The organism is Rheinheimera baltica DSM 14885 (genome assembly GCF_000425345.1).
Taxonomy (GTDB): Bacteria; Pseudomonadota; Gammaproteobacteria; order Enterobacterales; family Alteromonadaceae; genus Alishewanella; species Alishewanella baltica.
The window spans coordinates 1-45581 of record NZ_AUDG01000033.1; the positions used below are offsets into that span (position 1 = coordinate 1).

General features: G+C 47.7%; 39 protein-coding genes and 1 pseudogene. 24 read left to right on the forward strand and 16 right to left on the reverse strand.

Annotated features, from left to right (window positions below; genetic code table 11):
• The 4 genes from H595_RS0111865 to speE all read right to left on the reverse strand — a co-directional run.
• A partial coding sequence (locus H595_RS0111865) for a transposase (RefSeq protein WP_027671415.1) occupies positions 1-251 on the reverse strand: 251 nt, incomplete at its 3' end.
• 39 nt (positions 252-290) lie between these two features.
• Positions 291-1025, reverse strand: coding sequence for a TonB-dependent receptor plug domain-containing protein (locus tag H595_RS0111870; RefSeq protein ID WP_027671416.1), 735 nt, complete (start codon positions 1023-1025; stop codon positions 291-293).
• 136 nt (positions 1026-1161) lie between these two features.
• Positions 1162-1611: a DUF4124 domain-containing protein gene (locus tag H595_RS0111875; RefSeq protein WP_027671417.1), complete on the reverse strand. Its 450-nt coding sequence runs from the start codon at positions 1609-1611 to the stop codon at positions 1162-1164.
• A gap of 91 nt (positions 1612-1702) precedes the next feature.
• On the reverse strand, positions 1703-2560 hold the full coding sequence (speE, locus tag H595_RS0111880; protein ID WP_027671418.1) for a polyamine aminopropyltransferase: 858 nt from the start codon (positions 2558-2560) through the stop codon (positions 1703-1705).
• A gap of 135 nt (positions 2561-2695) precedes the next feature.
• On the opposite strand from speE, the gene speA reads away from it, so the two are divergent.
• The 4 genes from speA (at position 2696) to H595_RS0111900 (ending at position 7714) form a co-directional block, all read left to right on the forward strand.
• Positions 2696-4582 (forward strand): biosynthetic arginine decarboxylase, encoded by a 1887-nt coding sequence (speA, locus tag H595_RS0111885; protein ID WP_027671419.1) that lies wholly within the window; start codon positions 2696-2698, stop codon positions 4580-4582.
• A gap of 101 nt (positions 4583-4683) precedes the next feature.
• A complete protein-coding gene (locus H595_RS0111890; protein ID WP_027671420.1) occupies positions 4684-5577 on the forward strand; it encodes an acyltransferase in 894 nt (297 codons plus the stop codon).
• Positions 5577-6506, forward strand: a complete 930-nt coding sequence (locus H595_RS0111895; RefSeq protein WP_027671421.1) for an acyltransferase — start codon at positions 5577-5579, stop codon at positions 6504-6506. Before H595_RS0111890 ends, H595_RS0111895 begins: the two co-directional genes overlap by 1 nt.
• Complete coding sequence (locus H595_RS0111900) at positions 6500-7714, forward strand: mechanosensitive ion channel family protein (protein WP_027671422.1); 1215 nt, start codon at positions 6500-6502, stop codon at positions 7712-7714. Before H595_RS0111895 ends, H595_RS0111900 begins: the two co-directional genes overlap by 7 nt.
• Here H595_RS0111900 and H595_RS0111905 read toward each other — a convergent pair.
• The gene (locus tag H595_RS0111905; protein WP_027671423.1) at positions 7711-8898 is read right to left on the reverse strand and encodes a methyltransferase; all 1188 of its coding nucleotides are present in this window, start codon (positions 8896-8898) and stop codon (positions 7711-7713) included. The genes H595_RS0111900 and H595_RS0111905 overlap by 4 nt on opposite strands.
• Before the next feature lie 74 nt (positions 8899-8972).
• Between H595_RS0111905 and H595_RS22220 the strand changes: the two genes are divergently transcribed.
• Positions 8973-10838 carry a sensor histidine kinase gene (locus tag H595_RS22220; protein WP_051219861.1) on the forward strand — a complete coding sequence of 622 codons (1866 nt, stop codon included), beginning with the start codon at positions 8973-8975 and terminating at the stop codon, positions 10836-10838.
• Positions 10831-11217 (forward strand): response regulator, encoded by a 387-nt coding sequence (locus H595_RS0111915; protein ID WP_027671424.1) that lies wholly within the window; start codon positions 10831-10833, stop codon positions 11215-11217. Before H595_RS22220 ends, H595_RS0111915 begins: the two co-directional genes overlap by 8 nt.
• A 4-nt stretch (positions 11218-11221) precedes the next feature.
• Here H595_RS0111915 and H595_RS0111920 read toward each other — a convergent pair whose 3' ends face one another.
• Entirely contained in the window at positions 11222-12067 is an 846-nt protein-coding gene (locus H595_RS0111920) for a co-chaperone YbbN (RefSeq protein ID WP_027671425.1), read from the reverse strand.
• A 338-nt stretch (positions 12068-12405) separates the two neighbouring features.
• On the opposite strand from H595_RS0111920, the gene H595_RS0111925 reads away from it, so the two are divergent.
• The 4 genes from H595_RS0111925 to H595_RS0111940 all read left to right on the forward strand — a co-directional run bounded on the left by H595_RS0111925 (position 12406) and on the right by H595_RS0111940 (position 17023).
• Positions 12406-14163: an acetolactate synthase 3 large subunit gene (locus H595_RS0111925; protein ID WP_027671426.1), complete on the forward strand. Its 1758-nt coding sequence runs from the start codon at positions 12406-12408 to the stop codon at positions 14161-14163.
• A 1-nt stretch (position 14164) separates the two neighbouring features.
• Positions 14165-14656: an acetolactate synthase small subunit gene (ilvN, locus tag H595_RS0111930; protein WP_027671427.1), complete on the forward strand. Its 492-nt coding sequence runs from the start codon at positions 14165-14167 to the stop codon at positions 14654-14656.
• A 75-nt stretch (positions 14657-14731) separates the two neighbouring features.
• Positions 14732-15508 (forward strand): type 2 periplasmic-binding domain-containing protein, encoded by a 777-nt coding sequence (locus H595_RS0111935; RefSeq protein ID WP_084153585.1) that lies wholly within the window; start codon positions 14732-14734, stop codon positions 15506-15508.
• 120 nt (positions 15509-15628) lie between these two features.
• The gene (locus tag H595_RS0111940) at positions 15629-17023 is read left to right on the forward strand and encodes a hypothetical protein (protein WP_027671429.1); all 1395 of its coding nucleotides are present in this window, start codon (positions 15629-15631) and stop codon (positions 17021-17023) included.
• Between the two features lie 3 nt (positions 17024-17026).
• On the opposite strand, the gene H595_RS0111945 is transcribed toward H595_RS0111940, so the two are convergent.
• Positions 17027-18268: an NRAMP family divalent metal transporter gene (locus H595_RS0111945; protein WP_027671430.1), complete on the reverse strand. Its 1242-nt coding sequence runs from the start codon at positions 18266-18268 to the stop codon at positions 17027-17029.
• A gap of 149 nt (positions 18269-18417) precedes the next feature.
• On the opposite strand from H595_RS0111945, the gene H595_RS0111950 reads away from it, so the two are divergent.
• Both H595_RS0111950 and H595_RS0111955 read left to right on the forward strand, forming a co-directional pair.
• Positions 18418-18684, forward strand: a complete 267-nt coding sequence (locus H595_RS0111950) for a hypothetical protein (RefSeq protein ID WP_027671431.1) — start codon at positions 18418-18420, stop codon at positions 18682-18684.
• Positions 18681-18929 carry a GNAT family N-acetyltransferase gene (locus tag H595_RS0111955; protein WP_027671432.1) on the forward strand — a complete coding sequence of 83 codons (249 nt, stop codon included), beginning with the start codon at positions 18681-18683 and terminating at the stop codon, positions 18927-18929. Before H595_RS0111950 ends, H595_RS0111955 begins: the two co-directional genes overlap by 4 nt.
• Before the next feature lie 17 nt (positions 18930-18946).
• Here the strand turns inward: H595_RS0111955 and H595_RS24125 are convergent, their stop codons facing one another.
• Positions 18947-19093 carry a lmo0937 family membrane protein gene (locus H595_RS24125; protein WP_156885976.1) on the reverse strand — a complete coding sequence of 49 codons (147 nt, stop codon included), beginning with the start codon at positions 19091-19093 and terminating at the stop codon, positions 18947-18949.
• A 189-nt stretch (positions 19094-19282) separates the two neighbouring features.
• On the opposite strand from H595_RS24125, the gene H595_RS0111965 reads away from it, so the two are divergent.
• The 4 genes from H595_RS0111965 (at position 19283) to H595_RS0111985 (ending at position 30182) form a co-directional block, all read left to right on the forward strand.
• Positions 19283-19594 (forward strand): BON domain-containing protein, encoded by a 312-nt coding sequence (locus H595_RS0111965; protein ID WP_027671433.1) that lies wholly within the window; start codon positions 19283-19285, stop codon positions 19592-19594.
• 92 nt (positions 19595-19686) lie between these two features.
• Positions 19687-20463, forward strand: coding sequence for a Crp/Fnr family transcriptional regulator (locus H595_RS22225; protein WP_051219862.1), 777 nt, complete (start codon positions 19687-19689; stop codon positions 20461-20463).
• A gap of 123 nt (positions 20464-20586) precedes the next feature.
• Positions 20587-29310: a glycoside hydrolase family 94 protein gene (locus tag H595_RS22230; RefSeq protein WP_240474881.1), complete on the forward strand. Its 8724-nt coding sequence runs from the start codon at positions 20587-20589 to the stop codon at positions 29308-29310.
• 113 nt (positions 29311-29423) lie between these two features.
• Positions 29424-30182 (forward strand): Crp/Fnr family transcriptional regulator, encoded by a 759-nt coding sequence (locus tag H595_RS0111985; RefSeq protein WP_027671434.1) that lies wholly within the window; start codon positions 29424-29426, stop codon positions 30180-30182.
• Here the strand turns inward: H595_RS0111985 and H595_RS0111990 are convergent.
• From H595_RS0111990 to H595_RS0112020, 7 genes are all read right to left on the reverse strand, one after another.
• Entirely contained in the window at positions 30159-30458 is a 300-nt protein-coding gene (locus tag H595_RS0111990; RefSeq protein ID WP_027671435.1) for a hypothetical protein, read from the reverse strand. The two genes, H595_RS0111985 and H595_RS0111990, sit on opposite strands and share 24 nt — an antisense overlap.
• Position 30459: 1 nt before the next feature.
• Positions 30460-30870 (reverse strand): hypothetical protein, encoded by a 411-nt coding sequence (locus H595_RS0111995; RefSeq protein ID WP_027671436.1) that lies wholly within the window; start codon positions 30868-30870, stop codon positions 30460-30462.
• On the reverse strand, positions 30860-31228 hold the full coding sequence (locus H595_RS24400) for a hypothetical protein (protein WP_205623213.1): 369 nt from the start codon (positions 31226-31228) through the stop codon (positions 30860-30862). Before H595_RS24400 ends, H595_RS0111995 begins: the two co-directional genes overlap by 11 nt.
• Before the next feature lie 111 nt (positions 31229-31339).
• Positions 31340-32224, reverse strand: a complete 885-nt coding sequence (locus H595_RS0112005; RefSeq protein WP_027671438.1) for an OmpA family protein — start codon at positions 32222-32224, stop codon at positions 31340-31342.
• Complete coding sequence (locus H595_RS0112010; protein ID WP_027671439.1) at positions 32221-32643, reverse strand: DUF4398 domain-containing protein; 423 nt, start codon at positions 32641-32643, stop codon at positions 32221-32223. Before H595_RS0112010 ends, H595_RS0112005 begins: the two co-directional genes overlap by 4 nt.
• Positions 32644-32760: 117 nt before the next feature.
• Positions 32761-33483: a GGDEF domain-containing protein gene (locus H595_RS22235; protein WP_051219864.1), complete on the reverse strand. Its 723-nt coding sequence runs from the start codon at positions 33481-33483 to the stop codon at positions 32761-32763.
• Positions 33484-33584: 101 nt separating this feature from the next.
• Positions 33585-34433 carry a BON domain-containing protein gene (locus H595_RS0112020; RefSeq protein WP_027671440.1) on the reverse strand — a complete coding sequence of 283 codons (849 nt, stop codon included), beginning with the start codon at positions 34431-34433 and terminating at the stop codon, positions 33585-33587.
• 273 nt (positions 34434-34706) lie between these two features.
• Here H595_RS0112020 and H595_RS0112025 point away from each other — a divergent pair, with 273 nt between their 5' ends.
• The 7 genes from H595_RS0112025 to H595_RS0112055 all read left to right on the forward strand — a co-directional run bounded on the left by H595_RS0112025 (position 34707) and on the right by H595_RS0112055 (position 44312).
• A complete protein-coding gene (locus H595_RS0112025; protein WP_027671441.1) occupies positions 34707-36044 on the forward strand; it encodes an APC family permease in 1338 nt (445 codons plus the stop codon).
• 45 nt (positions 36045-36089) lie between these two features.
• Positions 36090-36662, forward strand: a complete 573-nt coding sequence (locus H595_RS0112030) for a hypothetical protein (RefSeq protein WP_027671442.1) — start codon at positions 36090-36092, stop codon at positions 36660-36662.
• The gene (locus tag H595_RS0112035) at positions 36659-37765 is read left to right on the forward strand and encodes a beta-ketoacyl-ACP synthase III (protein ID WP_027671443.1); all 1107 of its coding nucleotides are present in this window, start codon (positions 36659-36661) and stop codon (positions 37763-37765) included. The genes H595_RS0112030 and H595_RS0112035 overlap by 4 nt, the downstream gene beginning before the upstream one ends.
• Positions 37766-37873: 108 nt before the next feature.
• Entirely contained in the window at positions 37874-38449 is a 576-nt protein-coding gene (locus tag H595_RS22240; protein WP_205623214.1) for an iron-containing redox enzyme family protein, read from the forward strand.
• On the forward strand, positions 38442-39278 hold the full coding sequence (locus tag H595_RS0112045; protein WP_027671444.1) for a DUF6999 family protein: 837 nt from the start codon (positions 38442-38444) through the stop codon (positions 39276-39278). The genes H595_RS22240 and H595_RS0112045 overlap by 8 nt, the downstream gene beginning before the upstream one ends.
• Before the next feature lie 3 nt (positions 39279-39281).
• Positions 39282-40136: a hypothetical protein gene (locus tag H595_RS0112050; RefSeq protein ID WP_027671445.1), complete on the forward strand. Its 855-nt coding sequence runs from the start codon at positions 39282-39284 to the stop codon at positions 40134-40136.
• A gap of 210 nt (positions 40137-40346) precedes the next feature.
• Entirely contained in the window at positions 40347-44312 is a 3966-nt protein-coding gene (locus tag H595_RS0112055; protein ID WP_051219865.1) for a S8 family serine peptidase, read from the forward strand.
• A 49-nt stretch (positions 44313-44361) separates the two neighbouring features.
• On the opposite strand, the pseudogene H595_RS22245 reads toward H595_RS0112055, so the two are convergent.
• Positions 44362-45246, reverse strand: a pseudogene (locus H595_RS22245) (IS4 family transposase); the annotation flags it as partial.
• Positions 45247-45350: 104 nt separating this feature from the next.
• Here H595_RS22245 and H595_RS0112065 point away from each other — a divergent pair.
• The coding region (locus tag H595_RS0112065) for a helix-turn-helix domain-containing protein (protein ID WP_037054653.1) at positions 45351-45581 on the forward strand (231 nt) is incomplete at its 3' end.

The following is a 45581-nucleotide window of genomic DNA, read 5'->3' on the forward strand; positions in this document are numbered from 1 at the left end:
CACTGGATTTCACGGCTGGAGGTAATGCCCTTGGAGTAGGCAAACAAAATAATCTTTAACAGCACAGCGGGGTCATACGCCGGACGGCCATTATCTTCATTCTGGTATTTGCTGTGAAATATCGACAGGTCCAGCTTGTTATCAATCAGGTAATGGATGGCGTGTTCAAAAGTGCCAGGCTGCAGTTGGTCGAGATAATTAATCACCACCATGGCACTTTGGTTGTAATCGTAAGGGATGTATTTAGGCATTAGGCGTTGTCCACTTTTTAATCAGACAACGCTATTTGATCACAAACTCGAACAGCTGAAAAGAGGTTTTTCTACAGCCTCAACGCTTGTGTCATCCGTTTGTGTACCCCAGACAAAACTTGCTGCTGTTTCATCATAGGTAGGGCCTGTCGTTCCACCATGGCTTACACTTAACTCGGCACCGTCAAAATCTTTACGCAGAATAATGTTAACTACGCCTGCTACAGCATCAGACCCATAAACCGCTGATGCACCATCTTTCAATATCTCAATACGTTCGATCGCGGCAACCGGTATGGAGTTAATATCAACAAAAGAATTGGCGATGTTTTCCGCAAAAGCGCTGATGGCGACCCGTCGGCCATTAATTAAGACTAACGTTGCATCAGAACCGAAGCCACGTAAACTGATTGCCGCCCCACCATTTGCAGTAGAGTCCTGGTTATTACCGCGGGTTGAGAAAGTGCCGGTTCCAGCTACAGGCGTGCGTTCCAGCAGCTGTTGTAAATTGGAAAAACCAGATTTAGCAATATCATCACGGCTGATAACATCGATCGGTGCAGCACCCTCTAAATCATTTCGTTTTATACGAGAACCGGTTACTTCAATTCTTTCTAACTTTTGCGCACCTGTGACTGTGTCACCCTGCTGAGCAAAAGTTAAGTTGCCGTAACATAGAGAGCTTACCGCTAGCGCACAAAGAGAGTATTTACGTGAGGTGTTCATATTCATCCTTTTTTTATTTGTTTTATCAATGGCTGCATAAGCAGCCATAAATAATTAGCACAAATTACAAAAAGTAACATCAAAGCAACACGCATTATTTGTGATAAATTGCTAATAAGTATATGTAGAGCATAAAAAAACCCCGCAACTGCGAGGTTTTTTTGATCTAAACTAATGTAGCGTTTTAGTTCTTAGCGTACTGACGTTCTAAACCAACAACTTTAGACTTTAAGCCAGCAAGGGTTGCCTGCTCAGTGCTGATTTTTTCATCGTACAGCTCAGTTAATCTGTCAATTTTTTGCTGAAGTGCTGCAAGCTCTTCAGCTTTAGGATAACTGCGGCGCATTTTGTATAAGTCAGCTTTCAACTCATCCAAACGCTCCTGCTTTTCCTGCTCAAGTTTGCTAATTTGAAACTCAACAAAACGGCCCTGCCGTTTTACAGCATCAACTTGCTGTTTAAATTCACCGCGAGTGCCAATCATTGCTGTGCCGAGCGGGCGCATGTCGACTTGTTCAGCTTCATCCGCACAAGGGAACTGGCTAAACTCAACAACACCATTATTTTCGCACTTATAAACAGCTGCTTGAGCTGAAAATGCGCCTAAAACCAATAAGTAACTTAATTTTTTCATTCGACACCCCACTTATGAGCAACAAATGTACAGAAATCTTACCAAAATCGCAAGTAAACCGATTTATTTATTTTACTTTTCTACTATGCGCTTATCCATTTTGCAATGCTTTCTTTATAAAGTTTGGCCACGCAGAAGCCGCCTGGTGTACAGCGACATTGTAGTATTCCGTACTGAATGACGCAGCAGCTGCGTCGGCTTCGCGAAAACCATTTATGGTTTCGCCCTTACGCGCCATAGTGCAAGTCCACCAACCTGACGGATACACCATTTGTGGAAAAAGCAATGTTTGCAAGCTGTCAAAGCCAACATCCTGCATGGCCTGGCGCATATCTTTTAGTAAAGGCATATGTATTAACGGTGATTCGCTTTGTTGAACCAAAATACCGCCATGGCGCAGTGCTTTGCGGCAGCTGTCATAAAATGCCCGGTTAAACAACCCTTCACCCGGGCCGATAGGATCGGTTGAGTCCACGATAATAACGTCGACCGACTCTGGTGCTGCTTCACGCATAAATTTGATACCGTCATCAAATTTCAATGTGGCGCGCGGGTCGTTATTTGATTCACATAGTTCCGGGAAGTATTTTTCAGACATCCTGGTAACTTGCTCATCAATGTCAATTTGAGTTACCGTCTCAACGTCTGGGTGTTTTAATACTTCACGTAAGGTGCCGCAGTCACCGCCGCCGATGATAACCACGTTTTTTGGATTAGCATGGGTAAATAATACCGGGTGGCTCAACATTTCATGGTATAAAAAGTTGTCGCGGCTGCTAAGCATTATAACGCCATCGATAACCATTAAATTACCAAAATGAGTGGTTTCAAACATTTCGATATGCTGAAAAGGCGACTGCACTTCATCCAGTTTTTTTGTGATAGCCAAACCAAAGGCGCTGCCGCTGGGGGCGAAAATTTCAGTGAACCAATTGTTGTCGCCAGACATAGTATTACCCTCAAAACAAATTAGCCGTATATTTTGCCTTTTTACGCCGCTAAGAACAAATATTTCCATGTTTTTTGCTGCAGCTTTAACATATTGGCTTTAAACTATGCACATCTCAATTTTAAAGGAACGACAATGGCCGACTGGGGCACTGAAAAAGCACGCTCTACCTACAACGTAGCGGTATGGAGTGATGGGTACTTTGATGTCAACACTGATGGCGATCTGGTGGCATATCCCGATCAAGACCACAGTAAGAATGGCATTAGCTTTCCCGAGCTAACTGCTAGATTTAAAGACGAAGGTTTAACCCTGCCGGTGCTGGTGCGCTTTACTGATATTTTGCAGCATCGGGTCGATACATTGATTAAATCTTTTCAACAGGCTAAAGCCGAAAAAGACTATCAAGGCCAGTACACTGCGGTATATCCAATAAAGGTAAACCAGCAGTTTTCAGTGGTAAAGCGCTTAATCAGCCATGACAGTGGTAAAGTAGGTTTGGAAGCCGGTAGTAAGCCTGAACTAATGGCAATTTTAGGTGTGACGGATCAACCTCTGCAAATTGTCTGCAACGGTTATAAAGACAGTGAGTTTTTGCGTCTGGCGACTATTGGCCAAATGATGGGCCATACCGTCTATGTCGTCGTCGAGAAACTATCAGAATTAAAAACCCTGTTACGCGAGATTGATAACCTGAACGCGGCGCCACGCATTGGTATCCGTATCCGGTTAAACTCGGTAGGTAAAGGTAAATGGCAAAATACCGGCGGTGAGAAAGGTAAGTTTGGTTTAACTGCCACCCAGGTATTACAAGCCATCGACGTTCTGCGTGACGCCGGCAAGCTAGATTTACTGCAGTTAGTACATTTTCACATCGGCTCGCAAATTGCCAACATACGTGACATTCATAATGCTATTCGCGAATGCGCACGCCATTATGCTGAATTGCGTACCTTGGGTGTGCCTATCACCACCGTTGATGTAGGGGGTGGCTTGGGTGTTGACTACGAAGGGTCAAAATCACGTTCTGCCTGCTCCATGAACTACACCATGATGGAATATGCCCGCAATGTAGTAAACGGCTTAAAAGAAGTGTGTGATGAGTACGACTTACCGCACCCTAATATCATTACCGAGTCAGGCCGCGCAATGACAGCGCATCATGCGGTATTGGTTACCGATGCTATCGATATTGAACGGGCTCCTGGCTTGGTTAACCTGCCAGAACCCAGCGAAGACTCGCCCACGGTAATTTTAGGTTTGTGGGAAGCATATCAAAACGTAACGCCGCGTACTGCGATCGAAGCGTATCATGACGCTGTACACTATTTTACAGATGCACATGCGCAGTATGTCCACGGTTTGCTGACATTAAAAGACTGGTCGTTGCTGGAGCAAATTTACTTTGCCACTATTAATAAGGTAAAAGCGAATCTGGATTTATCCGCTCGTTCACATCGTTCCATTCACGATGAGCTAAACGAGAAACTGGCCGACAAGTTGTTTGTTAACTTCTCTTTGTTCCAGTCAATGCCAGATGCCTGGGGTATCGATCAGCTGTTCCCGGTAATGCCACTAGAGCGAATGAATGAGCCACTTAATCACCGCGCCATTATTCAAGACATCACCTGTGACTCTGACGGTCAGTTGAAAAGCTATGCGGATGGTAACGGTATTGAAACAAGTTTGCCGCTGCCGTTGTATAAAGAAGACGAGCAGTACCTGCTAGGTATGTTTATGGTTGGCGCCTATCAGGAAATCTTAGGCGACTTGCATAACCTGTTTGGCGATACAGACTCTGTGCACGTTGAGTTAACGGATGATGGCAGTTACAAGCTAACAAACATCATTAAAGGTGACACCGTTGCTGATGTTCTGCGTTATGTGCAGTTTGACGCCAATAAACTAATTGCATCTTACAGCAAACAGTTAGCAAGATTGGATATGGCTAGCAGCAAAAAAGATGAATTGCTGGATGAACTAAAAGCCGGCGTTTATGGTTACACCTATTTTGAAGATTAAGGTAAACTAGCCACTGATCAGATGTGTTAACAGCAGGCTTGCCTGCTGTTATTATTTTTACCGGAAGACATATTAACCGGTCACGGATATCAGGTGCTGTTATGTTACATTTTTTGCCCCACCCGCTAACAGGCGTTATTTCACTACTGTTGTATGTCGTTAACACGCTGTTTTGGTGCATTCCTATCATGTTATTAGCCATTCTTAAACTGCCACCCGTTGTACGCTGGCAAAGCTGGATGAGCTACTTATTAGATGCCTGTGCCGTAGCGTGGATCAGTGTAAATAATTTAACTACGCGCGTGTTTACCCGAATTCGCTGGAAAGTATCCGGCCTGGAAGCCCTATCCCGCAAAGACTGGTATCTGATCCTAGCTAACCATCAGTCCTGGGCAGACATTCTGGTACTACAGAATGTGTTTAATCGAAAAATTCCATTTATTAAATTTTTTCTAAAAAAAGAACTGATTTACGTACCATTTTTAGGTATGTGCTGGTGGGCTTTGGATTTCCCCTTTATGAAGCGTTATAGCAAAGCATTTTTACAGCGTAACCCGCACCTAAAGGGCAAAGACATTGAAACAACCCGCAGAGCCTGCGATAAATTCCGCTTTAAACCTGTGACGATCATGAATTTTGTCGAAGGCACCCGCTTTACCGTTGATAAACACCAACAGCAACAATCTCCGTATTCGCATTTACTCAAACCTAAGGCTGGTGGAGCTGCCTTTGTATTAGGTGCTATGGGCGAACAACTGCACAAAATTCTTGATATAACGATTCATTACCCAACGGGTATTCCCAATTTTTGGGATTACATTTCCGGTAAAGTTCGTGATATAACAGTGCAAATTAATATCATCCCAATTACACCTGAGTTACTGGGCGATTACAACGACATACAATACCGTGAGCGCTTTCAGCAGTGGATAAACCAACTTTGGCAACACAAAGACAGCCAGCTGAGTAAGCTAAAACAGGGAGTTAAGCAGTAATGTTACATTTCTTACCGGGCTGGTTGTTGTTACCCTTCAGTTTTGCGTTGTTTAGTTTGAATCTGGCATTGTGGGGGCTGTTAGTTACACCACTGGGTATTATTAAACTCCTTCTGCCATTTAAACCTGTCCATCGCATAACGGCTTTGGCCGGTAAAGGCTGCTATCGTGGCTGGACTATCGGCAATACGGCGATCATTAACCTGTTCAACCAAGTTGATTGGCAAATCAGTGGTGCGCAAACATTAGAGCAGCATAGTTGGTATTTACTGATATCTAACCACAGAAGCTGGCTTGATATTCCAGTTGTTAGCACTGTTGCACATCGTCGCATTCCAGAACCGAAATTCTTCTTAAAAGATCAGTTGAAGTGGTTGCCATTTCTGGGCACGGGCTGCTGGGCACTTGATATGCCTTTTATGAAACGCTACAGCGCTGCACAACTAGCAAAACGGCCTGAGCTAAAAGGCAAAGATATCGAAACAACACGCAAGTCTTGCCAAAAGTTCAAAACCGTACCGACAACGATTATCAACTTTGTTGAAGGCACTCGCTTTACCGACACTAAAAAACAACAAAAACAAAGCCCGTTTCAGTTTTTGTTGCCACCCAAGGCCGGTGGTATTGCCTTTACATTGGCTAGTATGGGAGAACAATTTAACGCTATTTTAGATTTTACCGTTTTATACCCCGATAACCCACAACACGCTGCGTTGGATATGCTTATGGGCAAACTTAAACGCGTGGTGGTGCAGGTAGAAACCTTGCCGATTGACCAACATATTATCGGTGACTATTTCAATGATGAGCAATTTAGGCAAGGTTTTCAGCAGTGGTTAAACCAGCGTTGGCAGCATAAGGAGCAGCTGATCTATCAGTACCATCAGACCAACTGCCTGGCTGAAACTACGGAGCAATTACCATGCTAAATGATGTATTGATGCAACTAGCACAGGCGGTTCGCTGGCCTGAACCCTGGTTAGAAGCCTTTATTCTTGGCTGCAACATTGTGATTGCAACTGTTATCGTAGCGCTATGTTTTTATCTTGCCAGAGGTTTTTTAAGGCCGATATTAGCACGGGTGCTGGATAAACTAGATGGCCGGTTAACCACTGAAACAGCTCTTGAGCGTGGCAAGCTTGCTAGCCGAGTGGCGCATTTACTGCCAGCTTTAGTGCTGCAAGCGTTGTCACCTCTGTTATTTAGCCATTACGAACATCTGAGTTCCGTTTTAGCTATTGTGGTACTGCTGTATCTCTATCTTTTTATCGGTATGGCCATTGCCGCTGCCATCTCCTTAATTGGCAAAAGCTATGCTCATTTAGTTACTAACCCAACTATCCCTTATCAGGGTATTTCACAGTTACTAAAGTTACTGACCTTTATTTTGTTCAGTATCTTAATTATCAGTACCACGTTAGGCAAATCGCCAGCATTACTGCTTAGTGGTTTGGGGGCGTTAACCGCAGTATTATTATTGGTATTTAAGGACGCAATTCTAGGTTTTGTCGCCAGTATTCAGATAGCCGTTAACAATATGGTTAATGTAGGTGACTGGATCGAAATGCCGAAATATGGTGCTGATGGTAGTGTCATCGAAATTGCGCTGACCACCGTAAAAGTCAGAAACTGGGATAATACCATTACCACAATTCCCACTTATGCCCTGATATCAGACTCCTTCAAGAACTGGCGTGGCATGCAACAATCTGGCGGGCGCAGAATAAAACGCGCTATTAATATTGATATTAATACTATCCGTTTTATCAAAGGCGATGAGTTAGAACAGTTAAAACAGCGCAGCCGATTACAAACCTTCTTTGAGCAGCCCGATGTGATAAACCTATTGGCATCTGACGATGTAACCAATATTGCCTTGTTGCGATACTATGTGCGGGATACGTTACGCCAGCACCCTGATATCAATCAGAATATGACCTTGATGGTACGTCAACTGCAACCGACCGAAGTGGGCTTGCCCATCGAAATATATTGTTTTAGTGCCGACAAGAACTGGTTGAATTACGAAGCTATTCAGGCAGATATTTTTGATAGATTATTTGCCATTTTGCCAGTTTTTGATTTAGCCGCGTTCCAGCGGATTGGCTCCCGCCAGGAACTTCCGCTTCGTGGCTAGATGGCTTTATAAGCGCGCAGCAGAATGTTGCGCGGTGTAACCTGATAATCACAAAACTCAGTTAGGCTCACACAATAACCTTGCTGCTGTAAAAACAACGCTTTATCCAGCGATAGCCATAGCTCCAGTGGGCGGCGAAAAATATGCCGGATTAAATCAATACGCTTTACCAATGCCGCGCGCTTTTCAGCACGCGCCATGTAACAGGCCCAGTCAATGTTATCCGGTAGATTGATGCTGTGTTGTGCTGCCGCCCAACTAACAAAATCGCTTAACTCGTGTGTAAACCAATGTTTGGCTACCGAAGACAATGGCCGATATTGCTTGTCGTTGGTAACCTCTGCACGTAACTCATCGTAGACCAACCGCCAAAGCACTTCGGTTGCGCGCAGTTTTTCTATACGGTCTCCTGCTGTAACCTGGCCCTGCACGGCAAGTTTTAAATCTTCTTTGGATAAGGTTAAATCCTCTTGCTGAGCTAGACTAGACAGCGGTCGATAATGGCTATTGGGGATGAGGTGATAGCAGCATGGCACCAAGTGCAATTGACGGCACTGCGCCTGCACCATCTGCTCTAAAAGCGTAATATGTAATTGACCACAGGCGTGCAATGCGACAATTTGCTGTTCTGCCTGCAAAATAGCAGTCAGCGGCTGGGTTAATACATCATCACAAACAAACCGTTGCGGCAATTGATATTTTTCAGCCAACTTCTCTCCCGCGTCACAAAGTGCACGTTGCCATTCAACACTCGTTACCGGTTGAGTAAAACGATGCGCTAATATACGCCCCAAGTGCCCTTTTCCCGCACACCACTCAATAATTGGCAATGCACTGGGAGTCCAATGCTGACATAACGCGTCAATTTGTTGCAACTTACGCCCGCCAATTCCGTTGGCTAACCAAAATGGCAGCGCAGCAACATCTTGCTGCATCGGCTGAGACGGCAGCTTGGTTAACTCAAACGCAGCAGGGAAAAACGCGGAAAAAGCTTGTTGCAGTACATTAGGATCAGTATCAAGACGTGCGATTTCAGTGTCATTAAGCGACCATAAGTAGGCATTAAGCTCGTTGTGCTGCCACGGTAATTCAGCACAATTAAATGGCAATATTTGCCAAAAAGCCCGGTTATTACTTAGCAACGCCGTGAGTTGTTGAAAGTGATCCGTAATGCTTAACGCCATAAAATACCATCACCCTTTTGCCAGCGCCAACCTTGTGCTTTATAGTGAAGCTGTTCGAATATATAAAGGCTACTATGATAATTCAACGAGTCAGCAGTAACAGCAATTTTATTAGCTGGGCAGGAAGCATTCTGCTATTGGCATTATTTTCTTATCTGGGGTGGGTTGATTATCAACAAATGCAAACCATGGCGGCCATACAAAAATGGGCTGTGGCTTATCTCGTCAGTGAACTGCTGTTACTCTTGCTGTTATCAGATATGCAGCGCGTTACACGCCAACTTATGTCGCGTTTGCGCTATGAACAAGAGGCAAAGCAACAGCAACAAGCCGCTGAAAGTAAACAACATCAACATGCATTGAGTATCCTTAATAATATTGCAGCCAGCTTTTCGCCAGATTGGCACCAGCAAATGCGCGACGCGCTGCATGTAGCGTCTGATTATCTGCAATTACCGATAGCTATTCTCAGCAATATTGAAAAAAATAATTATCAGGTTATTGTGCAGTACACCGTAGATAACAGCTTGCAAGACGGTGCTAATTTTGACCTGGGCGAAACTTACTGCAGCATCACTATGCAGTCAAAGCAGGTTATCGCCATTGACCATATGCACGCTAGCGAATACGCCAGCCATCCTTGTTACAACAATTTTAAGTTAGAAAGCTATATTGGCGTGCAAGTGTTAGTAGAAGGCAGCCCTTATGGTACGGTTAACTTTTCATCTACAGAAGCCAGGCAACGTCCGTTTAGCCAACTTGAAATCGAATTTATCAGCCTTTTAGCGCGCTGGATCGGCAGCGTGTTAGAGCGTCGTCGCTATTTGGATGCACAAGTAGAAGTCGCGCAACGACTGAAAAAAGTGTCAGCCCAATTACCTGGTATGGTATATCAGTTCAAACTAACCCCTGACGGTAAAGCAAGCTTTCCTTATAGCAGCGATGGCATAAAAGAGATATATCATCTCACGCCGGAGCAAGTATTAAATGACGCCTCAGCAGTATTTGACCTAACTCATCCTGATGATGTCTTACTCGTTAAAAGTACGATTTCTGAGTCAGCAAAACGGCTATCAAAGTGGATAATTGAATACCGGATAAAATACCCGGATGGTGAAGTTGCCTGGGTTGCAGGCAGGGCTGTTCCTGAAAAACAGCCAGACAGCAGTATTCTTTGGCATGGCTTTATAACGGATATTACTGAACGTAAACAAATTGAAAAGTTAAAAGATGAATTTGTCTCTTCAGTCAGTCATGAACTACGCACCCCCTTAACCTCTATTGCTGGGGCCATCGGACTGCTGCATGGTAAGGTTCTTGGTGTTTTACCTGAAAAGGCCGCAGAAATGGTCGGTATGGCCATGGCGAATGTGCAGAAATTACAAATTCTGATCAATGACCTACTGGACATGGATAAACTCGTCGCAGGCAAAATGCAGTTTGATATGCAAACCCAACCGTTATTGCCGATTCTGCAAAAGTCAGTGTTGGACAATAAAAACTATGCTGAGCAGTTTAAAGTACACTATAACTTAAGCGATAAAATAGATGATATTTGGGTAAATGTAGACAGTTTACGTTTGCAGCAAGTGATGACTAATTTACTGTCCAACGCGGCTAAATTTTCTCCACCAAATGCTGAAGTTGATATTGTCATTGAGCACGACAGCGACAAGGTAACAGTAAAGGTGATAGATCATGGCATTGGTATCAATGACAATTTTAAACCGCTTATTTTCAGTCAGTTCTCTCAAGCGGACAGCTCAGACAGTAAAATTAAAGGTGGTACCGGACTTGGCCTCGCCATAAGCAAGCAACTGATAACCAGAATGAATGGTGATATTGGCTTTGAATCTTCATTAAATCATGGCGCAGAGTTTTATATTCGTCTGCCCGTAGCTATCGAGACAGCACAACAATCTGAGGCTTTTTATGACTGACCTACAACGTATAATGCATGTGGAAGATGATCCTTCCATTCAACAGGTCGCTAAAATTGCGCTGGAAGCTGTGGGCGGTTTTACTGTGCATACCTGCAGTTGTGGCCAGCAGGCGCTGGAGGACTATCCCAACGTTGCGCCACAGCTTATTTTGTTAGACGTAATGATGCCAGGCATGGACGGACCAACCACACTGCAACATTTACAGCAAAAGTATGATTTGGCCAAAGTTCCTGTCGTATTTATGACAGCAAAAGTACAGAGTAACGAAGTTGCGTCTTACAAAAAACTCGGCGGCGCTGACGTAGTAGTAAAACCATTCGACCCAATGACGCTATCTGACCAGATCCGCCAAATCTGGACAGATTTTCAGCGTTAGTGTCTTAGTACAACAGGCTGTACAATTTTCGCCGATACAATGAAGCAACCGCATCGCCCTTAGGTAAAGCTGCTAAGATGTCCAGATACAATTTTTTGCTACTGCCAAAGTTAAGATCGTGTTGCAGTATGCTAAACAGTACTGCCAGCGCATCTTCACTGCGCTGCACGGCTTGATATTGCACCGCCAGTTTCTCTTTAAGCTCGGCATTGTCAGGTTCAGCAGTTAACCTGGCTTCCAGCGCCTTAATTTCCGGCGTGTCAGCCGCCTCTTTTGCCAATGCTATTTTAGCCAATACTGACTTATACAATGCATCCTGATCGGCCAGTTTAATTTCTGCCAATAAGCTTTCAGCCTGGGGTAACTGGCCTAAATTTACCGCAGTATCTGCCAGCCAAAGCTTTATTTCTGTGCGCTGTGGCGCTAACGTCAAAGCATCTTTTAACAGCGGGTAAGCGCCGGCGTAATCTGCTGTAGCTAACAGGGCTTCTGCCTGTGCCAGTAAATCGTCTTCCGGTTTAGGTAAGTACGCAGCTAACTTTTCACGAATGGCCTGTTCCGTTTCCACGCCAGCAAAACCATCAACCGGTCTGCCTTGCTTAATCATCATTACCGTTGGCAACGACTGCACACCAAACTGCATCGCCAAATCAGGTTCATTGTCGCAGTCAACTCTGGCTAACAATAATTGTTGCGGGTATTGCTGCACAATACGCTCAAGTATAGGGCTAAGCTGTTTACAGCCCTCACTACGTGCAGACCAGAACTGAAACAAAACCAATTTATCCATGGAGGCATCTAATACCTCACGGGCATTATTCACTGAGACATCAACAATAGGTTGTGACATAAGAAAGAAAAATCCTGTATGAACCAAAACAAAAGAATTAACAATACTATGTGGGCACTGTAACGTCTTTGCAAGCCTTGTAAAACCTGAACTAAGCGCCAAAAAAGCATCGACATCTGCTGCGCTATCACGTAAATTAACCTGGCGCACAAAAAATGACTGCACAGCAGCAAATAACCATAGCGCCATAGTTTGAGTTTAACAGCTTACTCTGTTTAACCAGTTCACGTAGCAAACAATATAAAGCCACCCACGTGGTTTTAAGGTACATCCATTACGACTTTACCTGTAAAGCCGTATGGTGTTTTCTTTGCCACAGCAAACTATGAGATGGAATAATGACCAGCCAGACTAAGTCAACCGACTTAACCAATCCAACAGAAATGTTGTCCGGTGCCGCCATGGTAATTCGGGCCCTTGCCGACGAGGGTGTCGAGTACCTGTATGGCTATCCGGGCGGAGCCGTATTACACATCTACGATGCTTTATTTCAGCAGAATAAAGTGAAACACGTACTGGTTCGCCACGAACAAGCCGCCACCCATATGGCGGATGCTTACGCCCGCGCAAGCGGCAAAGCCGGCGTAGTATTAGTCACGTCAGGCCCGGGCGCAACCAATGCGGTTACCGGCATCGCTACGGCCTACATGGACTCTATTCCTATGGTGGTGTTAACCGGCCAGGTAATGAGCCATTTAATTGGTGGTGATGCGTTTCAGGAAACTGACATGCTTGGCATCTCGCGGCCCATTTGTAAGCACAATATGTCCGTGCGCCGGCCGGAAGACATTCCGTACTTAATTAAAAAAGCATTTCATATCGCTCAAACCGGTCGTCCTGGCCCGGTGGTGCTGGACATCCCAAAAGATATGACTATGCCAAATCAGGCATATGCCTATCATTATCCCAAAGACATTAGCTTGCGCTCTTATCAGCCAAAACAGCAGGGCCATGCCGGCCAGATTAAAAAAGCTGTAAGCGCATTATTGACAGCGAAAAAGCCTATTTTATATGCCGGTGGCGGTGTCATTATGGGCGGTGCGTCTACTGAGTTAACCGAACTGGCACAGCTACTAAACCTGCCGGTAACCAATACGTTAATGGGATTAGGTGCTTACCCTGCCGGTGATAAGCAGTTTATTGGCATGTTGGGTATGCACGGTAGCTACGAAGCGAACCAAACCATGCACCATGCCGATGTTATTATCGCGGTGGGTGCCCGCTTTGATGATCGCGTAACCAATAACACGAAAAAATTCTGCCCGGATGCCACCATTATCCATATCGATATCGACCCGGCCAGTATCAGTAAAACCGTGAATGCGCATATTCCGATTGTTGGTCTGGTGCAACCGGTGTTGCGCGACATGCTGGCGATACTTAAACAGAAAAAGAAAAAACTGGATAGCGCGGCATTAGCACAATGGTGGCAACAAATTGAGCAGTGGCGCACGGTACATGGCGGTCGCTATGACACAACAGCACCTCTACTAAAACCACAATATGTTATTGAGCAAGTTAGCAAAATTACCAATGGCGAAGCCTATGTTTGCAGCGATGTTGGCCAGCACCAAATGTTTGCCGCACAATATTATCCATTTAACAAACCCAACCGCTGGATCAACTCAGGTGGTTTAGGCACCATGGGTTTTGGTTTGCCTGCCGCAATGGGCGTAAAACTGAATTACCCCGATGCCGACGTGGTTTGTGTGACCGGCGAAGGCTCTATTCAAATGAATATTCAGGAGCTGTCTACCTGTAAGCAATACGGCTTAGGTGTAAAGATCATCAATCTTAACAACGGTTATCTGGGCATGGTTAAACAATGGCAGGATATGAACTATGAATCCCGCTATGCCAGTTCCTACATGGACTCCCTGCCCGACTTTGTCAAACTGGCAGAAGCCTATGGCCATGTTGGCATTCGTGTTACCACACCGGAAGAGCTGCAACCTGCGCTGGAACGCGCCTTTGCATTAAAAGACCAACTGGTGTTTTTAGATATTCATATCGACCCGAAAGAGCACGTTTACCCGATGCAGGTGCCTGGCGGCGCGATGAATGACATGTTCTTAAGCAAAACAGAGAGGACTTAACATGCGGCATATTATTTCTGTTCTGCTGGAAAACGAATCTGGCGCTTTAGCACGTTTAGTTGGCTTATTTGCTCAGCGCGGCTACAACATTGATTCACTTAATGTTGCCCCCACAGATGACCCCACATTATCCCGGTTGACGTTAGTTACCCATGGCAATGATCAGGTCATCGAACAAATTAGCAAGCAACTGCATAAGCTGATTGAAGTCGTCAAAGTATCGGATATCAGCGAAGCGGCGCACATAGAGCGTGAGCTCATGCTGGTCAAGGTAAAAGCCAGCGCGAGCCAACGCGAAGAAGTAAAACGCTGTGCTGATATTTTCCGTGGCCAAATTATCGATGTAACCCCTGTCACCTACACCATTCAATTGGTAGGCACCAGCGATAAACTGGATGCGTTTATACAAGCACTGGGAGCAACGCCCATTCTTGAAGTCGTTCGCAGCGGCGCTTCGGGTATTGCCCGCGGTGAAAAAACCTTAACATTGTAACCGTAAATAGTGCGGGCTGGCTTGCGCTGCCAGCCTACGCTATGCTGTTCGTAAGCTCGACTTACGGACAAGCCAATGCACTCAGCATTAATCTACCTATTACTCTCTCCCCTCATGCTGTTTTTCAGCTTTACGTCTGTAGCACAACAGAAGCAAGAAGTGCTGCTGCTAACCTACCATTTGAAAGCACCTTACATCGTCGACCTTGGTGAGCAAAAAGGTCTCTATTTCGACCTGGCGAATTATATGAACCAACATAGTGAGAGTTATTTTTTTAAAACCGAGTTTATGCCGCGTAAAAGAATCAATGCCATACTGCAACGTCCTTTTCCCCATGTCGTTATAGGTGTTCAGCCAGTTTGGTTTAAACAATTTGCTGACAAAGTCAGTTTTACTCCCGCGATTCTGCAAGAAGACGATGTGTTTATTTCCTTAAAAACCAACCCGGTGACAAATGATGATTTAGAAAGCCTAAAGGGGAAAACATTCATTGGTGTGCAAGGTTATCGTTACGTCATGTTAGAAGCAGCGGAGCAGCAAGGCGTATTAACCCGGGTAGATACATTGCAAGAAGATAATGTACTAGACATGTTAAGACTTGGCCGCGGCGATTTCACCATCACCAGTTTATCTACATTGCGCTACAAATTTAGTCATGGCGAAGACGAGAATAGCTACTTTATTGCCAAGCAGCCCCATGAGCACGTTAAACGACGTTTAATGTATAGTACCAGTGATAAAAAACTCGGCAAGGAACTCAACCTTATCGTGGCAATAATGCAAAAAGATGCTGCGTGGTTTGAGGTTATCAATCAATATAATTTGGATAAATCGTTTATCCCCGCCAACTAATACGATCTAAATTGATCATTGTTGTCCACTGCACAATTCTGGAAACGCAAATTCCCTGTTGGCTTAAATACAACCACATGTTAACGTAAATTTATAGCCTGCAATATATAAGAAACAATCATGACGCTAAATAGTGTATTTAGTATTTATCTTTCGCTGTTCACTGCAACCTTCCCGGCTGCTGCACTGGTGCCAATACTTGATGTTTATCCACGTTGTGATTATAGCGTTAAACAACATATTACAACCGTCAGTAGAGCGGGCAGCAGCCAGCAAGATGCGAACAGCAAAAGCGCTGACGTGCTGCAAGACGCTTTGTTACAGCTTCAACAACAAGCGTCAGGTAAGGGTGATGCCATCATTTTGACTAAAGTTATTGGGCAGTTATCCAAAGACAGAATATTTTTCAGCAACGAAAAAGCAGAAACAGAGATTATTTACCGCCTTGGAGCAGACGTTATTTCGCTATGCACCGAAGACAACTCTAAGCCATTTATAGCCACGCCATTCGATACCAAAGGCATGCGGCAGGTTGATAGAAACGCAGAAAATGACACCACAATAAAGATGGTTATCAATACCACTATTTCCGCCACGTCAAAGCAACAAGCTGAGATCGACGATGCCTCTATCAGTTTAAATACCGGCTTTCATGGTGCAACCCTTGGTAGCAGCCGCCAACAACTCGAAGACATTTTTGGACCAGCCGAGAGCTTTTTCCAGTATGAAGACGATTATTTTATGCTGGCCTATGGCAATCAACTCTGGTTAACTTTTGCAAATAATCAGTTGGTACAGGCCAAGCATACGTCTGAAAACTTTACCTATGACCTCACCAGTCAACTGCTAGCTGACCGCCATCCGAAATTAGCGGACTGGCAACTAGATAATCTTTTTAGCAAGCGCAGCCTATTACCTGAACTTAAGGCGCATTACACCACAGCGTTAAGCCAGCTAACGGCCACAGAATATTTTTTACAGCAACAGCAAGCTATTATTCGACTAATATTTAGCGAGTATCTGGATATTGAATCTTCCCAGCAACAGATAAAATTGACCGACATCAGCCTTGAGCATGCTGAATTACCACCATTACCTGCATTACAATTACCGACACTAAAAGACATTAGCACTGAAGCTACACAACCGGCCATGGCACCGTTGCAAAAAGCCAACTGGGAACAAATGCTGAATAATTTACCGGCAACAAACTACAGCACCACTAAAGAGCAAAAACGATTACAGCTGTATCGGCCTGAACTCGCTGCGGTTTATGCTGAAACAGGGCTTAGCGAAGTGCAGTTTTCACTTCTTACACAAAATTCCCGCTTAACTCAACTACAGCAATTGCTGGCACTGTTTTCATTACCGACAACCAGGCAGCAATTTATTACCCAACATCCTGATGCTTTTGAAACTAACGGTAGACTTGTTGTTTATCATGACATGCTTGAAATAAACGCGACTTTTACTGATAACGACAAAATCGACAGCTTTATAGTGAAATGGTTTTAAGCGCTATGCTGACAAAAACAGCGTATAAACCAAAAACAACAGCGCAAAACCCGATAAGTACGCTAAGCCAACCCAGCTGAGCAGTTTAAGCCGCCAGTTTAGCACTATGGCGCCATCGCCACGCATCAGGCTGTAATTAAGCCAGGCAAACACTGGCGTGGTTAAAAACGCCAGCGTCATCGCAAAGGTTAGCATGGGTGCCAGCGCAGCTTTAAAAAACAAAATAAGCGCCATACCACAACCGGCTTGCGCTAATAGCCAAAAATTTAATGCTGCTTTGTGTTTAATCCAGCCCAGTTGCTCAAATGACGCGTGTAACGTTCTGGCATAACCATCCAACACCGTTATGGTGGTACCAAACATACATAAAAAAGCGATTAGGGCGACTAGCGGTTCAGACCAAGCGCCAATAGTACTGGCGTACATTTGCATCAGTTGCTGGGCAAACGCACTGCCAGCCAACGCTATGGGTTGTTCACTACCGTATTGCACTAAAGCACCCAAAGACAAAAACACCAACGCTAAGGCGGCGGTAAGCCAATAACCGAGATTAAAATCGAATAAGCCCTGAGCACGGGTTATGTGAGTATGTCGCTGTTTGGCTTTTAGCCATAATGAACTAATAGCCGATATTTCTATCGGCGCTGGCATCCAGCCCATCAACGCCACCAAAAAGCCCAAACCGGCCAGCGTCCAGGGCGAAGGGCCAACATAGTCAGCCGGTGCCTGCACGCCGTTTTGCCAGGCAATAACAACGGCGATAACCGTGGTGATTGTCAGCAAAACCATAATCAGTTTAGCGACATTATCCAATGCCTTGTAGTGCCCCAGCAGCAGAATAAGCAAACACGCTGCCAGTATTGACCAACACAACAACATCAGTGAAATATTGCCCGGTAAGGCATACTGCAACAAACTCGCCGTAAGCAGTAACACGCCTGCGGTATTGACTACCGCTGCAATGATATTCAGCACTAAAAAGCTGTAAAAATAGCCTCGCCCCTTACGCTGATACCCCATTAGCAGGCTTTCTTTGCGCGTGAGGGTATATTCAACACCAAAGCGGAAAAATGGATACTTCAGAATATTGACCAACAAAATTAGCCACGCCAGCTGCCAGCCAAACAGCGCGCCAGCCTGAGTTGACGCCACCAAATGCGAGCCACCAATAGCCGCTGTAGCCATCAGCACACCTGGGCCTAAAGCGTGTAAGCGGCCCCGCCAGCCGCGAGTATATTGTTGCATCGTTATTGTTCTGTATGATTATTTCTGTTTCCCAGCTTAGCCAAAGCCATCACTAATTACTATTAGTCGTGGCTTTTTTCTTCTACCGATTGGCAAGCACGGGGAATTCTTCCATACTGGCGATATTGCACCACATTACCGAGGTAAACATGAGCGAAGAGCTGCTCGATCAGGCAATGTTATTTGAAGTTATAGAAAACCAACTGGCCGATAGCTACCCTAAGCAAGTTACTGAAACCCTGCTACGACTTCGCATGACTGGCCATAGCCGCGACGAGGCAATTGAATTGATTGCCTGTGCCTTAGCGCCGGAGATGATTGACGTTATTGAGCATCAACAAAGTTTTAATTTGGAGCGTTATGCGAGTCATTTAGCCCAACTGCCAGAAACGCCCTGGCTGGGTGATGAGGCATGACCACGCCTGAAGTGCAGCATCAAACGGCACAGCAGCGTTTTGTGCTGCAACTGGATAGTGCCGAAGCCCTACTGGACTATACACTACACGGTAACAACATTGATTTTCATCATACCTTTGTGCCACCGGCCTTTCGCGGTAAAGGCCTGGCAGAACAGCTGGTACGCCATGGTTTAAATTGGGCCAAGACACAGCAGTACCAGATACACGCCAGCTGCTGGTACGTACAAAAGTTTCTGCGCTAAGCCGGATAATTATATGGTCATATCCTGCGGCCACGGATCAGACGAACGGCGACCACTACCAGAGCAAGCACCAGCAGTAGATGAATAAAGCCACCCATGGTGTACGACGACACCAGACCCAGCGCCCACAAAATAATCAGCAGTACAATGATGGTTTCTAACATAAAGTTCTACCTGTTAACGGCATATGAAGCTTAACTATGCAGTGCGGCGTTAACGTTGTATGTGCGCTGCACAACACAACAGCAGCAAAACCGCTTCACAACACAAATAATGTTGAACGTGCGATGGCGCACAGAGCTACTGCGATTATGCCGATATGCTTACTGTTTTTTACCAATGAGCATCCGCTAATGACAACCCGAAATATATATGCGTTATTCTTTCTCAGTTTGTTCAGCCTGACACTGCTAGGCTGTGGTGCCACCAGTACCCGCGAAGGCACTGGCGAATATATCGACGACACGGTAATCACTACCAAAGTTAAAGCGGCTATTTTAAATACCGCCTCGCTCAAAGTAAGTGAAATTAATGTCGAAACCTTTAAAGGCGTGGTGCAGTTAAGTGGCTTCGTTAATTCAGCAGAAGACATTAATACCGCGGTGCGCGTCGCTGGTGATGTTGCAGGGGTAACGGCAGTAAAAAATGCCATGCGGGTTAAATAATATCTGTTTCTGTTTTATGTGCGCTAACGCACAGAGTTAACAGTTTGTTCAACTATACTTTTACGCATGAGCCACACTAACAAGGAAAGGTTATGCTACAAACAGCATTAAAGCATCACGCTGCTGTAAAACACAAGCCAACGGACAATCAATTGCTTAACGCTCTATCTGTTGAAGTTCAACAACGCTTATTGCCGCATTTGGAATTAGTTCCCATGCCGCTGGGCAAGGTATTGTATGAATCGGGTGATGTATTGCGCTATGAGTATTTTCCTACCGACTGCATCGTATCCTTGCTGTATGTGATGGAAAACGGTTCCTCGGCAGAAATTTCAGTGGTCGGCTATGACGGCTTAATTGGCGTAGCCTTGTTTATGGGCGGCGAAAGTACTACCAGCCGCGCACTGGTGCAAAGCGCAGGTTTTGCTTATCGCTTGTTGGGCCAGCGTATGAAAGACGAGTTTAATCGTCACGGTGAACTGCTGCATTTAATGTTGCGTTACTCGCAGGCATTAATTACCCAGATGGCACAGACGGCAGTATGTAACCGCCATCACAGTATTGAGCAGCAACTGTGCCGCTGGTTATTGCTGTCATTAGACAGGTTAAAAGGCAACCATCTGGTGATGACACAAGAGCTGATCGCGAACATGCTTGGTGTGCGCCGCGAAGGCGTTACCGAAGCGGCAGGTCGCCTGCATAAGCAAGGCGTAATTGACTACAGTCGTGGCCATATTACCGTTACCAACCGGGAAAAACTGGAAGCGCTTAGCTGCGAATGCTATGCCGTTGTAAAAGCCGAAACAGACCGCCTGCTACCGGCCTGCAATAACAAACCCGCCCCGCCCAAAGCGCCAGTAACCAATTAGCACTGGCAGGTTTTCTTTAAGTATTTTGCCCTCGCGTTAACTATGTACGACAACGCACCGACAGCGCATTAAGCCAGCGCTAAGCTACTTTGCCTCTCTCAACGCAATTCGCTACAGGTTATTATGCCTTTATTTATTCGAACCGTCAGCCTAACGGTGTGGAGGTCTGTCTGCACAGTATTTGGTTATCCGTTCTTCGTGCTGCGCACACACAACATGCTGTGGTTTTCTGCCGAACTGTGGCAGCAAACCACACCGATACGTGCCGAGCTATTTAGCGTTGAGCGCCTGGAGCAGCACGCCCACAGTTTGGCTGCAGCACAGCCCGTTGACAGCAACAAGGGTGTTTTACCACAGCTACGCCAATACTGCCGCCCGGCATTACAACAACGGCTTACCGCGAACGCCAATATTCTGCTAGCGGCATATCATGTTAGTGCGGCTGAACTGCAAAAAGGTCATAGTATTGTGCCAGCGGCAGAATGGCTACTCGACAACTACCATATTGTTGAGCAACAAATCCGTGAAATTCGTGACGATCTACCGCCGGGGTATTACCGGCAACTGCCCAAACTGGCCAACGGCCCTTTTCGCGGCTACCCACGGGTATTAGGTATTGCCTGGGCATTTATTGCTCATACCGACAGCCATTTTGACCCGGCTGTTTTGAAACGCTTTTTAACGGCTTATCAGCAAGTACAAGCGCTAAGCATTGGTGAACTTTGGGCCATAGCCATTACGCTGCGCATTGTATTAATTGAAAACCTACGCCGATTAACCGATCAAATTAGCCTTGGTCTGCAACAACGCGCTGCGGCCGACGCCCTCGCTGATGCCTTAATTGCCGGTGTACAGTGGCAAGACGAAGTTAAAAAATACGACATCCCGCTCAACGACAACTTTGCCGCCCAACTGGCCAAGCGGTTGCGAGATCAAGATCCCAGTGTCACCCCGGCTTTGCATTGGCTTAGCCAACAACTCAGCCAGCGCGAAGACAGTATCGATGATGTGGTATTTCGCGCCCAGCAACGACTCGGGGCGTCCAATGTCAGCGTGCGAAATGTTATTACCAGCATGCGCCGTATCTCCGCTATCGACTGGGCTGACTTGTTTGAAAGCGTAAGTCTGGTGGATCAACAACTGGTTGCGGGCAGTCGCTTTGCAGAAATGGACTTTGCCAGCCGTAATCTGTATCGCAACGCCATCGAACAACTGGCTCGTAGTGCAAAATGCACAGAACAACAGGTTACCGCCACCGTGTTGCACAATGCCAGCATTGCCGCCATACACTGCGAAGACCCGGTGCAGCAAGCACGGCAAGCAGACTGCGGCTACTATTTACTTGGCAACGGCAAAGCCGCATTAGCACGCCAGTTAAACATTAAACGCAACATTAAATTTTGGTTACGCTTCGCCATTGCCAAAGGCGGTGTGGCAGCATATTTGTCAGTGTTTTCGCTGCTTAGCATCCTATTGTTACTGTTCGTTGGTGAGTTACTCGGCACAACGGGCCTGCAATGGTTTTGGCTCGTGCTGGTTGCGGCCATTCCACTTAGTGAATTGGCCAGCGCCTTACTGCAAAATATCACCAGCCGCTACAGCAGTGCTAAACTACTACCGGCACTGGAGCTGTCAGAGGGCATACCGTCAGCACTGCGTACGCTGCTTGTGGTACCCACATTAATTACCAGCAGCGCAGATTTGCGCCAACAGCTACAACGCTTAGAAGAACATTATCTGGCAGCTGGCCTTGGCGATATCAGCTTTGCGCTGCTAACAGATTTTACTGACGCGCCAACGCAACACCTGTCAACCGACCATGCCCTGCTGCAACAAGCAATAACGGGTATGGTCACGTTAAACCAGCGTTATGGCATAGGCCTTGCCGGGCCGCGGTTTCTATTACTGCACCGCACACGTGAATATAACCCCAGTGAACACACCTGGATGGGCCACGAGCGTAAACGCGGCAAGTTGGTCGCCTTAAACCTACTATTGCGAGGTACTGGCGAAAACCTGTTTTGTGGCAGCAGCGCAGAATATCCACAGCTGTCTAACCTGGTGCCGGCAGATGTGCGTTACGTCATTACACTGGATGCCGATACCCGCTTGCCGCGAAATGCGGCCATTAAACTGGTGGGTAAAATGGCACACCCGCTGAATCAGCCACAGTTTTGTCCCCTGCAGCAACGGGTAATTGCTGGCTACGGTGTGTTACAGCCTAGGGTAACTCCAGCGCTGGCATTAACCGGCCAGAGCTCGCGTTATTTGCGCTTAAGTTCTAGCCCAGCGGGCATTGACCCCTACGCCAGCGCGGTATCAGATTTATATCAGGATTTATTTACTGAAGGCTCTTTTACCGGCAAAGGCATTTATGACGTCGATGCCTTTAGTGCCGCCCTGCACCGCCGCGTACCCGACAACAGCATGTTAAGCCATGACCTGTTTGAAGGCATATTTGCCCGGGCCGGTTTGGTGTCAGATGTCGAAGTAGTGGAAGACTTCCCCACCCGCTATGATGTCGCGGTAAAACGGCAACATCGCTGGACCCGCGGCGATTGGCAATTACTGCCCTGGTTGTGCCGGGCTATATTTGCTTCAACGTCGAGCATAAAAGCCCATATCCCGCTTCTGGGACGTTGGAAAATGCTCGATAACCTGCGCCGCTCATTATTGAGCCCCGCCGGCTTTGTTGCGCTGCTGCTGGTACTTTTACTGCCAATGCCGGTCTCGATTAACGCCACGTTAGTGGTGTTGGCTATACTGCTACTGCCTACCATACTTACCCGCCGCTTTACGCTATTACCCCGCCATAGCATCCTGCAAAATGGTGGCGCAATTCAGCTTCGCAGCCTGTATGGCAATCTACTAACCGACTTAGCTCAAACGCTGACGCAAAGCATGCTAAATATTGTGTTACTTGCCGATCAAGCCTGGCGAATGAGCCATGCCGTTGGCATTACGCTGTGGCGGTTGCAATTTAGCCGTAAACATCTGCTGCAATGGGTTACCGCCGCGCAAAACGGCGCTCAGCAACGGCTTACGCTGGCTGGCTACTATCGCCAAATGACGCCGGGAGTGTTATTGGCCTGGTTAAGTGGCGGTATGGTGGTGTGGTGGGCGCCACATAATGTTGTGTTGTTGATGCCATTTCTAACGCTGTGGAGCCTTGCTCCCGCGCTGATGTATTGGCTTAGCCTGCCAACAAACCAGCAGAAAACGCTACCGCTGTCAGTCGATGAGGCGAATAACCTGCGTTTAGTAGCACGTCGTACCTGGCGATTTTTCGAACGCTTCGTCACTGCTGAAGATAATTGGTTACCACCAGATAATTTCCAACAACTCCCCGAGCCCGTTATTGCTCACCGTACTTCACCAACTAATATTGGCATGTACTTGCTGTCGATAATTACCGCGCGTGATTTTGGCTGGCTTGGCACCACCGCCAGCGTAGAAAAACTGGAACACACCTTTGCTACCTTGCAGCAGCTAAGTTTGTTTAAGGGACACTTTTTTAACTGGTATGACACCCAGAGCCTGCAACCGTTAGCCCCGGCCTATATTTCTTCGGTCGACAGCGGCAATTTAGCCGGGCATCTGTTGGCGCTGGCGAATAGTTTGGAAGACTTGCAGCAAGATTTATCAGCACCGCTGGCGCTGCAAGGACTATCGGATACCCTGGCATTAGCCCAACTTAGTCTGCAAGATGGTGATCACGAAGTAGCGTATTACTCCCCGTTACACCGTACATTGCAGCAGCTAGCACACTTACTCTCTACGCCCGTTAACCTTGCCGCGCGACATAATACCGTATTGGCGCTAGCCAGCAGCGCGCTATCGTTATACTCCGAGCATGCCACAGATGTTCATACAGAGGATGCCAGCAGCAATACTAACCATAACCTGCAGTTTTATTTGCAAGCTTTCGTGCAGACACTTAATCAGCATCATCAGGATTATCAGGCTTATGAAGGTGAGCAGCGCCGCTTAAGACAGCGCTTAGCGGCGTTGGCAACACAAAGCCGTGACATGGCAATGCAAATGAACTTTGCCTTTTTGGTAAATACCGAGCGCAATTTGCTCTCGATTGGTTATGCGGTCCCCGATAATCAACTCGACAGTAGCTGCTATGATTTACTTGCCTCCGAGGCACGCCTCGCTAGCTTATTTGCCATTGCAAAGGGCGATATCGACAGTAAACATTGGTTCCGGCTCGGTCGAAGCGCTACGCCACTGGGTGCAGGCGCAGCGCTGTTATCCTGGTCTGGTTCTATGTTTGAATACCTTATGCCCTCACTGGTAATGCGTGCTGCTGTGGGCAGTTTGCTGGAGCAAAGCAACCGGCTTATTGTGGCGCGGCAAATTAGCTATGCCAGGCAACACCATATCCCCTGGGGTATATCTGAATCTGCCTACAATGCCCGTGATTTGCACCTAACTTATCAGTATTCTAATTTTGGCGTGCCAGGCTTGGGGTTAAAGCGCGGGCTGGCGCAAAATCTGGTGATTGCCCCTTACGCCACTGCATTAGCCAGTATGGTGGATGCACCCGCTGCATGCGACAACTTTGCCAGGCTGGAAAAAATGGGCGCCCTTGCTGACTATGGTTTCTTTGAAGCTATTGATTATACCCCCACACGCTTACCTGATCTTGAAAAGCCGGTATTGGTGCAAAGTTTTATGGCACATCATCAAGGCATGACCTTAATTGCCATATTGAACACACTACAGCAGGGTGTGATGCGAAGCCGGTTCCATCGCGAACCCATGATCAGCGCCTGCGAACTGTTGCTGCAAGAGCGCGTACCACGCGACGTGTTGAACATTCACCCCAAAGCCGAGGCGGTAACCATTGCTGCAGGCATCAGCAGTGAGTCGCTCACCGAGCGCCGGTTAGACCCAACAGCCCCAGGCTCACCTCACACCCATCTGCTGAGCAATGGCAATTATAGCGTAATGCTAAGTGCGGCAGGCAGTGGCTACAGCCATTGGCGTGGCATTGCCATAACGCGCTGGCACGCCGACAGCAGCCTGGACAACTGCGGCAGCTACATTTTGTTGCGCCAGCGTAGTAACGCGCTGGCGTGGGCCGCCAGCCTACAGCCTTTTCCGACAAACAACGCCCCCGCCCAGCATAAACATGTGGCCACCTTTAGCGAAGACAGTGCTGAATTTAGCGTGCAACAGCCCAATATTAGCGCCAAGCTCACCGTTGTGGTGTCGTCCGAGTACAATGGTGAAGTACGCTGCATTAGCTTGTGTAATCACAGCCAACAAGAACAGCAGCTGGAACTTACCTCCTACGCCGAACTGGTGCTTAGCAGCGCCGCCAGCGACAACGCGCATCCGGCATTTTCTAAGTTATTTGTCCAAACGGAGTTTGTCAGCGAATATGGCGCTATTATTGCGACGCGTCGGCCAAGAACCGCCCAGGAACAGCCAATCTGGCTGGGGCATTTTGTCGTGCTTGAAGGCTCCAGCAGCGCCCCATTGCAATACGAAACAGACCGGGCAAAGTTTTATGGCAAGGGCACCAGCCTGCAACACGCAGATGCCATGCAACACAACCAACCATTAAGCAACAGTAGCGGTACGGTACTTGACCCCATTCTCAGTTTGCGCCCTTCGGTAACGCTGGCGCCTGGCAAACAACTGAAAGTCGCTTTTTGGACCTTGGTTGCCCGCTCTCGTGACGAACTGCTGCAACTGATCAGCCAACATAACGAATACAGTGCTTTTGAACGCGCTGCAACACTGGCCTGGACACTGGCACAGGTGCAATTGCGTCATCTGGGTATCACCGTGGCTGAAGCCGCACTGTTCCAGCGCCTAACTGCGCCATTGCTTTACCACGACAGTCATTTTCGGGCACCGCCTGCGGCTATAAGCCGTGGTGCAGGCCCACAGTCAGGCATCTGGCAACATGGCATATCGGGTGATTTGCCCATCGTATTACTGCACATTGACGATGCAGAAGACTTGGACACCGTGCGCCAGTTGTTGCGCGCACACGAGTATTGGCGCTTGAAACGGCTACCTATTGATCTGGTGATAATTAATGAGCGCGCTAATTCTTATATTCAAGATTTACAATCGGCGATAGAGGCGTTAGTACGCAGCAGCCAAAGTCGGCCAACAGCGATGCCGCTGGAAAATGCACCGCAGCTTGCCAATGGCAATGTCTATACATTACGCGGCGACTTAATGAACGTGAGCAGCAGAGCCTTACTGGCGTCCATCGCCCGGGTAGTATTGTATGCACGGCGTGGCACTTTACAGCGCCAACTGCAGCGCTTCGCTGCCGCACCAACCCTGCAGCCTGCCGCGCCGGTTAAAACACTACCAACGCCCGCCAATCCGCAGGGCAACATATATAGCCGTGCGACCGCTGACTACCTGAGTACAGATTTAGAGTTTTTTAATGGTTTAGGCGGCTTTGCCAGTAATGGCCGCGAATACGTTATCTTGCTGCATAATTACCAACGCACGCCTATGCCTTGGCTAAATGTGATTGCCAATGCCCAGTTTGGTTTTCAGGTGTCGGCTAGTGGCAGTGGTTATTGCTGGGCCGAAAGTAGCCGCGAAAACCAGTTAACGCCCTGGTCAAATGATCCGGTTATCGACCCCAGTGGTGAAGCCCTTTATGTGCAAGATGAAATAAGTGGCGAGCTGTTTACGGCTACCTGCTCGCCGATTAACGACGGTGGCCACTATAGTGCCTGCCATGGCTTTGGCTACAGCCGTTTTCAACATCAGGCCAGTGGGATCAGGCTTAGCTTGCTGCAATACGTCCCGCTGGACCATCCAATAAAGATTTCCCGTCTAACGTTACACAACACCGGCACAACACAGCGAAAACTGCAGGTTACTGCCTACGCGGAATGGGTGTTGGGCCGCGATCGCGCCGCCAGTACGCCGTACTTAATTAGTGAGTTTGATCATGACAACAAGGTGTTGCTGGCACAAAACCCCTGGCAGACCGCGTTTGCCGGCAGAGTCGCCTTCGCCGCGCTGGGCAGTAGCACGCCACTGTCTGGCTGGACTGCCGATCGCGCCGAGTTTATTGGTCGTAACCAAAGCAATAGTCGGCCACAAGCACTGATTCAGCAACTCGCACTTAACGGTAGCAGTGGTGCCGCGCTGGACCCCTGCGCGGTATTGCAGCACAGCGTTAACCTGGCACCCGGCGAACAAATAGAACTGGTGTTTTTTCTTGGCCAAACGGCCGACAAAGCCAGCGCTCTGGCGCTGGTACAGCATTATAGACAAGCAGATTTAACCGCCGTATTGACACAAGTGCACCAACACTGGCAACAATTACTGCAGGCAGTACAGGTTAAAACGCCCGATCGCGCCATGGATATTATGCTTAACGGCTGGTTATTGTATCAAACCATTGCCTGTCGCATTTATGCCCGCGCCGCATTCTATCAAGCCAGTGGCGCCTATGGCTTTCGCGACCAACTGCAAGATACGATGGCCCTAAGCTTTTGCGCACCAGAACTTACCCGGGCGCACTTATTGCGCGCGGCACAACGTCAATTCGCTGAGGGTGACGTACAGCACTGGTGGCTACCTCATAGCGGCCAAGGCGTACGCAGCCGTATTTCTGATGACAGAGTCTGGTTAGCTTTTGCCTGTGCCCGCTATATTGCTACCTCAGGTGATATCGACGTGTTAGATAACAAGATCCCGTTTTTGCAAGGCCCACCGCTGGGGCCACACCAGCATGATGCCTTTTTTCAACCCATGCCAACCGACGCCACCGCGCCACTGTTTGAGCATTGTGCCCGCGGCCTTGATCAAGCCATTGTCCTTAGCAGCAATCGCGGTTTACCGCTTATCGGCAGTGGTGACTGGAACGACGGTATGGACCAGGTGGGCAACGAGGGTAAAGGCGAAAGCATTTGGCTGGGCTGGCTGCTGCATTGCACATTACGCCAGTTTATGCCGCTAGCCACGGCGCGCAACGACCCGCGCGCGGTTGTATGGCAAGACCACAGCACCAAATTGCTCAATGCGCTGGAACAGTATGGTTGGGATGATAACTGGTATAAACGTGCTACTTTTGACGACGGGAGCTGGCTGGGCAGCCAGCATAGCGAAGAGTGTAAGATAGATTCGATTGCACAATCCTGGGCCGTGCTATCAGAGGCAGCAGAACCCGCACGCGCACAACAAGCTATGGCGGCTGTAGAACAACAGCTGGTAAAACAGCAGCAACAGTTATTATTGCTGTTTACCCCGCCATTTGACCAAACTTCACGCAACCCTGGCTACATTAAAGGTTACCCACCAGGATTAAGAGAAAACGGCGGCCAGTACAGCCATGCGGCTATGTGGGTTGTCATGGCGTTTGCCAAACTGGGGCAAGCTGCTACCGCCCATCAACTGTTTAGCATGTTAAATCCGCTAAATCATGCGCTTACACCAGCAGACGTTAACCGCTATCAAGTTGAACCCTATGTTGTCGCGGCGGATATCTATTCAGTGGCACCGCATATTGGCCGTGGTGGCTGGAGCTGGTACACCGGTGCTGCAGGCTGGATGTATCGTACCGGCATTGAAAGCCTGCTTGGCTTAACCCGTCATGGCAACCATATTCGCCTGGCACCTTGTTTACCCGCAGATTGGCCTGGTTTTAGCGCTACCGTTAATATTGGCAGCAGCCGTTATACAATACATATTAGCCAGCAGAGTACGCTTACTTCTACACAAGCGGTATTAACACTGGATGACAATGTGGTTGAAGCCGGTTCAGCAATATTTGTTAGCACAACCTGCATTATATTGGCGCTGGATAACAACAGCCACACGCTAAGCTGGCGCATGCAAGTTAGCAATTAATGCGTGCCGTAGCGCACAGAGCGCCAGTATGGCGGGGCGTATAATCAGCTTTCAAGGCGGCACAGCACCTGTCTTGTGCCAATTTGGCAACGCCCGTGCTAAAGGCCTCCGCCATGTCGGCATTACCCTATGCGCCGATCACTAATCATTTGGTTAATTTGCTCTCAGAGCAAGAACGAATATTGCTATTGCAACATTGTGAAGTTGTCGAGTTGGAATTTGGTAGTGTGTTGTGCGAAAGCCAGCAGCACTACCGCTACTTATATTTCCCGCTTAGTGGCTTTATTTCACTGGTCACTAAAGTGACCGGGCATAAGCCATTAGAGATGGGGTTAATTGGTAATGAAGGTATGCTGGGCGTTACGCTGGCACTGGGGATTACTACAGCGCCTATGCAGGCGATAGTGCAAGGCGCTGGCACTGCCTGGCGTATTAACCTTGCCACCTTGCAGCAATTGCTGTTGCAGTGTCCACAATTACAGCATTTATTACAGCAGTACTTATTTGTACTGTTGTCGCAATTATCACAAAATGCTGCCTGTGCGCATTTTCATGAGCTGGATTCACGCCTGGCACGCTGGTTATTAATGAGCTATGACCGGGCACATAGCCACAGTTTTCACCTAACACACCAGTTTTTGGCCGATATGCTTGGCGTGCGACGCAGTGGTGTAACCGTTGCCGCCGGCATTATGCAGCAGCAACAACTGATTAGTTACAGTAGAGGGATGATAAGTATTTTAAACCGTGATGCGCTGCAGCATGCGGCATGCGAATGTTATCAGGCAGGGCAAGATGACTACCGGCGACTACTCGGCGAACCCACCGCAGATAACATGCAACGGCGGTCAGCTAAGCAAGGAACGCCATAGCTCGCGAATGCTGTGCTGAAATACACTTTGCCACAACACTGAAGTATACGGGGTATGCCCAGTGCTATGCTGAGCAATATCTGCCTCGCTGCCATCATGTTTACGCAGCCATAAGCCGATAAAGGCCCCGCTTACCGTTGCCAGTACCAGCACCGTTGGTGACGTTAGCCTGGCGCGCAGTGCCGCATTTACCAAAGCGGTTTGTGCCATCAACTGCTCACGCTGCTGGGGTAATTGCTGTTGTAACTGGTCGATACGAAGATTGAGATTGGACATACTATTCACCTGCTGTTGCAACAGCAGACTTCAGGCTTTGCATTGTTGCCGGAAAGCGCAATAAGCGGCTGTAATAACGACAGCGGCGCAGCACTACCCATAGCCCTAGCAACAAGGCTACCATCACCACTCCCAGTGCCTGAGATGCTGAAAAACCACAATACAGTGCGAATAAATGAACTTGTACCAATACCGCAAACCACAGGCTCAGCGCCAGCAAGCCTGCCAGTAGGCCAAACACCAATAACGCCACCATACTAATGGCTACCCGTTCGCCCTCAAGGGTAAACAGTTGCAATTGATTGTATGCCAACACTCTGGCCTGCTTCCACCATTCAACGGCGGCAGCACTGATATCAGTTGATGCAGAAACACCCGCCGAAGCGGGTGCCTTTGTTGTATCAGCCGGCATTACTGCTACCCGAGCGACGGCTAAGCCATAAACTGAACAAGGCGCCGCCTGCCAGTGCAATGCCCAACGACATCAACGGGTGACTACGTACCTGTGCACGCGTCCCCTCAGTGAGTTGATGCTGCAACTGGTGTAGTTGCGTACTTTTTGTCGCCAACGCATCGGCGGCATGAGTTGCACCATTTGCTATTTTATCCACCGTATTGTGTGCCCTGGTGGTCATCTGTTTGATGGCCGGTGACGCCGCATCAGCAGCGCTGTCAATCGCCCGGTGCATACTGCCTGATGCGGAATCGACACCACGACTAAAGGTGTTGTGGGTGTTGTTGGTACTGTTTGTATCTAGTGGCTTATCCATAAAAACTCCGCTCTGGTGCAACAACGGCAACATTGTCGCTGTCAAGACACCAGTATGCGCTGATGTAAACGCCGGCTCAGTGCGCCAGCGCGCTTAGCGGACACATTTTGTTTACTCATCAAGGTTGGCAATAACCACTTCTACCCTGCGGTTTTGCTGACGGCCATCCGCTAAAAGATTACTGACCAGCGGGCTGGTTTCGCCTTTACCAGCAACGCTCAACCGGCTACTTGCAATGCCTTGTGCCATCAAAAAGGTTTTAACGCTATCAGCACGGCGCTGTGATAACAGTATATTCGCCGCCTCAGAGCCGACATTGTCGGTATGACCTTCTATTTGCGCGGTACGCAACGGATAAGCATTTAAAAACAATGCTAATTTATCAAGATGAATGCTACTGCTGTTTTTCAAACTAGCCTGGCCGGTGTCAAACAACACATCCCCTAAGGTCACAACTAATCCGCGATCTGTAGGTCGTGCATTCAGTTCGGCTATTTTTTCCTTTAACGCGGTTGCCGTTTCGGCCTCACGCGCTTTAGTGGCTTCAGCTCTGGCATTACTGGCCTGCGTGCGGGAAAACTCGGCGTCACTGCGTGCATCATTAGCATCAGCTCGCGCATTGGCGGCCTCACGCGTCCGTGCATCTAGCCTTACCGCATCACGTTGCTGGCTTAATCCACTTCGCTCTAACTCCAACTGCCGGGTTTGCGCCTCTGTGCTGGCCATCGTCACTTTTCGCTCTGCCATAATGACTCTATGGTTGGCCAGCAGGGTATTTTTTTCTGGCTTTTCTGCTGCAATAACAGCAAGTTCCGCGTCTTTTATCGCCAATGGTGCCAACACCGCCAGTTGCCTATTGCTTTGCAACGTAGTCAGTTGTTGGCGAACATTTGCTGCCCCCTCGGGCCTGCTGGGTGCGGTTGCGCAGCCCGCCAGAAACAGGCTAACGACACTTAAGCTCAACACGGTTTTAGCATAATGTTTAATGGCGTTCATAGGGTGCCTCCGGATAGGTTTCGCTGAGCTTCTTGCTGCACCGCATCAATGCTTTGCTGCATATCTTTATTAACTGCCTGGGCTTTAAGCAAGTCTGCCTGAGCTATGGCCAACTCAGCGCTAAGCTGGGCTTGCAGTGCAAGCCGCTGTGCCTGCGGCAGGTTGTCTGCCAGTACCGCATTGCGCGCCGCCGTCAACTCAGTACGCGCAGTATTTAACTCAGTACTGGTGTAACGAATAACCTGAGCGCGCTCAGCATTAGCAATAGCCTGCTCTGCCGACGCAATTTCTGCCAACGGCACCTTAGGTGAAGCAGAACAAGCCGCTAGCAATAAAGCCGCAAGCAAAAAACTGCTTTTGGCAGCGCTTCGGTATAACGGAAAGGAAATAAATGCAGAATTAATAGTGGATGTTTTCATCGGTGGCTCCTGATAAACCCCGGCTGCAGCAAAAGTGCACCCTGCGCTACTGTAGAGCAGGCCAACATCCTTGTCGGTGCGCTAGCGCGCATTGCAATATCAGCTGAGTTTTGAACTTTAACAGGCGCAGCCACCACCTTGTTGTTTCGCTCGGTACATTGCCGCGTCTGCATAGCTGATCAGTGTTTTTGCCGTGTCTGCATGTTCAGGGAATAACGCCACACCAATACTGGCCAGCACCGTAACATTGCCGTGCGCCAGCACATAGGGCTGCGCCAGCGCCTTGACTAACTTGTCGGTAAAAAGCCTGACGTCCTGGCTATTTTTAATATCATTTAGCAGCAGTAAAAACTCGTCGCCACCATGGCGACTCACCGCATCGCTATCACGAATGGCATCGGTTAAACGGCTACTCACCTGCTGCAGCACGCTATCGCCTGCATCATGGCCATACTGATCATTGATGGGTTTAAATTTATCTAAATCAATAAATAACAAAGCAAACTGGCTGTGCTGTCGCTTGGCTACGCTGATGGCATGTGTAATGCGATCCAACATAATGCCGCGGTTAAGTGTTTGGGTTAACACATCGCATTGGCTGTCGTGAGCCAGCTGTTGCAATTTTGTCTGCGTACACGCATTCATCGCCCCAGCCTGAAGCAATGCCACAGCTAACAACGCTTTATCCTGTTGCAACTGCTGTTGTTGCTGATACCAAATATTATGTTGCAGTAATACTTCGCAGCGCATGCGAATCATCTCTGCACTTAACGCTTCATAATTCAACTGCAATGTTACATGACGCAGCGCATGCAGGTTGGTATACTGAGGTTCATTCATAATATCCTCTGGCATTTTACTGTTAAGCCACAAACATCAAGTTAAATTGTTGTAACCAAAAATAACGCGAACCATTAAGCATTAATGTGCGTTACCGCACATTAATGGAAAAAAACGCTTAAAAAAACAAGCTGGCTGGATTTAACACCACGAATATTCTGCGCCAGTTCAATTGCCAGTGCTTGCTCTACGCCGCTATCGACAGTGCCATTTAGGGTTACGATACCCTTGTCGGTATTAACCGAAATGTCTGAGCTGGCTACACTGCTGGAATACATAAACATGGATTTTACTTTGGTGGTGATCCAGCTGTCGGCAATCAAAGTGCTCTCGTCCGCATCATCTTTGTCATCACCTTTGTGGCTGGCTTTTTTATTGCTCACAACTAATTTGTTATCTACCGAACGCACACCATCAGTATTTTTCGCCAGTTTCTCTGCTTGCTGTTTGGCTTGGATGTTAGCAACCGTGCCGCTTAACACTACCTTACCGTCTGTGGTTTTAACTTCGGTCTCCATACCCTCTGTATGCTTACTCCACAGTAGCTTCGACTTTACTACGGTGGAAATGGTGGCATCATCCACGACATCGCCATAACCCCGGCTATCGCCACGATCAGGCTTTTTGTAATCGGCATCCACTTTAATCTTGTTGTCGACATCTTTTACGCCGTTAACACCGGCTGCAATGGCTCCTGCCAGCTCTTTATGCACATCTTCTTCAACGTTACCGCTTAGTGTGGCTTTGCCGTCCCGCACAGACACGCTAATGTCGATGGAGCGAAGATAGGGACTTAGCGCATAGGTTGTCCAAATTTGTGCTTCCTGACGTGCATTCACAAGCGTCGCTCCCGGTTCTTTAGCTGACATGTTTTCATCCGCCATAACGTTACCGCTTAGTGCCAACGCGACTGCCGTTGCCAACATCCAATTTGAATTTAACGTGTTCATAATATAATCCTTCCAAGACAGAAATAATTGCCCCAGTGCGTTAATGCCGCACCAGCAGCCTTCGGTTGGCCTTTTCGCCGTTGTATTGATCTTTGTGGTTGCTCATAGAAACCTCATTCACAGCTCAGTCAGCACAAAAATGCGCTGGCAGGTAATGGACTATAAACAAATGCAATAACGCCATCGGTACGCCAGCGCGCTTAAAGGTGCATAACGTGATGATTCATTTTATAGTGCCCACTATCGCATTCGTTACCGCCTGAGAGACTTGCCATGCCTGACACCTCCAAAGCCCATACTAGCCAAGCCAGCCTGCCGCGTAATTTGGGGGTATGGAGCCTGTGGTTGCTGGTAGTAAATGGATTAATAGGCGCAGGTATTTTTGGCTTACCCGGCGGCGCAGCTAAACTTGCTGGCGAATTTAGCCCGCTAATTTACCTTTTTTGCGCTCTGTTAATCCTGCCGATACTGCTTAGCATGGCGGAAGTAGCCAGTTATTTTCGGGGTAGTGGTGGCCCGGTACGCTATGGTACGGCGGCGTTTGGACCTTTTATTGGCTTCCAGGCCGGTTGGTTGTATTACATTGCCCGTTTGGTATCGTTTGCCGCTAACACCGTGCTGTTAGTAGACAGTATTGGCTACTTTTGGCCTGACGCCACCACAGGCATTAACCGTTGGCTGTTACTTAGCCTTATTGTCACCAGCCTTACACTGCTTAATATCGTTGGTTCCGTGCGTACCATGCGCTCGCTGGCCGGTTTAACGCTTATTAAGTTTCTGGTGCTGGTTATGCTTGTCGTCGCCGGCGTTATCTCACTTGGCACTATGGTATTGCCCAGTATGCATATCGGCAGTGTGTTTAGTGGTGAACATACTTATAATTTTGGTGCAGCAACCTTGTTACTGATTTATGCCTTTGTTGGCTTTGAATCTGTGGTAGTACCTGCCGGTGAAGCAACTAACCCCGCCCGCGATATTCCCCGCGCGTTAATTCTGGGGCTTGCTATGGTTACTCTACTCTATATTGGCATTCAACTCGTTAGCGTTGCTGCCGTGCCCACTATTGCCAGCTCCAGCACACCGCTGCTGGATGTTGCCAACACCTTGTTTGGCAGTGTCGGCGCGCTAGTATTAATGCTGGGTGTAGTCGCATCTGTTGCAGCGAACTTATTGGGCGCTATTTTTTCCACGCCACGTGCCAGTTTCGCACTGGCAGAAGACGGTAGCCTGCCCGCCTGGTTTGGTCAGGTAAATGCACGCTTTTTAACGCCGGCAAACTCGATTGCCTTTTTTGGTGCACTGGCGTTGTTACTTACCTTGTATGGTTCTTTTTTATGGCTGGCCGCCGCCACGGTATTAACCCGCGTACTACTCTACAGCCTAACCTGTGCGGCAGTGCCTATACTGAGGCCAAAAATGGCTACATCGACCAGTTTTGTCTTAGCCGGTGGCTATGTTATCCCGCTGCTGGGCATTGCTGCCTGTGGCTGGCTAGCGCTGCAAATCAGCTTATCATCGGCTATTGTTTCAGCATTGTTTGTTCTACTGGGTACGGTGCTTTACTGGCTGGCCAGGTGGCAAAACCGCAAAATATCATCTACAAAAAGTTAACCTTAGGTTATAGTATTGCGCTGTCACTGCACCAGAAGGAGTAAGGTGTTGCAAACCAGCCAGCTATTAATCCAGTTAATGTTGTACGTCTTTTTACCGTTGTGGGGTATTGCCGGTTTTGTTGACTGGTGCTGCCATCGGGCAACCCGCATTGAACATACTTCTGGCTTAAAAGAATCTCTCGTGCATTCTTTGATGGGCCTGCAAATGGCGTTGCCGATACTGCTGTGCTTACTGTTTCAGGTTAATGTCCTTATTTTGCTTATTTGCATTGCAGCCTGGTTGGCACACGAAGCCGTTGCACATTACGACGTGCACTATGCCGCGCCAAAGCGCCACATCAGTGTATGGGAAATGCATGCACACAATTATCTGGCTACATTACCACTGTATATGTTGTTGCTTATTGTGGTGATTAACTGGCCCATTTTTATCAAGCTGATAACGTTGGACTGGCAGGGACAATTTTCCTTTACTCCAATGCCTTATGCTCATGGCGGTGACGGCTATCTGCCCTACTATCTGGGCTTTATGGCGATTGTTTGTGTCTTGCCGTATATGGAAGAAAATCTGCGCTGTTTGCGAGTGGCTTTACAGCGTGAAGGAGAAGCAGCTTGAGCGTATTTATTACCAGTAGCGGCCACTTTTTACCCGGCCCGCCGATAGATAACACCCAAATTGAAACGGTATTAGGCTGTGTGCATGGTAAGCCCAGCAGGCTAAAAAGACGCATATTGCAATCCAATGGTATCAAAACCCGCCATTACGCTATGGATGCTAATCACACCACTTTTATATCTAACAGTGCCATGGCCGCACAAGCCGCCGAGCATTGTTTGCAACAAAGCTTTCTGGGGAAACGCCACATCAGAATGTTAAGCGTCGCGACCAGTCAAGGCGACTTAGTACTGCCGGGCTTTGGCTCTATGGTACAAGCCGAGCTTGGGCTCAGTGATATTGAGCTGCATAGCAGCCATGGCATTTGTTCCAGCAGCATGATGGCGCTAAAAGCCGCTTACACCAATTTAAAAGCCGGTGAGCAAAACAATGCACTTGTTGTTGCCAGCGAGCTGACATCACGTTTGTTTAAAGCCAGTCGCTACGAGGCGGCTGGTGCTGAAGTTGACTTTAACGCCGAATTTTTGCGCTGGATGCTGTCAGACGGTGCCGGCGCGCTGCTATTAGAGCAAACGCCGCGCGGCCAATGTTTTCGCATCGACTGGATCCGCAGTTTTTCCCATGCCGATGCCTACCCGGTGTGCATGAGTGTTGGTTATCCAACCTCGGGGCAAGATCAGCGCAGCTGGCAAGACTATCCCACCTACGCTGAGGCAGAGGCCGCCGGTGCTTTGCTTATTCGCCAGGATGTCAGGCTATTAGAGAATATCGTTAAGCTTGGCGTAGATGGTTATTTACGCTTGATTGGCGAGGGCAAAGTGCAACCAGACAAGGTTAATCATGTACTGTGTCACTATTCGTCACATTACTTTCGCGACAAAATATTCGACATGATGCAGCGCGCTGGCGTAGGTATCCCTGAAGACAAGTGGTACAGCAATTTATACAGCCGCGGCAACACGGGCTGCGCCTCCATTTTTATTATGCTAGACGAATTTCGCCGCACGCAGACATACCGTACCGGTGACACCATATTATGTATGGTGCCAGAAAGTGGCCGCTTTAATAATGCCTATATGCAACTGACTGTCGTGGAGGCTTGAATGACAGAACACGTTTTAACCCCGCAAGCCCAACAATGCTTACAATCATTAATGCGGGTTTGGTTTGAATTTGAACGCCAACTAGGCCGGGTGCCACTCATCTAGCGCTTGGACCGCGGCCAGTTTAGTAAAGCGGACTACTGCCAGCTATTACTCAACTGGCGCCAACAGGTTATCGAAGGCTCGCGTTGGATCAGTCGTTGCGCGTCCAGCTTCGATCGCAGTTTTAGCGATGTACGCTCTGTTATCATTGGCCATGCCCGCGAAGAGCACCGTGATTATGAAATGCTGGAGCAAGATTATGTTGCCGCCGGTGGGCAGTTAACGGCAATACAAACCGCTCCACGCAATATTGGCACCGAAGCCTTGCATGGCTTTTTAATGTATCGCGCTAGCCAACCCAACCCGGTAGATCTTGTCGGTGCCATGAGGATTATTGAAGGTCTGGGCCAAAAAATGGCCAGCAGCTGGGCGGCACAAATTGATCACACTACCGGCGGTGACGGCAGTTACACCCGTTTTATGCGCTACCACGGCAACAACGACGACGGCCATATGCAAAAGCTGTATCAGCTAATAGACCGCTTGTGCCAAAGCCCACAGCAGTTGAGCGATATAGAGCGAACCGCTCGTGTTACCGCCCGGCTGTATTGTTTGCAACTGGAAGAAAGTGAAAATGAGTAAAAAAACCAGCGCGTATTTAAACGCCATTGCTAATGATAATTCATTGCCCATCGAGCAAGCGGCACTCGATCTTTGGCTGAAAGACTTACAAAACCCACTGCGCTGGGGCGTGCGTCCGTTACTGCAATTTATCTTCGCCATGCTGTTACATATTATTTGGTTTTTTAAACGCTTACCGTTACCGCAGTTTAGCGCTCACAAACATCTGCAAAAGCTGATTTGCTGGTTTTGCAGCCACTTTGTTAGCCGTGAAGCTAACCTGTTAATTTTGCGACACTACGCGACAGAGTCTAATATCCTTAACTTTTTAGCTGCCAACAGCCCTGGCAGCCCAGCTAACCCTGTAAATTTATACCCTAAAAGCATTGCCGATATGCAGCACGCCAGCTTCGTAGACCATGATCAAGAGCTGTTTCGTTTGTTTGCTGAGCTGGGCAGTTGGCACCATCCCGAACAGCCGCTAAAGCCCACTGAGCTAAGCTGGCAACAATGGCAACCTATTGATATGTCGTCGTTTCAGTTAACAGAAAAACGCACACAGTGGCTTGATTTTGAAAGCGCTCATGCACTCTTTATGTGTTTATTTTGCCTGTTACTAACCCGCGAAGAATACCGCGATGCTATCAATGGTTTTAACTTGGATCAGTCAATCGCCAAGCGTATTGCGGATCTGATTGGCGACAACACCCTGACAGAAATGGCATACAACAAATACCCGCATTATTTGGTTGGGCCCTGGAATTTGGGACAACGGTTCTTAATGCATGGTTTTTTTACCGAGCACCTGTATGCCTATTTGGAGCAACGTCGCCAACGCCAGGAGCAATAGCCAATGAAAACGGTGGCCCTTGTCACGTTACACGGTATGGGAGAAACCCAGCCTGATTATGCCGATGAACTATTTCAGCGACTGCAGCAAAGCCTTTCTCAGCAAGCGCATCAGCTATATTGCAACACCGTTTATTACCAAGACTTATTAGAATACAACGAACAACGGGTATGGCAGGCACTAGGCTCTAAACTACGCTGGAGCAAATTACGCCGCTTTATGTTGTTTGGCTTTGCTGATGCCGCGGCGCTTGAGCATCGAAAAGAACACCCTCATAGCCTTTACCATTACAGCCAGCTGAAAATTGCCCGCGCACTCTACCTGGCAAAACAACAACTCAGCCAGGATGGCAAGCTGGTGATATTAGCGCACTCCTTGGGATGTCATGTGCTGTCATGTTATTTGTGGGATGCGCAACAAGCCAAAAAAGGCATTAAGCCTGCAGCAGGCATATGGCAGGACATAACCCGTTATCAGGCGGGCATCAGTGGTGATACACCATTGTCAGCAGATGACATAGCCTTCTTGCGAGGTGACCGTCTAACAGCGCTTTTCACCACGGGGTGTAATATTCCTATTTTTGTTGCCGCTCACGCCATGGAGCAAATTATTCCGTTTAACAAACCGAATAATGATTTTGTCTGGCATAACTACTTCGATAAGGATGATGTGCTGGGTTGGCCCCTGGCTGACTTATCGCCAGGCTATGCTGAATTAGTTGACGATATTGAAGTGAACGCCAGCGGCGGCTTTTTCGGATGGCTGGCGGCCAGTTGGAACCCGCTGTCGCACAATCAATATTGGCAAGAACAACGCTTATTACAGCACTTAACAAAAAAACTCTCGGCTTTAATCTAAAGGTTAAATCGCGTTTTTACATCAAAGAGCAATCTAATGTGCAACTTTAGTTTACAACTCGCCCTGTTTATTAAGAAATTTAGCTTAAAAAATCGCTTTAAATTGTTTTTTAATGGAGATATGCTCGAGAGTCCATCTGCTTTTTTACATTTGTAATTTAATGATCGGAAATAAAAAAGATAATTTTTGCTGGAACCAGAGGAATAACCATTGAAAACACATAATAACTATTTGAAATCCATAGTTGCAGTCTCCGTTGCTGCTGCTATCTCGGGCCACGTGTCCGCCATTGACTTTACCGACGTAAAGCCTTACAGCCCTGAGATCGTTAAAACAACGCAAAACGATAAAGTTATTAAAGGCTCTCAGTTAAAACAGTCATTCCCAAATTACTATATCGTTAAATTAGAACAGTCACCGTTAAGTGCAGTGGCTAGCGCAGACGTTGCGAGCAAAGCGAAGCTTGGCAACAAGCTTGACATGACCTCATCAGCCGTCAAGTCACAAGCATCTTTATTACAAGCTGAAAGATCTGCATTCGCGTCTACATTAAAATCGGCATTACCCAACGCAAAAGTCGATCGTCATTATGACACCGTAATGAATGCCGTGGTCGTTGCTTCTGACAAAGACATCTACGATACGCTGCGTGCGATGAAAGGCGTAACCGCAGTATACAAAGAAGAAATGTACTATGAGTCGATGGATGCCTCATTAAACATTGTTAAAGCACAACAAGTATGGGAAAGCTTAGGTGGCAGCATGAACGCCGGTAAAGGTGTTAAAGTTGCGATCATCGATGGCGGTATTCGTCCGGGAAACCCCATGTTTTCAGGTGAAAACTTTACTAAGCCAGATGGCTTACCTGACACAGATTACTGTAGCGAATTTGATCAAGCATTCTGTAATGATAAGTTAGTTTTAGCGCGTTACAGCACGCCAACATTTGTAACTCACCCTGACGAATATATGAGTCCGCTAGGTTTTGGCGGCCATGGTACACACGTTGCGGGTACGGCTGCAGGTAACCCGGTTACCATTAAGTTTAATGGTCAAACTGACATTGTACCTAAAGATGCTGATGGCAACCCGGTAGAAGACGGTTTCTCTGAAGTAACTATTTCTGGTGTCGCACCAGGTGCTTATATTATGGCGTATAAAGCGCTGTTCCAAACACCAGCACAACGTGGTAGTGGTTCAAACGTGATGTTGCTTGAAGCACTTGACTGGGCTGTAAAAGACGGCGCAGACGTTATCAACAACTCTTGGGGCGGTGGTGCCGGTGCGGATCCAGCAACCAGCCCATATCAAGTTGCTTTTAAAGCAGCAGAAGATGCTGGCGTAGTTGTTGTTACAGCAGCCGGTAATGATGGCCCAGGTGCACAAACTATTGGTTGCCCGTCATGTATTGAAAGCGGTTTATCAGTAGCAAGTACCACGCACGGTCGTTTCTTTGCCAATACAATCCAAATTAATGGTGGCGACGATATTCTAGCAGTAGCCAGCAGTGGTTCAGGCTTTGTAGGTTTGGAAGGCAATATTACTGGGCCAATCATGTCTGCGGCTATGGCTGACCCAGAAAATGCATTAGGCTGTGTAGCATTCCCGGCAGAAACGTTTAAGGATGCGGTAGCATTAATTTCTCGTGGTGCCTGTGCATTTAGCAACAAAATAAATAACGCAATGAATGCCGGTGCAGCAGGCGTGGTGGTTTACAACAGTTCTGCTGGCGTGCCTATTACCATGTCAGCACCAGACACCACGTTACCAGCAGTAATGATTTCTAAAGCCAGCGGCGAGAGCATTGAAGCCATGCTCGATGGCGAAGCAGCAGTTTCTGTTGTTATTGAAAGCAATACCAAACGTGTAGTTGATACTGAATTTGCTGACCTGATGAGTGATTTTTCATCTCGTGGTCCTAACGGTGACTCTGGTAGCTTAAAGCCGGATATCGCAGCGCCTGGCAGCTCAATTTTGTCAGCGACTTCACCTGATGAAAATGCAGAAGGTAGCAAGTACGGCTTGAAAAGCGGTACATCAATGGCTTCTCCTCATGTAGCGGGTGCGGCTGCCATTATGAAACAATTGCATCCAGACTGGACTGCCGTTGAAATTAAAACTGCCTTAACCTCTTCGTCTGTTTTCGACGGTTTGAAAAAAGAAGACGGCTCAGCCCCAGCAACACCGTTTGATATCGGTGCAGGCCGTTTAGATTTGACACGTGCTACCGCTGCAGCCTTAAGCTTTGACAAACCATCTTGGGCACAAGACCCTTGTATAGCCAGCTGTGATGTAACGCGCACCCTGCGTAACATGGCTGATTCTGCTGCTACTTGGACAGCGACAGTAGAGTTTGATGACCCGGCTATTCAAGCAGAATTAAGCAATGATACCTTTACGTTAGGTGCAATGGGTTCTGACACTGACTCTGCTGAATTCATGTTAGCGGTAGATACGTCCTCTTCAACTTACGGTACCTGGCAGTTTGGCCGCATTAACTTTGCATCAAACGACAGCTCAGTGCCAACAGCGACCATGCCAATTGCGTTATATGTATCAGAAACTCCTGATGCAGCATCTATCGCAACAGCGGGTTCTGGCACACTTAGCCCAGCTAAAGCGCTTGATGTAGCTGCGTTTTTCAGCAACAAAACTTTCGAAGATCAAATCAGCGTTGAAATCTCTGCTCCACAAGGTACTAAGATTGTTGCTGATTCAGAAATGTCTGCGGTGTCAAACGGTGCTGAGTTCTTACTTGATGCCTCTGAAAACCGTGTTGCCTGGACAGGTAACCTGAATGTTGGACGCTTTACCACACAGAGCTTCGCTGGCTTTAATACCTCGATTAAAGATTTAGGTGTTACCGCATACGCTTGCCCAGGTGAATGTGACGAGTTCTCAGCAACATTCAACTTAGCCGGTTTAGGTGGTTATGTTTATAACGGTAACGTTTATGACCTTATAACTGTAAGTGACAACGGTATTGTTATTGTTGGCGGTGGTGATACAACGGGCTCTTTTGCTAACCAGCAAATGCCGTCGTCTGTTGCACCAAACAATGTGTTAGCGTCAATGTGGTCAGATTTTGACTTAGCTGGCGGTGCTAGCGGTGCAGGTACTTTACATATTGGTTTAGTGTCTGACTATGTGGTATTTGAATGGAATGATGTTGAGCTGTGGGACAATGCTGCGGCTGGTCGCTTTACCTTCCAAACATGGGTCAAACTAGGTGGCACAGAACAAGATGTGTTCTTTGATTACTTACGTGTAGATTCTGTACCAGCAAACGTAACCGTTGGTGCTGAAGATGCAACAGGTAGTGCGGGTACTTCACGCTTCTATAACGGAACGGGTACGGCTCCAGCTGCGGGCACAGCAGTGCAACTAAACAACATCGTTGGTGGTTCACTGCAACTAGGTTACCAGTTAGAAACTGACGGCATGCTTGATTTAGGTGTTGCTGACACAATAACTGTTGCTGAAGACGCCGTATCTGACGCTGTTGATGTATTGGCAAATGATGCTGATAACGCAAGCAAAGTAATCAACATTAAAGTTATGAGCGGCGGCGAATCACTGCACGCTGTTAACAAAATCAATGTAGCTGCAGATGGCATGATCTCAGGCGTAAGCATTGTATCTGAGCCAATGAATGGTGCAGTAGCAGTAGATGACGCTGGCATGTTAGTTTACACGCCTAACGCTAACTTCAATGGTACTGACAGCTTCACGTACACTGCTGAAGATGAAAGCGGCACTGAGTTAGCACCTACGGTAGTAAACGTAGTGGTAACGCCAATGAATGATGCACCAACCTTAACAGCAGGCGCATCACAGTCGGTTGAAGAAGGTAAGAGTGTTACGCTGAGCGTTACCGGTGCTGATATTGACGGCGATACGCTAACGTACACCTGGACGCAAACAGCAGGTCCATCTGTAAGCGTAAGTTCAACGTCTAACAGCGTTACATTTACTGCTCCTGAAGTAAGTAGCGACTCAACAGTTACGTTCTCGGTTGTTGCAAGCGACGGTACGGTATCAACCTCTGCGGTTAGCGTATCAGCGACTGTGACGAATAAGAAAGAAAGCAGCAGCGGTGGTGCATTAGGCTGGTTAAGCCTGTTGTTAGTCCCATTAGCTGGTTTAAGATTACGTCGTAAACTTCGTAAAGCTTAAGCTTATTGCTTAGCAAAAAGCTTCCTTAATGGCTGTCTCTTGATCACATTTACTTTTCAAGAGACAGCGCTAGCTCGTAACCTTCCAGGATGGTTTGCAGTTTAAACCATCCTTCCCATAACCTTTCCCAGCCGACAATACCTGTACGTTTGCTGTCATTCCAACCAGCCAATTTACCAAGCCTTTGGTAAGCCCAGTGCAAATTAGGGATATTAGAAGGTGGTTTACTTTTTTCTGTTTTCAACCACAGTACTTTCCAGGCTATTGAACTGAGTATTCGCTCGCAAGGTATCTTCTTTGCTTCATCAGCATTGCGCCCTAAGTAGCGCAATTGCTGAATACGTACCGCAATAAAAGCCAAAACCACTATCATGCGTTCCAGGTTGGCTTTGCTTTGCATGCGCAAGTCTTCTACTTGTGTACCACCCGTTTTCCAGGATTTGTGGAAGTCTTCTATCAGCCAGCGCCGTTCATAGTGCTCCAACACCTGTTGAGCTTGCTCTGCGCTGGTGACAGGCTCGCTGGTTAGCAAGTGCCAGCATAAACCGCTATTTGTACCTTGCTCCTGACACCCAACATAATGTAAGGCAAGGCTATCACCACGCTTATTCGCTGGGGTCTTCACACTGATAGGGGCAAAGCGAATGTCACATACTACTTCTCTGGCTTTACGGCCCCCTTTTTGTGGGACATGAACTATACGCTCACCGGCGCTTTTCAATCCGCTGCTGAAGCGGTATAGCTTGTCATCGCTTTGTTCAATACAGCGGCTTTGCATTGAGCGTACGATAAAGCGTTGTTGCTCTGCGGTTTTATAGCGAAGGTACTCTATGATATCGGCCTCACGGTCACACACTGCGATGACCTAACTCATCTGCTCTCCCATCCTCGCGGCGTTGGCCTCTGACGCGCGTTGCCATTTGTAGCTTTCTTTTGTCACCGGCAATGTAAAACTGACCCACTAACGACAATTTAAAATTGACCCACCTGAGGCAAAATTACCGCCGACATTAATTGAATTAAGGCGGTGTAATTTTAATGCTGACTCAGGAGTTATTAGTGGAAATCCATGTGTTGCACCGACAAGGCCAAAGCATTCGTGCTATCGCCAAAACATTACATGTATCACGCAATACTGTTCGTAAGTATCTGCGGGATATTGCTAAAACGCCAGCCTATAGTGAACGTGCTGATCGGGCTTCAAAACTTGACCCCTTCAAGACGTATCTGATGGAACGGATTGCTGCGGCTAAGCCGGATTGGATACCG

Coding starts and splice junctions, on each gene's coding strand:
- speA (WP_027671419.1), top strand. CDS start 2,696: ATGGCCGACTGGGGCACTGAAAAAGCACGCTCTACCTACAACGTAGCG.
- speE (WP_027671418.1), bottom strand. CDS start 2,560: ATGTCTGGCGACAACAATTGGTTCACTGAAATTTTCGCCCCCAGCGGC.
- H595_RS0112020 (WP_027671440.1), bottom strand. CDS start 34,433: ATGAACACGTTAAATTCAAATTGGATGTTGGCAACGGCAGTCGCGTTG.
- H595_RS22230 (WP_240474881.1), top strand. CDS start 20,587: ATGCCTTTATTTATTCGAACCGTCAGCCTAACGGTGTGGAGGTCTGTC.
- H595_RS0112025 (WP_027671441.1), top strand. CDS start 34,707: ATGCCTGACACCTCCAAAGCCCATACTAGCCAAGCCAGCCTGCCGCGT.
- H595_RS0111955 (WP_027671432.1), top strand. CDS start 18,681: ATGACCACGCCTGAAGTGCAGCATCAAACGGCACAGCAGCGTTTTGTG.
- H595_RS0112010 (WP_027671439.1), bottom strand. CDS start 32,643: ATGAAAACATCCACTATTAATTCTGCATTTATTTCCTTTCCGTTATAC.
- H595_RS0111905 (WP_027671423.1), bottom strand. CDS start 8,898: ATGGCGTTAAGCATTACGGATCACTTTCAACAACTCACGGCGTTGCTA.
- H595_RS0111985 (WP_027671434.1), top strand. CDS start 29,424: ATGTCGGCATTACCCTATGCGCCGATCACTAATCATTTGGTTAATTTG.
- H595_RS0112050 (WP_027671445.1), top strand. CDS start 39,282: ATGAAAACGGTGGCCCTTGTCACGTTACACGGTATGGGAGAAACCCAG.
- H595_RS24125 (WP_156885976.1), bottom strand. CDS start 19,093: ATGTTAGAAACCATCATTGTACTGCTGATTATTTTGTGGGCGCTGGGT.
- H595_RS0111935 (WP_084153585.1), top strand. CDS start 14,732: ATGCACTCAGCATTAATCTACCTATTACTCTCTCCCCTCATGCTGTTT.
- H595_RS0111990 (WP_027671435.1), bottom strand. CDS start 30,458: ATGTCCAATCTCAATCTTCGTATCGACCAGTTACAACAGCAATTACCC.
- H595_RS0112005 (WP_027671438.1), bottom strand. CDS start 32,224: ATGAACGCCATTAAACATTATGCTAAAACCGTGTTGAGCTTAAGTGTC.
- H595_RS22225 (WP_051219862.1), top strand. CDS start 19,687: ATGCTACAAACAGCATTAAAGCATCACGCTGCTGTAAAACACAAGCCA.
- H595_RS0111950 (WP_027671431.1), top strand. CDS start 18,418: ATGAGCGAAGAGCTGCTCGATCAGGCAATGTTATTTGAAGTTATAGAA.
- H595_RS0111940 (WP_027671429.1), top strand. CDS start 15,629: ATGACGCTAAATAGTGTATTTAGTATTTATCTTTCGCTGTTCACTGCA.
- H595_RS0111875 (WP_027671417.1), bottom strand. CDS start 1,611: ATGAAAAAATTAAGTTACTTATTGGTTTTAGGCGCATTTTCAGCTCAA.
- ilvN (WP_027671427.1), top strand. CDS start 14,165: ATGCGGCATATTATTTCTGTTCTGCTGGAAAACGAATCTGGCGCTTTA.
- H595_RS0111995 (WP_027671436.1), bottom strand. CDS start 30,870: ATGCCGGCTGATACAACAAAGGCACCCGCTTCGGCGGGTGTTTCTGCA.
- H595_RS0111890 (WP_027671420.1), top strand. CDS start 4,684: ATGTTACATTTTTTGCCCCACCCGCTAACAGGCGTTATTTCACTACTG.
- H595_RS0111900 (WP_027671422.1), top strand. CDS start 6,500: ATGCTAAATGATGTATTGATGCAACTAGCACAGGCGGTTCGCTGGCCT.
- H595_RS0111895 (WP_027671421.1), top strand. CDS start 5,577: ATGTTACATTTCTTACCGGGCTGGTTGTTGTTACCCTTCAGTTTTGCG.
- H595_RS22220 (WP_051219861.1), top strand. CDS start 8,973: ATGATAATTCAACGAGTCAGCAGTAACAGCAATTTTATTAGCTGGGCA.
- H595_RS0111925 (WP_027671426.1), top strand. CDS start 12,406: ATGACCAGCCAGACTAAGTCAACCGACTTAACCAATCCAACAGAAATG.
- H595_RS0111870 (WP_027671416.1), bottom strand. CDS start 1,025: ATGGCTGCTTATGCAGCCATTGATAAAACAAATAAAAAAAGGATGAAT.
- H595_RS0111965 (WP_027671433.1), top strand. CDS start 19,283: ATGACAACCCGAAATATATATGCGTTATTCTTTCTCAGTTTGTTCAGC.
- H595_RS0111945 (WP_027671430.1), bottom strand. CDS start 18,268: ATGCAACAATATACTCGCGGCTGGCGGGGCCGCTTACACGCTTTAGGC.
- H595_RS22235 (WP_051219864.1), bottom strand. CDS start 33,483: ATGAATGAACCTCAGTATACCAACCTGCATGCGCTGCGTCATGTAACA.
- H595_RS0111920 (WP_027671425.1), bottom strand. CDS start 12,067: ATGTCACAACCTATTGTTGATGTCTCAGTGAATAATGCCCGTGAGGTA.
- H595_RS0111915 (WP_027671424.1), top strand. CDS start 10,831: ATGACTGACCTACAACGTATAATGCATGTGGAAGATGATCCTTCCATT.
- H595_RS0112045 (WP_027671444.1), top strand. CDS start 38,442: ATGAGTAAAAAAACCAGCGCGTATTTAAACGCCATTGCTAATGATAAT.
- H595_RS24400 (WP_205623213.1), bottom strand. CDS start 31,228: ATGGATAAGCCACTAGATACAAACAGTACCAACAACACCCACAACACC.